The 57,236-nt window shown below is 45.3% G+C and carries 56 protein-coding genes and 2 pseudogenes (2 of these 58 cut by a window edge); 19 read left to right on the top strand and 39 right to left on the bottom strand.

What is annotated here, in order from left to right; all coding sequences use genetic code 11:
- The 3 genes in view from cmoB to L3J70_04720 are tightly spaced (each overlapping or abutting the next) and all read right to left on the bottom strand, a layout consistent with a single transcriptional unit that may run on beyond the window.
- Positions 1-956, bottom strand: the 5' portion of a protein-coding gene (gene cmoB, locus L3J70_04730) for a tRNA 5-methoxyuridine(34)/uridine 5-oxyacetic acid(34) synthase CmoB (GenBank protein ID MCF6235667.1). Its footprint begins 25 nt before the window's first position; the window shows 956 of its 981 coding nt (coding positions 1-956); its start codon is at positions 954-956; its stop codon lies beyond the left edge, outside the window.
- Positions 953-1,222, bottom strand: coding sequence for a BrnA antitoxin family protein (locus tag L3J70_04725; protein ID MCF6235666.1), 270 nt, complete (start codon positions 1,220-1,222; stop codon positions 953-955). Before L3J70_04725 ends, cmoB begins: the two co-directional genes overlap by 4 nt.
- Entirely contained in the window at positions 1,219-3,555 is a 2,337-nt protein-coding gene (locus tag L3J70_04720) for a DNRLRE domain-containing protein (protein ID MCF6235665.1), read from the bottom strand. The genes L3J70_04725 and L3J70_04720 overlap by 4 nt, the downstream gene beginning before the upstream one ends.
- 356 nt (positions 3,556-3,911) lie before the next feature.
- Between L3J70_04720 and L3J70_04715 the strand changes: the two genes are divergently transcribed.
- Complete coding sequence (locus L3J70_04715) at positions 3,912-5,480, top strand: hypothetical protein (GenBank protein MCF6235664.1); 1,569 nt, start codon at positions 3,912-3,914, stop codon at positions 5,478-5,480.
- Between the two features lie 4 nt (positions 5,481-5,484).
- Here the strand turns inward: L3J70_04715 and L3J70_04710 are convergent.
- The 8 genes and pseudogenes from L3J70_04710 to L3J70_04675 form a co-directional block, all read right to left on the bottom strand.
- Positions 5,485-5,708 (bottom strand): annotated as a pseudogene (locus L3J70_04710) (BrnA antitoxin family protein).
- A 110-nt stretch (positions 5,709-5,818) separates the two neighbouring features.
- Positions 5,819-6,748 carry a tRNA glutamyl-Q(34) synthetase GluQRS gene (gluQRS, locus tag L3J70_04705; GenBank protein MCF6235663.1) on the bottom strand — a complete coding sequence of 310 codons (930 nt, stop codon included), beginning with the start codon at positions 6,746-6,748 and terminating at the stop codon, positions 5,819-5,821.
- Positions 6,700-7,431 carry a dihydroorotate dehydrogenase electron transfer subunit gene (locus tag L3J70_04700; protein MCF6235662.1) on the bottom strand — a complete coding sequence of 244 codons (732 nt, stop codon included), beginning with the start codon at positions 7,429-7,431 and terminating at the stop codon, positions 6,700-6,702. The genes gluQRS and L3J70_04700 overlap by 49 nt, the downstream gene beginning before the upstream one ends.
- Positions 7,432-7,449: 18 nt before the next feature.
- A complete protein-coding gene (locus L3J70_04695) occupies positions 7,450-8,733 on the bottom strand; it encodes a dihydroorotase (protein ID MCF6235661.1) in 1,284 nt (427 codons plus the stop codon).
- Positions 8,733-9,728: an aspartate carbamoyltransferase catalytic subunit gene (locus tag L3J70_04690; protein MCF6235660.1), complete on the bottom strand. Its 996-nt coding sequence runs from the start codon at positions 9,726-9,728 to the stop codon at positions 8,733-8,735. The genes L3J70_04695 and L3J70_04690 overlap by 1 nt, the downstream gene beginning before the upstream one ends.
- Before the next feature lie 14 nt (positions 9,729-9,742).
- A complete protein-coding gene (gene pyrR, locus L3J70_04685; GenBank protein ID MCF6235659.1) occupies positions 9,743-10,249 on the bottom strand; it encodes a bifunctional pyr operon transcriptional regulator/uracil phosphoribosyltransferase PyrR in 507 nt (168 codons plus the stop codon).
- A gap of 15 nt (positions 10,250-10,264) precedes the next feature.
- On the bottom strand, positions 10,265-10,720 hold the full coding sequence (gene ruvX, locus L3J70_04680; GenBank protein ID MCF6235658.1) for a Holliday junction resolvase RuvX: 456 nt from the start codon (positions 10,718-10,720) through the stop codon (positions 10,265-10,267).
- A complete protein-coding gene (locus L3J70_04675; GenBank protein MCF6235657.1) occupies positions 10,713-11,276 on the bottom strand; it encodes a YqgE/AlgH family protein in 564 nt (187 codons plus the stop codon). Before L3J70_04675 ends, ruvX begins: the two co-directional genes overlap by 8 nt.
- A gap of 125 nt (positions 11,277-11,401) precedes the next feature.
- Between L3J70_04675 and L3J70_04670 the strand changes: the two genes are divergently transcribed.
- The gene (locus tag L3J70_04670) at positions 11,402-11,965 is read left to right on the top strand and encodes a YfaZ family protein (GenBank protein ID MCF6235656.1); all 564 of its coding nucleotides are present in this window, start codon (positions 11,402-11,404) and stop codon (positions 11,963-11,965) included.
- A gap of 265 nt (positions 11,966-12,230) precedes the next feature.
- Entirely contained in the window at positions 12,231-12,821 is a 591-nt protein-coding gene (locus L3J70_04665; GenBank protein ID MCF6235655.1) for a thiamine phosphate synthase, read from the top strand.
- Positions 12,822-12,883: 62 nt separating this feature from the next.
- Here L3J70_04665 and L3J70_04660 read toward each other — a convergent pair whose 3' ends face one another.
- From L3J70_04660 to L3J70_04610, 11 genes and pseudogenes are all read right to left on the bottom strand, one after another.
- The gene (locus tag L3J70_04660) at positions 12,884-14,158 is read right to left on the bottom strand and encodes a formate hydrogenlyase (protein MCF6235654.1); all 1,275 of its coding nucleotides are present in this window, start codon (positions 14,156-14,158) and stop codon (positions 12,884-12,886) included.
- A 23-nt stretch (positions 14,159-14,181) separates the two neighbouring features.
- Positions 14,182-15,678 carry a monovalent cation/H+ antiporter subunit D family protein gene (locus L3J70_04655; GenBank protein ID MCF6235653.1) on the bottom strand — a complete coding sequence of 499 codons (1,497 nt, stop codon included), beginning with the start codon at positions 15,676-15,678 and terminating at the stop codon, positions 14,182-14,184.
- Complete coding sequence (locus tag L3J70_04650) at positions 15,675-17,114, bottom strand: oxidoreductase (protein ID MCF6235652.1); 1,440 nt, start codon at positions 17,112-17,114, stop codon at positions 15,675-15,677. Before L3J70_04650 ends, L3J70_04655 begins: the two co-directional genes overlap by 4 nt.
- Positions 17,115-17,126: 12 nt before the next feature.
- The gene (locus tag L3J70_04645) at positions 17,127-17,435 is read right to left on the bottom strand and encodes an NADH-quinone oxidoreductase subunit K (protein ID MCF6235651.1); all 309 of its coding nucleotides are present in this window, start codon (positions 17,433-17,435) and stop codon (positions 17,127-17,129) included.
- The gene (locus tag L3J70_04640) at positions 17,432-18,115 is read right to left on the bottom strand and encodes a sodium:proton antiporter (GenBank protein MCF6235650.1); all 684 of its coding nucleotides are present in this window, start codon (positions 18,113-18,115) and stop codon (positions 17,432-17,434) included. Before L3J70_04640 ends, L3J70_04645 begins: the two co-directional genes overlap by 4 nt.
- Positions 18,116-18,188: 73 nt before the next feature.
- Positions 18,189-18,398: pseudogene (locus L3J70_04635) on the bottom strand (DUF4040 domain-containing protein).
- 2 nt (positions 18,399-18,400) lie between these two features.
- Complete coding sequence (mnhG, locus tag L3J70_04630; GenBank protein ID MCF6235649.1) at positions 18,401-18,694, bottom strand: monovalent cation/H(+) antiporter subunit G; 294 nt, start codon at positions 18,692-18,694, stop codon at positions 18,401-18,403.
- On the bottom strand, positions 18,687-18,959 hold the full coding sequence (locus L3J70_04625; GenBank protein MCF6235648.1) for a monovalent cation/H+ antiporter complex subunit F: 273 nt from the start codon (positions 18,957-18,959) through the stop codon (positions 18,687-18,689). Before L3J70_04625 ends, mnhG begins: the two co-directional genes overlap by 8 nt.
- Before the next feature lie 3 nt (positions 18,960-18,962).
- The gene (locus L3J70_04620; protein ID MCF6235647.1) at positions 18,963-19,514 is read right to left on the bottom strand and encodes a Na+/H+ antiporter subunit E; all 552 of its coding nucleotides are present in this window, start codon (positions 19,512-19,514) and stop codon (positions 18,963-18,965) included.
- A 74-nt stretch (positions 19,515-19,588) separates the two neighbouring features.
- Complete coding sequence (gene hemB / locus L3J70_04615; protein ID MCF6235646.1) at positions 19,589-20,599, bottom strand: porphobilinogen synthase; 1,011 nt, start codon at positions 20,597-20,599, stop codon at positions 19,589-19,591.
- An 8-nt stretch (positions 20,600-20,607) separates the two neighbouring features.
- Complete coding sequence (locus L3J70_04610; GenBank protein ID MCF6235645.1) at positions 20,608-21,258, bottom strand: adenylate kinase; 651 nt, start codon at positions 21,256-21,258, stop codon at positions 20,608-20,610.
- Between the two features lie 245 nt (positions 21,259-21,503).
- On the opposite strand from L3J70_04610, the gene ppa reads away from it, so the two are divergent.
- Entirely contained in the window at positions 21,504-22,040 is a 537-nt protein-coding gene (ppa, locus tag L3J70_04605; GenBank protein ID MCF6235644.1) for an inorganic diphosphatase, read from the top strand.
- A gap of 51 nt (positions 22,041-22,091) precedes the next feature.
- Here the strand turns inward: ppa and L3J70_04600 are convergent, their stop codons facing one another.
- Positions 22,092-23,681, bottom strand: a complete 1,590-nt coding sequence (locus L3J70_04600) for an AAA family ATPase (GenBank protein MCF6235643.1) — start codon at positions 23,679-23,681, stop codon at positions 22,092-22,094.
- Positions 23,682-23,711: 30 nt separating this feature from the next.
- Positions 23,712-23,936 (bottom strand): hypothetical protein, encoded by a 225-nt coding sequence (locus tag L3J70_04595; protein MCF6235642.1) that lies wholly within the window; start codon positions 23,934-23,936, stop codon positions 23,712-23,714.
- 121 nt (positions 23,937-24,057) lie between these two features.
- On the opposite strand from L3J70_04595, the gene L3J70_04590 reads away from it, so the two are divergent.
- Together L3J70_04590 and L3J70_04585 are read left to right on the top strand one after the other, a co-directional pair.
- Positions 24,058-24,705 carry a hypothetical protein gene (locus L3J70_04590; GenBank protein ID MCF6235641.1) on the top strand — a complete coding sequence of 216 codons (648 nt, stop codon included), beginning with the start codon at positions 24,058-24,060 and terminating at the stop codon, positions 24,703-24,705.
- A gap of 25 nt (positions 24,706-24,730) precedes the next feature.
- Positions 24,731-25,534, top strand: coding sequence for an FprA family A-type flavoprotein (locus L3J70_04585; protein MCF6235640.1), 804 nt, complete (start codon positions 24,731-24,733; stop codon positions 25,532-25,534).
- A 54-nt stretch (positions 25,535-25,588) separates the two neighbouring features.
- On the opposite strand, the gene ubiD is transcribed toward L3J70_04585, so the two are convergent.
- From ubiD to L3J70_04570, 3 genes are read right to left on the bottom strand one after another with little or no spacing between them, the layout of a single operon-like run.
- The gene (gene ubiD / locus L3J70_04580; GenBank protein ID MCF6235639.1) at positions 25,589-27,058 is read right to left on the bottom strand and encodes a 4-hydroxy-3-polyprenylbenzoate decarboxylase; all 1,470 of its coding nucleotides are present in this window, start codon (positions 27,056-27,058) and stop codon (positions 25,589-25,591) included.
- Between the two features lie 16 nt (positions 27,059-27,074).
- Complete coding sequence (locus L3J70_04575) at positions 27,075-27,398, bottom strand: type II toxin-antitoxin system HicB family antitoxin (protein MCF6235638.1); 324 nt, start codon at positions 27,396-27,398, stop codon at positions 27,075-27,077.
- The gene (locus tag L3J70_04570; protein ID MCF6235637.1) at positions 27,395-27,649 is read right to left on the bottom strand and encodes a type II toxin-antitoxin system HicA family toxin; all 255 of its coding nucleotides are present in this window, start codon (positions 27,647-27,649) and stop codon (positions 27,395-27,397) included. The genes L3J70_04575 and L3J70_04570 overlap by 4 nt, the downstream gene beginning before the upstream one ends.
- A 166-nt stretch (positions 27,650-27,815) precedes the next feature.
- Between L3J70_04570 and L3J70_04565 the strand changes: the two genes are divergently transcribed.
- From L3J70_04565 to L3J70_04545, 5 genes are all read left to right on the top strand, one after another.
- Positions 27,816-29,021 (top strand): methyl-accepting chemotaxis protein, encoded by a 1,206-nt coding sequence (locus L3J70_04565; GenBank protein MCF6235636.1) that lies wholly within the window; start codon positions 27,816-27,818, stop codon positions 29,019-29,021.
- 307 nt (positions 29,022-29,328) lie between these two features.
- Entirely contained in the window at positions 29,329-29,535 is a 207-nt protein-coding gene (locus L3J70_04560) for a cold-shock protein (GenBank protein ID MCF6235635.1), read from the top strand.
- A 189-nt stretch (positions 29,536-29,724) separates the two neighbouring features.
- Positions 29,725-31,551, top strand: a complete 1,827-nt coding sequence (locus tag L3J70_04555) for an autotransporter assembly complex protein TamA (protein ID MCF6235634.1) — start codon at positions 29,725-29,727, stop codon at positions 31,549-31,551.
- Positions 31,548-35,024, top strand: a complete 3,477-nt coding sequence (locus L3J70_04550) for a translocation/assembly module TamB (protein ID MCF6235633.1) — start codon at positions 31,548-31,550, stop codon at positions 35,022-35,024. The genes L3J70_04555 and L3J70_04550 overlap by 4 nt, the downstream gene beginning before the upstream one ends.
- Before the next feature lie 194 nt (positions 35,025-35,218).
- Positions 35,219-35,563 carry a DUF3135 domain-containing protein gene (locus tag L3J70_04545; protein MCF6235632.1) on the top strand — a complete coding sequence of 115 codons (345 nt, stop codon included), beginning with the start codon at positions 35,219-35,221 and terminating at the stop codon, positions 35,561-35,563.
- On the opposite strand, the gene L3J70_04540 is transcribed toward L3J70_04545, so the two are convergent.
- From L3J70_04540 to gatC, 9 genes are all read right to left on the bottom strand, one after another.
- Positions 35,558-36,307 (bottom strand): adenosylcobinamide-GDP ribazoletransferase, encoded by a 750-nt coding sequence (locus tag L3J70_04540; protein ID MCF6235631.1) that lies wholly within the window; start codon positions 36,305-36,307, stop codon positions 35,558-35,560. The genes L3J70_04545 and L3J70_04540 overlap by 6 nt on opposite strands.
- On the bottom strand, positions 36,304-36,912 hold the full coding sequence (locus L3J70_04535; protein MCF6235630.1) for an alpha-ribazole phosphatase family protein: 609 nt from the start codon (positions 36,910-36,912) through the stop codon (positions 36,304-36,306). Before L3J70_04535 ends, L3J70_04540 begins: the two co-directional genes overlap by 4 nt.
- Positions 36,905-37,963: a nicotinate-nucleotide--dimethylbenzimidazole phosphoribosyltransferase gene (gene cobT / locus L3J70_04530; GenBank protein ID MCF6235629.1), complete on the bottom strand. Its 1,059-nt coding sequence runs from the start codon at positions 37,961-37,963 to the stop codon at positions 36,905-36,907. The genes L3J70_04535 and cobT overlap by 8 nt, the downstream gene beginning before the upstream one ends.
- Positions 37,964-37,975: 12 nt before the next feature.
- Positions 37,976-38,341: a hypothetical protein gene (locus L3J70_04525; protein ID MCF6235628.1), complete on the bottom strand. Its 366-nt coding sequence runs from the start codon at positions 38,339-38,341 to the stop codon at positions 37,976-37,978.
- A gap of 48 nt (positions 38,342-38,389) precedes the next feature.
- On the bottom strand, positions 38,390-38,998 hold the full coding sequence (locus L3J70_04520) for a TIGR04282 family arsenosugar biosynthesis glycosyltransferase (GenBank protein ID MCF6235627.1): 609 nt from the start codon (positions 38,996-38,998) through the stop codon (positions 38,390-38,392).
- The gene (locus L3J70_04515; protein MCF6235626.1) at positions 38,995-41,133 is read right to left on the bottom strand and encodes a carboxy terminal-processing peptidase; all 2,139 of its coding nucleotides are present in this window, start codon (positions 41,131-41,133) and stop codon (positions 38,995-38,997) included. Before L3J70_04515 ends, L3J70_04520 begins: the two co-directional genes overlap by 4 nt.
- Before the next feature lie 80 nt (positions 41,134-41,213).
- Positions 41,214-42,650: an Asp-tRNA(Asn)/Glu-tRNA(Gln) amidotransferase subunit GatB gene (gene gatB, locus L3J70_04510; protein MCF6235625.1), complete on the bottom strand. Its 1,437-nt coding sequence runs from the start codon at positions 42,648-42,650 to the stop codon at positions 41,214-41,216.
- A 21-nt stretch (positions 42,651-42,671) separates the two neighbouring features.
- A complete protein-coding gene (gatA, locus tag L3J70_04505) occupies positions 42,672-44,123 on the bottom strand; it encodes an Asp-tRNA(Asn)/Glu-tRNA(Gln) amidotransferase subunit GatA (protein MCF6235624.1) in 1,452 nt (483 codons plus the stop codon).
- 59 nt (positions 44,124-44,182) lie between these two features.
- A complete protein-coding gene (gene gatC / locus L3J70_04500) occupies positions 44,183-44,470 on the bottom strand; it encodes an Asp-tRNA(Asn)/Glu-tRNA(Gln) amidotransferase subunit GatC (protein ID MCF6235623.1) in 288 nt (95 codons plus the stop codon).
- A 180-nt stretch (positions 44,471-44,650) separates the two neighbouring features.
- Between gatC and L3J70_04495 the strand changes: the two genes are divergently transcribed.
- The 4 genes from L3J70_04495 to L3J70_04480 all read left to right on the top strand — a co-directional run bounded on the left by L3J70_04495 (position 44,651) and on the right by L3J70_04480 (position 49,985).
- Positions 44,651-45,700 (top strand): rod shape-determining protein, encoded by a 1,050-nt coding sequence (locus L3J70_04495; GenBank protein MCF6235622.1) that lies wholly within the window; start codon positions 44,651-44,653, stop codon positions 45,698-45,700.
- 47 nt (positions 45,701-45,747) lie between these two features.
- On the top strand, positions 45,748-46,647 hold the full coding sequence (gene mreC, locus L3J70_04490; GenBank protein ID MCF6235621.1) for a rod shape-determining protein MreC: 900 nt from the start codon (positions 45,748-45,750) through the stop codon (positions 46,645-46,647).
- Entirely contained in the window at positions 46,644-47,135 is a 492-nt protein-coding gene (gene mreD / locus L3J70_04485) for a rod shape-determining protein MreD (protein MCF6235620.1), read from the top strand. Before mreC ends, mreD begins: the two co-directional genes overlap by 4 nt.
- Before the next feature lie 189 nt (positions 47,136-47,324).
- Entirely contained in the window at positions 47,325-49,985 is a 2,661-nt protein-coding gene (locus L3J70_04480) for a glycosyltransferase (protein MCF6235619.1), read from the top strand.
- Positions 49,986-50,184: 199 nt separating this feature from the next.
- On the opposite strand, the gene L3J70_04475 is transcribed toward L3J70_04480, so the two are convergent.
- The 3 genes from L3J70_04475 to L3J70_04465 form a co-directional block, all read right to left on the bottom strand.
- On the bottom strand, positions 50,185-50,598 hold the full coding sequence (locus tag L3J70_04475; protein MCF6235618.1) for a PIN domain-containing protein: 414 nt from the start codon (positions 50,596-50,598) through the stop codon (positions 50,185-50,187).
- Between the two features lie 2 nt (positions 50,599-50,600).
- Complete coding sequence (locus L3J70_04470; protein MCF6235617.1) at positions 50,601-50,819, bottom strand: AbrB/MazE/SpoVT family DNA-binding domain-containing protein; 219 nt, start codon at positions 50,817-50,819, stop codon at positions 50,601-50,603.
- Between the two features lie 105 nt (positions 50,820-50,924).
- On the bottom strand, positions 50,925-52,670 hold the full coding sequence (locus L3J70_04465; GenBank protein MCF6235616.1) for an LTA synthase family protein: 1,746 nt from the start codon (positions 52,668-52,670) through the stop codon (positions 50,925-50,927).
- 224 nt (positions 52,671-52,894) lie between these two features.
- Here L3J70_04465 and mrdA point away from each other — a divergent pair, with 224 nt between their 5' ends.
- The 4 genes in view from mrdA to L3J70_04445 are tightly spaced (at most 24 nt apart) and all read left to right on the top strand, a layout consistent with a single transcriptional unit that may run on beyond the window.
- Positions 52,895-54,727 carry a penicillin-binding protein 2 gene (gene mrdA / locus L3J70_04460; GenBank protein MCF6235615.1) on the top strand — a complete coding sequence of 611 codons (1,833 nt, stop codon included), beginning with the start codon at positions 52,895-52,897 and terminating at the stop codon, positions 54,725-54,727.
- 24 nt (positions 54,728-54,751) lie between these two features.
- The gene (rodA, locus tag L3J70_04455) at positions 54,752-55,879 is read left to right on the top strand and encodes a rod shape-determining protein RodA (protein MCF6235614.1); all 1,128 of its coding nucleotides are present in this window, start codon (positions 54,752-54,754) and stop codon (positions 55,877-55,879) included.
- Positions 55,880-55,889: 10 nt separating this feature from the next.
- A complete protein-coding gene (mltB, locus tag L3J70_04450; protein ID MCF6235613.1) occupies positions 55,890-56,894 on the top strand; it encodes a lytic murein transglycosylase B in 1,005 nt (334 codons plus the stop codon).
- Positions 56,895-56,899: 5 nt separating this feature from the next.
- A protein-coding gene (locus tag L3J70_04445; protein MCF6235612.1) for a septal ring lytic transglycosylase RlpA family protein crosses the window boundary here: on the top strand, positions 56,900-57,236 show its 5' portion. 473 nt of this gene lie beyond the right edge of the window; 337 of the gene's 810 nt are visible here — the first part of the coding sequence; its start codon is at positions 56,900-56,902; its stop codon lies beyond the right edge, outside the window.

Below are 57,236 nucleotides of genomic sequence, written 5' to 3'. Positions count from 1 at the left end.
GCACGTTTAGGAGCTGGCAGGCCTTCAATTGTCAGGTTTGGGTTGCTTGGGTTTAAGAAGTCTGTAAGTGATTCAAACTGCATCCACTCTGTGCTGCGTTGCTCTTTCACCCCAGTTTGTGTGATATCAATTAATTCAATATTTTTGAAGCCAGAGCGCTTTAACCACGATTCTAATGTGAGTGTTGAAGGTAAAAACCAGACATTACGCATTTTTGCGTAACGCTTTTCTGGAACAATTGTTTCACCGAGGCTGCCATCAATGACTAATGTTTCTAATACGAGCTGGCCGTTTGGGCGCAATAAGCTTCGTAATTCAAACAGATGGTCGAAGGGGGAGCGGCGATGGTAGAGTACGCCCATAGAAAATACGGTATCAAACGCACGGCTGTTCGAAGGTAATGCTTCAATACCTAAAGGTAACAGGTGTACGGTTGGGTTGTTGATGTAATGCTGCATGATATTAAATTGAGAAGCAAACAGAAGCATGGGATCAATCCCTATGGTTTGTTTCGCTCCCGCACCCACCATTCGCCAGCAATGGTAACCACTGCCACAGCCGATATCGATGACTCGGCGGTCAGTTAATGGCTCGATATGTTCTTTGAGTCGATTCCACTTCCAGTCTGAGCGCCACTCTGTATCAATTTGTAGGCCAAACAGATTAAATGGGCCTTTTCTCCAGGGGTGAAATTGACGTAAAATTTTCTCTAACTGGTTTCGAGTGTCAATATCACAATCGCTTGATTCACCAATTCGTATGCTGCTTGCATTCAGGTCGATACTGGAAGGTGTGATCGTGGGCAGCTGACTTAATAAGGTTTGCCACTTTTCCAGATCGCCATGATTTGAGGGTGCAAAGGCGGCATCAACCAGTTTTGGCAGTGTTTTCAACCAAGGCTCTAGAGCTGTTTCCTGTAGTAAGTGATAGAGTGTTTCGTAATTTGTACTAATCATTTGTGATGCATGGAGCGCACCCTGCTGCCTAGCTTACGAGTTGAACCCGCGTTATACGACAAATGTTCACTTAACCACATTTTCATCAATGATTGATATGGAATATCTCGTTTATTTGCTTCTACTTTGATTTGTGCCAGCATAGACTCTGGCAACCTTAAAGAGATTGCCTTGGTCGTTGGTTTCAGGCTGGGGAAGGCTGCAAGCTTTGCTTGGTTCCAATCAAGATAGTCACTTGATTCGTTCTTTTCCCAAAATAGCCTCACTCCGACCCTAGTTGATTATTACTCGTTACTGCTACTGGTGCTTGGTACATATAGTCAAAACGACTAGTCCAATTCCCCCCAGTTGGTGTAAGTTGTGTTTGATAAAAATAATTCGCGCCTGCAGGAGTATTGTTGGGTATAGCAAATACGAACTGGGCAGTACCTGTGCCTACTGGTAAATTTTTTATCTCAGTAGCATAAGTTGTCCAAGGCGATTCATTGAGTTTTAAAACCGCTTGCAGATCACGATTGGCTGATACTTCATAATCGACTGAAACGGTTATGATCTCCCCCTGGCTAACCGATGTTGGACCTGAAATAAAGTTGATTTTATCGTCAAAATTGCTAGCACTTATTACTGTTACCGGTGCTTGATTTTTACTATCTAATCGGTCACGCCAACTGCTACCTGTAGGGGTAATGCTGGTTTGATACTGGTAATTAACTCCTTCCGGTGCATCGCTGTCTACAGTAAATGTAATATCGACTGCGTCAACGCCAACCGTGACGCTTTTTGTTGCTGAGCCATACGTAGTCCAAGGTGGTTCGTTAAGTTGTAAAACGGTATTGATATCTCGGTCATCTAGCGCGCCATAATCCACAGTAATGGTTATCACTTCACCTTGACTAACTTGCAAAGGCCCGTTAACTGAATGGATTTTGTCATTAGAGCCTCCAAGCACTACTTCTACGGGAGATTTTTCCATATCATCAAGACTATCAAGCCAATCACCTCCAGTTGGCGTTATATATGTCTGATAACTATAATTAGTGCCTATTGGTACTGTAGTGGGTATGCTCAATGCAAGTTGTGCATTACCAACGCCAGCACTGACACTTTTTGTTACTGAGGTGTATTCGGTAAAAGGGGCTTCATTAAGCTTAAGTACAGCGGTAATATCACGAGTTGTTGACGCTTCATAAGCTACTGAAACGGTTGCCACCTCTCCTTGTGCAACCAGCGAAGATCCATTTGTTAGAGTAACGTTGTCTTCAGTAGGATTATGTTCATAAACCCGCACATAATCAACATATAGATTAGCTGGTAGATTTGCATCATCTATAATCTCATTGCCGCTCCATTTCCAACCACCAAGGTTCATTGTAAGGCGTATGTAAGACTCAACACTGCCCACGTTTGGGTCTTCAAAAGTCCATAAAAGCTGGTCATCAATATAAAAATCAATGCGTCCCGGCTGCCAATTCACTGCATAAACATGATAACCATCATCAGTGGGTACTATATCTATTTCACCAGAAACTCTATATTGATGATCTGCGCCATAACCACCCCAATGGACAGTGTATGCTGTTACATGATCGCCCCAAACACCTAATGACTCCATGATATCTATTTCCATACCACCGTCGCGTGTACTTGACGTAGACTCCCATGGGTCTTTCACTTCTAATCTTGTATCACTGCCGTAGTTATTGTCTGCATGGATGCCTGCCCTTACATAAGCATCATCAGTGGTAAATATATTGGAACCATCTATCTCAAGGCGTGGTCTATCAGCTTCTGCGGCAGACTCTTTACTGCCAAATGTTATAAGGTTTGAGCGCATCGACAAATCGACCAGTGCAAAACCGGCATTTTCACTTGCGGAGATTTGACTGTTTATATAATCGGTAACATCAATTACCAAATCTTCCCCTTCGGTAATTTCATTTATTTTGTCTGCTTCAGTGGTTGCGTAAAATAGTGCCAACCAGCCAGGATAAAAGTCTGGTTTGTTATTCCAGGTAATACTGTTTTCATCCCAGTTGTTTGATAGTAATTTGTGAATTGATACATCTGAATATACGTCGCTGTTAGTAAACGCTGTTACTCTTATTTTTAGCTTTGCAGAGGTAATCGGAGTAGCGAAAGTGCTTAAATCAAATTTAATATAACTTTCACGATTTTGATTTGGGTTACCGTACTTACCTCTATCAGGCATTGTCCAAAAGGCAGGCCAAACGCCTGTGATTGCATCGTATTTTATTCTTGCTTCAAAATAGCCGTATTTTTGTCTGAATTTTTGGAAGGTGGTAATTTCACTTCCAACATACTCGTGATTTTCGCCAGCATATAGTAAAGGTCTTTTCTCTGCTTTTATCTCAACATTGCCATTACGTACCGTTATATTATCAGGGGAGTTTCCGCCAACAGCATTAAAATTAGTGCCTCCTGTAACCCATTTATCTGGATCAAGCGAGTCACCATCAAAATTCTCTTCAAAAGTGAGTTCCCAGTTACCGGGTATCAGAGGTTGTGCATACAAACTATTGATACTAAACATAGCTATCATAATCAGCGCAATATTAAAAAAATATACTATTTTTTTCATTATTAGTTTCTCTTTGTCTTATTTATCCGCCGTGGCGAATGATTTTTATATATATTACTACGCTGGTTGTTTACCTACAACACTGCTCTTGTCCTGACTTTTTGAGAAGTTACTTAACTTGCTGGCATTGAGCCCTGACCCCGATTATTTCCATATTGGACAAGGCTCAGGAGGTTCGAGCCGTTGTTTTTGTGCTATAGTATTTTTGGTTTTCTCGAAGTATTGAAGAAAAAATAAAAGGCAGGAGAGAGCGATGAAAAAAATACAAAATCTCAACGCTGTACAGGCTTTGGGGTATCTCCAATATTTCTTGATCATTTTAATACTATTAACAATGTCTGCCTGCGGAGGAGATAGTGACAGTAACGGGGGTGACATCATACCCTCCAGCGTATCATTCTCGGCAGCGACTTACTAGCGTGGCAGAAAATGTACCCAGTATGACCATTACGGTGAATCGTACGGGTGATATGTCTGAGGCAATCAGTGTTGATTACACTGCTACTAATGGTACTGCAATGGATGGTGAAGATTTTACGGCGGCATCGGGAACACTGAACTGGGCAGCAAATGACAGCGAGGCAAAAACATTTTCCGTGCAAGTCATGACAGACAGCGCAGTGGAAAGTGATGAGACAGTGCAACTTGCACTGACGAATCCATCTACAAACACTGGCTTGGAAGGTAATACAACAGCGGTATTGACAATTACAGATGTTGTGGATAATACCTGTAGCATAATTACAGAGTGGAATATCACGGCTGATACAACATTAGATCAACCTTGTTATCAAGCGCCGAATGGAATAATTATCGACAACTCAGCCAAGCTCACTATTGAGCCTGGAGTACGCTTGGAATTTGCCGCAGGAACTCAGCTTGAGGTGAAGGAAAATGCGTATTTGGATGCTGTAGGTACAAATACGCAGCCGATTATTTTTAGTGGGCAAGAAGCGACACCAGGTTATTGGCAAGGTATTTATATCGTTGACAGTTATAGTTTGGCTGAGCCTTTAGCTGAGAATAGTGTCCGTCTGGAGTATGTTGCCGTTGAATATGGTGTTAATAATATTGAAGTGGAGGAGATTATGTCCGGAACTTTGGCACTAACAATTAAAAATAGCACTTTACGCAACGCAAGCGATCTAGGACTTAAGCTACAGTTTGGTCTTGACAGTGGCGTAGTACAATTTGACTTTGAAAATAATACCTTGACAGGCAATGGTCGCCCTGTTTCTTTATATGCTTCTAAAGTTAGGTTTTTGGATACAGAAAGTGATTACACTGGCAATGCAGATGATACTATTCATGTTTCTTATGATGAATTTCTCACAGGATTATGGAAGAACTTGGGTGTTTCTTATTTCTTGACGGACGAGAATAGGTCATTTGAGATTCGTGGTGAAATGATCGTGGAAGCAGGTGTTACTATTATTTTCAACTCTGGATCTGGACTTAAACTTGTGACCGGTGTTAATCATTTTAGTCGGTTAACAGCGATCGGCACTGCCACTGATCCGATAACATTTACTGGACTTGAGCAAACGCCAAGTTATTGGCAAGGTATTCATGTGGTTGGTACTGGCACCTATGTATTCTATAATGGCCATGATCATTACCCCAAATTTGATGTCTACTTGGAGTTGGATTATGTCACGGTTGAATATGGAGGAGGGTGGAGTTACCACGATCAAAACGTGTCGGGAAATATTTCAGTCATACAGTGTGCATCTTTCGCTGTGACCAATAGCACGATGCAATACAGCAATGCTTGGGGTCTGTATGGCGAACCTTTGGGGCCACCCAATGAATTAAATGATTGTGTAGCAGATACAGGTGATAATTTTGAATTTATTTTGACTGATAACATCTATCTCGAAAATGAATTAGGTGATATTGGTTGGGCTGAAGTCCCAGATGTGTAACGAGCTATAACGCCGATTGATATGGGGTATCTCGTTTATTTGCTTCTACTTTGATTTGTGCCAGCATAGATTCTGGCAACCTTAAAGAAATTTTGCCTTGGTCATTGGTTTCAGGCTGGGGAAGATTGCAATCTTTGATTGGTTCCAATCAAGATAGTCACTGGATTCGTTTTTTTCCAAAAAAACTCTTTCTTCTGATTCTGATGTAAATTCAGGAATATTTTTCATAACTTTTTCTTTCATTTTTGTGCATAGGTCGAGCCGAGATTACTCTGATTAGATTCACTCGAATTGTAAATACTTCCTGTAGCGAGTGATAGAGTGTTTCGTAATTTGTACTAATCATTTGTGATGATGCTTTGTTGTTTGGGAATAATATCTGGCTGCCAGTGCTGGATGGCCCACAGCCAAAATTCATGCAAAGTCGCATCTTGTAGTGTTTCAGGGGGAGATTGGTTTAAGAATTGAAGCACTTTTATCAGAGTGGGCAGTGGGTTGTCTACGGAAAGTGCGGGCGCGCGAGTCTGCTTGCTTAACTTTTTACCTTGTTGATTAATGGCAATGGGTAAGTGTAGGTAGTTAGGTGTTGGATAGTTCAGTTGTTGTTGCAGGTGAATTTGGCGGGGTGTGGAGTAGAGCAGGTCTGAGCCACGTACGACTTCGCTGATTTTTTGTGCGGCATCATCAATGGTGACCGCCAGTTGGTAGGCCCAATAACCATCTGAACGGTATATTACATAATCTCCCGCCTCAGTTTCGAGGTGCTGACTGATTCGTCCTTGCACTGCATCATCAAATACAGTGGCTCGGTTGTGACAGCGAATACGAATGGCGCACTGCTTGTCGGTTTTTTTTTCGGCGTGGCGACAGGTGCCTGGATAGATGAGCCCTTCTCTACCTTGCAGGGCGATTTTTTGAATCATTTTGCGTGAACATGTGCAGCGGTAAGCTTGCTGATTTTCTAGTAATGAATCCAATGCCGCTTGGTAATAATCTCCACGTTGGCTTTGATAGAGTACGGAGCCATCCCATTGAAAACCATATTTTTCGAGGGTAAACAAAATAGAGCTAGCTGAACCAGGGACTTCACGCGGTGGGTCAATGTCTTCAATGCGTATGTGCCATAGACCCTTGTTGCATCTGGCCTGAAGATAACTGCCGACGGCAGCAATTAGTGAACCGAAGTGTAGAGGGCCGGTGGGGGATGGGGCAAAACGGCCTATGTATGGGCGAATGATGTTTGGCAAGGTAGTTTGTATTGTTCGCATAGCCGGATAATATTTTCCAACATAGGCTGAAAAGCACAGATAAAAACTTCAATTTGATTGAGCTGCTCAGTGGGCAGTGCTTCAATCCACTGCCTTGCAAGATCGACAATATCTCCATCAAAACACCCAGGCAAGTTTTGTGGGCTCGTTAGGCGACAAGGTATATTCCAATCTTCCAGCAGGGGCATCGCAGCGGTGATGCCATCAGGAATGCCAGGGATCATAAATTGAGAGGGTATCGCTCTGAAAGGAAACGTTGTTTCTGAATTCATGATGACAAAAGGCCTGCAATTTTTATTGAGGCGAAGTTCTGAGGCTAAAAATATAATAGGTGCAAGACCTTGGTCATCACTGATGAGCAGAGGGCGAGGGCGGCTTTCATGATATTCAAAAGCTTCTCTAATAGGCGATATCAAATTAAGTGTATCACCTGGTTTTTTTTCGATCAGGTACGAGTTTTGAGTGTCGGTCACACGATAAAGCAGATCAACATAGCCTGACTTTTTATTGGCAAGCATGACCGGTATGACCGACGATATTTTATCTTTAATAAATACAAAATGGCCAGGCAGTACATGCAGAGCTGTTTTTGGTGCATGAACAGTCAAAATAAACCAGTAGCTAGATGCTTTTGTGCTGGCTTGGTTTTTGAGGATTTTGACGTTTTCGATAAATTCGGTCATGGAATTTTTGAGGTTTTATTATTCAAGTTCAAAAACAACTCTTCCATTCAGCAGAGTGTGAAATACTCGGCCTTTCAGATCCCAGCCAAGAAAGGGGGAGTTTAAACCCTGACTTTGCACAGCGTTTTCAGACAATATCCATTCGTGTTCAGGGTCAAAAATGCAGATGTCTGCAGTCTGACCAATACTGAGCGTACCTGCATCAATGCCAAGAATACTGGCGGGTTTCTGAGTCAAGCTGGCGATCACTTCTGAAAGTGACAATAAATGCAGCTCGTCCACCAATTTAAGTGACAACGGTAACAAGGTTTCCAACGCAGAAATACCATGAGCAGAGGCGCTGAAAGGAGCCAGCTTTGCATCCGCATTATGCGGTTGATGGTCAGAGCAAATGGCACTGATTATTCCTTGTTTTAAACCCATTCGCAGACTGCTTTGGTCGCGCTCCGTGCGCAGTGGTGGGCGAACGTGGCACATGCTGTTGAACTTGCCGGTATCCACTTCACTCAAGTGTAAATGATGTGCAGTGACATCGGCGCTGACGTTAACGCCATCATGTTGGGCTCGGCCAATCATGCGTACCGCGCGTCCGGTTGATAAACCACAAAAGTGGGCGCGTACGCCTGTTTGCTCAATGAGTGCAAGGTCGCGGGCAACGGCGACTGTTTCCGCTGCTTCAGGTATTCCTGGCAGACCATAGCGGGTACTCATGGCACCTTCATGGACGCAGCCGTCGTTGCGTAACCAAGCATCTTCGGCATGAAGAAATACCGTTAAATCATAAGTGGCGGCATATTCCATTGCACGACGCATGACGAGCGTATTGGTGATGGGGCTGAGCGCATTGCTGACACCAATGCAGCCTGCTTCTTTGAGAGCAACCATTTCGCTAATCTGCTCACCGATAAGCGACTGGGTCAGTGCGCCTAATGGTAAAACTCGCGCGAAACCTGCTTGGTTGGCTTGATAGCGAATGAGGTTGGCAACGGCTGGCGTGTCGATAATGGGTAGGGTGTCGGGTGGGCAGCATAATGTCGTAATCCCTGCACTGGCTGCCGCGCGCGTTTCGCTGGCAATAGTGGCGATATGCTCAAGCCCTGGCTCTCGCATTGCGGCACGTAGATCAATCAGTCCTGGGCAAACAATCTTGTTGCTGGCATCCAGAGTACGATCTGCGCTAAAGCCTTGTGGTGGATTACCCAGTGCAATAATTTTTCCATCGCTAATATGAATGTCATGCGGGGCATCAATATTGTTGGCAGGGTCAATCAAGCGTCCATTAATAATAGAGAGTCGGCTCATCAATTTTCTCCCTGCTGCATGGCCATCGACATCACCGCCATGCGGACTGAAATTCCATGAGTGACCTGCTCAAGAATCACTGAACGCACACCGTCGGCAACGGCTGAATCCATTTCAACGCCACGATTGATGGGGCCAGGATGCATTACGATGGCATCCGATTTGGCGACATCCAGTTTTTCTTCCGTCAAGCCAAATAGGTGGAAATACTCATGTTCGCTGGGAAGAAGCGCGCCTTGCATTCGTTCACTCTGAAGGCGCAGCATTATCACAACGTCAACGCCTCGCAAACCCTCTTTCAGGTCGTGGTAAATATGAACACCGAGGGTTGTCGCATGTGCAGGGATGAGAGTTTTAGGGGCAATAATGCGCACTTCATTGGTTCCTAGTGTGGTCAGCGCCTGAATTTGCGAACGTGCGACACGAGAGTGTAAAATATCACCCACAATAGCCACTTTCAATGCACCAAATTCACCTTTGTGCCGCCTGATAGTGAACATGTCGAGCAGTGCTTGTGTGGGGTGAGCATGTTGGCCATCACCCGCATTGATGACGCTTATGTTTGGCGATACATGCTGAGCAATAAAGTGAGCCGCGCCACTCAGGGCATGACGTACTACAAACATATCACTGTGCATGGCTTCCAGGTTATGCAATGTATCCAGCAGCGACTCACCTTTGCTGGCGGCTGAGGTGGTAATGTTAAGATTAATCACATCAGCAGAGAGTCGTTTGGCGGCTAATTCAAACGTTGTTCGGGTGCGAGTACTGTTTTCAAAAAATAGATTAACAATCGTTTTACCCCTCAGTAAAGGGACTTTTTTAATACTTTGTTCGGGAACACTGGAAAAAGATTCTGCAGTATCAAGAATGTCACAAAGAACTTTTTTCTTGAGACCTTCTATGGATAAAAAATGGCGTAATCGACCTTTATTATCGACTTGAATATTGGTCGGAGAGCTCGCAAAAAGCGGGATGTCATCCCTGGTATTCATAGTGAATCAGCTCCTTATATATCCATAATGCGTAAACTTAAAGGATCAGGGCCTTGCAGTTTTATTTGTTGATGAGATTCTAACTCAAAATGGCTGCCAACAACATCGGCCTGAATCGGTAATTCACGTCCATCTCGCATTGCAAGCACAACTAAAGTGATGGTGGCAGGGCGGCCATAATCAAAAATTTCATTCAGTGCAGCGCGAATGGTGCGACCTGTATAGAGCACATCATCCACCAGAATAATATGGCGATCATCCACTTTAAAGGGGAGGTGGGATGGGCTGACTTGTGGTTGCATTCCTTTTCGTGAAAAATCATCACGATAAAAAGAGATGTTCAGTTCACCTAATGGGGTTTCGAGCTCAAGTTGTTGGTGAATGCGCATCGCAACCCATGTGCCACCTGTATGAATTCCTATCATTGCAGGGTTGCATAGCTCTCCTGCGTCAATGCGTACTTTAAGTTCACGGCTTATGTTGGAGATTAAAACTGTTGTTTCTGCCTGAGTATGAGTCATTTATATAGTGTCTTGTTATTTATTATAATCTTGCAGCCAGGTTTCTAAGATAAGTTGAGCCGCTATAGGGTCGAGTTCACCTGCTTGAACTTTGCCACGTTTTCCACCGGCATATAAAATGCTTTCTGCCTCTCGAGAGGTGAGGCGTTCATCAGCGGCATAAACGGGCAGTTGGTAACGGCCTTCCAGTTGCCTCTGAAAACGCTGGGCCGATGCTGTCATGGGTTGCTCTGAACCATCCATATTGAGAGGAATGCCGACCACAGCGGCATCGGGTTTCCATGTATTAAAAATTTCCGTAATCATCGACCAGTCGGGTCTCAAATTGACAACTCGTACAACTTGCAATGGTCTCGCTGTTCCGGTGAGTTCTTGACCCACTGCCACTCCAATTTTTTGAGTGCCAAAGTCAAACCCTAATAGTGTACGGCAACCCAATTTTTGTGAATGATTCGGTTTTGGGTTAGGCATGGCCGACCTGGTGAGTGAGCTGTTCCAGTTTGAAGCCAATTGATGTAGCGGCATCTGACCAGCGCTTTTGATTGGGAGTATCAAAAATAATTGCAGGGTTGGCGTTGCAGGTTAACCAGGAATTTTCAGCAATCTCTTGCTCAAGCTGCCCTGGCTCCCATGCCGCATAACCGAGAGCAATCAGTGCATCATCGGGTCCTTCGCCTTTGGCTAAAGCGATCAGGATATCGCGAGATGTTGTGATAGCGATATCATCGGCAACTTTACTTTCAGCATCCCAATCGCTTGAAGGGCGATGTAAAACGAAGCCACGCTCAACTTGAACGGGGCCACCATGATAGATAGGCATTTGCTTGATGCCATCATTGACAGCGGCGATGTCCATTTGTGTCAAAATATCGCCCAGAGCCATATCGAGAGGATGATTGATAATAATGCCCATGGTGCCATGACTGTTGTGTTCACAGATGTAGATGACGCTGTGATAAAAGTTGGGATCAAGCAACGTGGGCATTGCAATAAGGAACTGGTTGGTCAGGTTATTTGTATCATTCATACTTGACAGTATCGTGTACCACGATGAGCGGTGCAAGCTAAAGAAGCTCCTTGGCATTGCATGGTGTTGATAAAAGACTTATTCTGCGCTTGTTTAAGTATAAATAATTTATAGAGGGATGTCGGATGAAAAAGTTGAGTGTTTTGGCTGGAGTGTCTTTGCTGGGCTTTTGCTCTGTTGTGGGTGCAGGCACTATTGATCTGGCATTAAGCAATGACAGTGCAACTCTGGACTACAGTACCTTGCTGCAAAAAACCCAGCCAGGTAACGCGGAGTTTAATATTGGGTTTTTGTATACCGAAGATGATGACGTAGTTGGCAATCTGGGAATTCAGGTGATTGATGAGGTGGGAGCGAATGCGCCTGGCTTGTTTCTTGGGGTTGGGCTCAAGCTTTTCGCAACATTCCCCGACAACGTTGATATTGCTGCTTTAGCGCCAGGTGTTACGGTACGTTACTCACCTCCAACGCTGGATCGCTTTGGGGTGACAGGGCAGCTAAATTATGCCCCTGATATTGTATCATTTATGGATGCTGATCGGTTTCTTGCATATAAAGTGACTGTTGAATATGGTGTGTTGCCACAAGCATCGGTCTATGTAGGGTACCGCAGAATGACAACAAAAATTAATGGAAACAATGCCACAATTGATTCGACTGGGCACTTTGGTCTTAAATTTTCTTTTTAATAAATCTGGGTCTGTTTTTTGAACGTTTCTGGTTCAGTTGTTCAGTCATACGCTTCTGGTATGGTGGCTTCACACAGGCCAAGTGAATCGCGCGCGCCTATACCTTTGAACACACCGCCTGTGCAATATGAGCAGGTGGTAGAGGGTGAGGTACTTAGTAAGCAGGCATCGTCAGACCCTTTATACAGTTCAGCTTCTATGGCTTCAGGCGACAAGGTGAGTCGCTATCTGCAGTATGCCCAAAATAACATACAGGAAATATCGGTTGGCTATTACGTCGATTATTTTGCCTGAATGCTACCTGATTACGCCCGAGCCGACTGATCCATACAATTTATATCTTCAGACTCTAGCGGGTTGCCTGAAAAAGGGGGTTCGCTTGGTGCAATTTCGAGCAAAAACAGTCATGCCAGATGAGTATGCTGTGCTCGCTGAAAAAGTAGCGCTGCTTTGTGATCAGTATGATGCTGTATTGTTATTTAATTCAACTTATCTACCAGAGTTGGCTGGAATGCATTTAACGAGCACTCAGCTCATGTCTTTATCAACACGACCTGAAATGCATGGGCAGCGGTTGGCGGCTTCTTGCCATAATTCTGAGCAGATCGAAAAAGCCAATCAGATGGGTATTGATTTTATTGTGCTATCACCGATCAAAGATACAAACTCTCATCCGAATGGTGAGGTTTTAGGCTGGCTTGAAGCGGAGCGGCTCTGTCGTATCGCAAATATGCCCGTATATGCTTTGGGAGGAATGAGCCTCAATGATCTTGACGACGCTCATCACTACGGAATGCGAGGTATTGCAGCGATAAGTTCACTGTGGAATGCCACTACTATCCGGTTAAAAAATTAAAAATAATCCAATATACCAAGGTGTCTACGGATACAGGGTGATTCAACGTTTCCAGTGAGTGCTCATTTGGCGATAAACGTGATTACAATCGCCAACAACAGAAACAGGGTGATTGCAACAGTCCAGTGTTGCAGGGAATACTCGCTATCGGCCAACATCTTTTGCCATACACGGAATTGCCAGAGCTGCCCCACTTTAGCCAGCCATGCAGCACGCAATTGAGGCAAGGTGTTAAACCCCATCTGCTTGCCCCAACACAGGAGTGCACCAGGCCAGCGTTCAAACCACTGAGTCGAGTTGTCTTCCTGTTTTTCTGGAGCAACAGAAAATGGCTTTCTCGCCTCCAGCCAGCCGATGCCAGCGGTCAGTGCAGCCAATCCAAGTCCCAGAAAAACAATGAAATAGTGCGCCAGATATCCGTAACGATCCCACATCACAGGATCGGCCAGCCCCACTCCTAGGGCGGTGAGATATAACCCCGTGGCAACAATGGAAGCATAGGCGGGTAACATCTTTATCTGAGCCTGCTTTACCCCCGCCAGAATGGCGTAGAGCACTGCCGCTATGCCCAGCCCCTGGATGATCAACCCCAGCCCAGGCAAGGCAATCTCGCCAAGCGGCAGCCAGCGTACAAGCCCAAGCAGCCCGATAGCCACGGGAACAGTGCCCAGCAGCAGAGCCACTCCCGGCTGGGCAGCACGAAAGGCCAACGGCAACCAGACATGCAACGGCCAGATGGCAGCCTTGGCCGCAAAAGCGGTGAGCACCATCAACAGATACAAGCCCGAGGAGGGCGACTCGGCCATTGTCTGGCGCACTGCGGCGAAGCCCAGATCTCCGTCGCTCGTTGCAGCGGCGATCAACAATGCTTCAAATAGTGCCAGATCCGCCAAAATCAGGAATGCCAGGTAGACTCGTGTGGCTCGCTTTGACCCTTTGCCGCCTGCTGTTACTAGCAGGCCAAAAAATCCGTACCCCATCAGTGTTGAAAGTGCGAAAAAACTGACCAGATCAGTCGCCAGAATCGCTCCCAGATTACCCGCTAGGGTGAGCAAAAAAAAGGTCGCGCGATAACCGTCCTCAGGTCTCTTTTTGGATCGATGTAAAAGAGTCGCGGCAACCGCCCAAAGTAGCAGTGACATCACCAGTAACATTCGGGACGCATTGTCTATAGCAAGTCCAGTGCCAAGCAACAGCCAGGGCAGATCAATGGAAATATCCACCGGGATAACCACAAGAATAAGCACCGGTAAAAGGGCGATATGGCAAGGCCAGGTGAGGCGCGAGCGTAGTGCTGGAAATGCCAGTAACAGTGGTAAGCACGGTACCGCTAGCAACAGAAACAGGCTCAGCGTACTGTTCATGGCGCATATTCCAGAGTTGTGATAAAACGCGCCCATTGCAGCGGGCTGAACGGCGCTGATGCCAGCAAGCCCAGGGTCAGGGTGAGAAAAGCGGTCACCAGTGGTGGCGCCAATAGCGCCCACGCCGTCTCATGCCGCCCGAAGCAACGCTCGGCAGGCCATGAGCCAACTGGCTCCTTGAACCAGGCAGCGTACAGAATAGGCAGGAAATAGGCCGCGTTAAGCAGGCTGCTGCCAGCGAGGATAAAAACCACCCATCCCTGTCCGACATCCAGTGCCCCTAACCCCAGATACCATTTACTGATAAAACCGGCCAGTGGTGGCGCGCCAATCATGCCAAAGGCGGCGATAGTAAAGGCGGCCATGGTCCAGGGCATGCGCTTCCCGACACCATTCATTTCGCTGACTTTGTGAATTCCCAGCGTCTCGGCCAGATTGCCGGCGCAGAAAAACAGGGTGATTTTCATCACGCCCTGATGCACCAGATGCACCAAGCCACCGACAGCCGCAATAGGACCGACAATAGCGATGCCAAGCACGATATAGGCAACCTGGCTGACGGTGGAGAATGCCAGTCGGCGTTTCAGATCATCCTGAAATAGTGCTCGCATCGAAGCGTAAATAATAGTTACAGCGGCCACTATCGCCAATGGCAACATCACCCCTAGGCTCGCTGCAAACTGGATGCCATAGACATCGTAGACCACGCGCACGATACCGAAGGCACCCGCCTTCACTACCGCAACCGCATGCAACAATGCGCTTACCGGAGCGGGGGCTACCATTGCCTGTGGTAGCCAGCCATGCAGGGGAATCAGAGCGGCCTTCACGCCCAAGCCGGCGATCAAGAGTATGAATATGACGATCAGGGCTGTGTGGTGTGATTCATCCAGAACGGATAAAAAACCGCGTGCGGTGAACTCCAGGGTGCCGGTAAGGGTGTACAGCCATACTGTGCCGATCAGCAACAAAGCGCCGCCTGCAACGGTGTAGATCAGATAGGTACGTCCGGCTTTGCGCGCCTCGTCGGTGCCACGATGCACAATCAGCGGGTAGGTGGCGAGGGTTAGCAGTTCGTAAAACAGCAAAAAGGTAATCAGGTTGCCAGCCAATGCCACCCCAACCGTGGCGGTCACGCAGAGGCTGAAAAATCCGAAAAAGCGGCTGCGGTTCGGCGAATCCTCAAGGTAGCCGATGGCATAGACGGTTGTTACCAGCCACAGAACTGCTGAAAGCACTACAAACAACATTGATAGAGGATCTGCACGTAGCACCAGATCCAGTCCCGGCAGCAGGGGCAATCGAGCCTCGTAATGGTGGCCGTGAAAAACACCCCAGATCATCACCCCGACCAGCACCAGTTTGAGTACGGCACCGGCCAAATTTAAGCGGGTACGGGCTGCAACGCGCTCCTCGGGCAGAAAAAAAATAACCAATCCCGGCAACAGTGAGCTGGCAAGAACGAGCAGTGGCAGCCCGGTATCCCAGTTCATAGCGCCTCCCCAGCAAAAGGTAAACCGATCTCCATTAATGCCAGCGGCCAGGGGGCAAATAGACCCAGCGCAATGGCGAGCAATGCCATGGCCAGAGCGGTCCATTCCATACTAATGGGCACTGTCCTGGTGTTGTGGGGTGCCCCGGACTGGGTAAAGGCGTAGCCAATAACCTTGAAGACCCAAGCGGCGGTGAGCATTCCGCCCAGAATCAGGATGACTCCCCACCACCACTGCCCCGAACGAATAGCCGCCTCCAACAGCAGCCATTTGGCGATAAATCCGCCACTGGGTGGCAGACCCATAATGCTGACACCCGCCAGGGCAAAGGCAGTCATCGTTAGGGGCAGTTGCTGCACGACACGATCAAGGTCGGCAATACGATCATGTCCGCCAAAATAGAGGATGTTGCCAGCCGCCATGAACATGGCCGTCTTGGCTGCGGCGTGGGATAGCAGCAGATAGAGCGCCCCCCTCCAGCCAGTGATGCTCGCCAACGGAAAGGCCAGAAACAGATAGCCTATTTGTGCCACGGTGGAGTAGGCGATCAGCAATTTAAGTCGCGTCTGGCGCAGCGCCTGAAATCCGCCCCAGAGCACAGCCGCCGCGCCGAGCAAACCCAGTAACTGAGCCAGCGCGGCGTTGGCCAGAGGGAAGACCTCCAGCCACAGACGCAGCAAAATATAAAACGACGCTTTCACCACCAGCGCGGACAGCAGCGCGCTTACGGGTGTCGGGGCACTAGCATGGGCCGATGGTAGCCAAAAGTGCAGCGGAAACAGCGCCGTTTTAAGCAGCAATCCGGCACTTATCAGCCCCATCGCTACCCACGCGGCGGGGGAAGGCTCTACCCGCGTGGCCAATATCGCAATGTCAACGCTACCAAAGCTATGATAGAGCAGCGCAACACCCAGCAGATAGCACAGCGACCCCAGCAGGCTGACCAGCAGGTAACGCATAGCACCGTTCAGTGCATGCGCACCCCCAGCTAATGCCACCAGCGCCACTGCTGCTAACCCCATCAGCTCTAGGGTGACGTAGAGATTGAATATGTCGGCGGAGAGAAACAGGGCGTTCAGCGCTGCCCACAGTAACAACCACAGCGGCCAAAAATGTTGCCCTTTGTCTCGATCAAAATAGCAGCAGGAATAGACGCTGATGCTCAGCCCCACCACTGCCGTTACCATCAGCATCAGCAAACTCAGGCCATCAGCGTAAAGGTCGATACCTAGCGGCGCGCCCCAACCGCCAACTTCATAGCGTTGCGTACCCTGTTTCACCACCTGCCAGCCCAGCCCTGCGACGCAGGTGACAATACCCAATGCACTAACCAGGCCCAGCGGTACGTTACGCCGTGGCCACAAAAAACAGGCCACAGCACCGGCCAGTGGCAACAAAATGACCAACACACCCCAGTGGATATCCAGTATTGACACAGGCACCAGTAGTTATTCCAACGGCTCTTCGGGAAGCTCAGCCCGACCTGTTTCAGCCTGCATTCTCAGCAGCAGTGCCAGCGCCAGAGCTGTGGCCGAAATGGCCACCACGATGCCGGTAATCACCATGGCGTGCGGAACAGGATCCGGTGCGCCCCCATCACTACGAGCCGCGAGTGCCACCAATACCAGAAACACCCCACTGCCCATCACATTAAGGGCGAGGATCTTGCGCAGCAGGTGCGGGTGAATAATCAAAGCGTAGAGACCCAGAGTAAACAGTCCGGTTCCGACCAGTGCATAGAGGAAAGCGGCGTTCATCTGCGCTCCTCTGTCTCCGGTCGACCACCCAGAAACAGGGCGGCCAAGGTAATACCAATAGACACGGTGGCTGCGGCCTCGATCAGCAGTATCAGTGTGGCGGCAAATGAGGGTGGGTATTCCAGTAGCTGCCCCCCTTGGAGTATTGCCACGACCCCCACCACCACAAACACTCCCAGCCCCATGACCAGCACAATACGTAGTGATAGTCCCGTAAATTGAGCTTCAATACGCCAACCCGCTAGCAACAACAACACCCCGGCTGCCCCCAGCACCGAACCGGCCTGAAAGGCACCGCCCGGCGCGTGGGAACCAACCCACAGCAGGTAGCCAGCTACTAGAATCAGTAACGGAACCAGCAGGCGCGATAGCATATCCAGCACTGGGCCGGGGGATGGCTCGTGGCGTTCCTGAATGCTCCCGAGTGACCAGATTCCCAGCAGTGCCAGCAGCAGCACAGCCAACTCTAGCAAGGTGTCGTAAGCACGGAAGTTAAGCAGCACCGCAGTGACCGGATTGCTTACACCGCTGGTGTCGAGTTTTAACGCGACCTGTTCACTCAAACCAGGACTCAACGCTGGCAGGCTCAGTATCGCGTAGCCAAGCCCTGCGGCCAGAACAGAGAGTAGCCCCACAAGCAGCCACCGAAACAGCTGTGGATGTTTAGCCTCATCAGTCATGCTTTCCGCTCTCCCTGTCACGCTTGTGGCGGGTCTCTGTTTTGTTTTTTGATTCGAGCCTTGCTAGTGCCGCCAGTAACAGAGCACCTGTCAGACCCGCGCCGATAGCCGCCTCAGCCAAGGCGACATCTGGGGCATCAAGCCGCACCCAGGCCAGCGCCATCAACAGCCCGAAGGCGATAAACAGCACAATCGCCCGAAACAGTTCTGGACTTGCCAGCGCCTGCCAGGCCAGCCATAACAAAGCGACCCCCAGCACGGCATCGAATGCCTGCTGCAACAGAGTTACCGCTTCCACGGTTTAATCCCTCTTTGCCGCGCTGTGGTGGCCACTAAATGGGCAATACTGGCGCCCGCGAGCAACACCAGCCCCCAGATCAATAGCAGCTTGCCCGCAGCGGCCAGTGATTCCGCCTGCAGGGCAAGGGCTACAACCACCAGTCCCAGCCCCACGTTGTCAGCCTTGGTCAGCGCATGCAGGCGGGTATAGATGTCGGGGAAACGCAGCAGGCCAACGGTTCCCGCCAAAAAGAATATCGCCCCGGTAATCAACAGTAGTGATGTCAGGGTGTCAGTCACGGTTCTGCTCTCCAGCTGCCCAGATACGTCGCACAAAGGCAACGGCGGTTACTGCCGCCAGCAGTGCGAACACCAGCGCCACATCACGCAACGGTGGCTGATCAAACGCTTGCGCCAGCAGCAGCAGAGAGGCCACCGCAGTGGTGCCAAATAACTGCGCTGCAAGCATACGGTCTGCCGCTGTCGGGCCGCGCAATACGCGCCACAGCCCGGCAATCAACGTCAATAAGAGAAACAGCGCCACGCCCAAATACAACAGCTCCATCGCTCACTTACCCCCGCAGCGGTCTGTTTCCAGCAACTTAATTCCAAACACTCCGGCCACCTGCTGCTCCAATACCTTCAATGACTCGGTAAACGCAACGGTTTGATCGAGCACATGAACGTGCAGATACTTCTCGCTTAGCTCGGCGCTCAACGTCCCTGGCAGCAGGCTTACGGTGTTGGCCATAAAGAGTCGAGGCAGCCCTGGTGGCAATCGCCATGGGTAATCAAACACTCCTGGAGAGATTGGCAGCCGTGGATGTAGGGCTCGTCTGGCCACGTCCGCTCCGCCACACAGGGAGCGCCAGAGAAAAAAAGGTACAAATCGTACAACTCCGAGCAAGGAGCAGGAAAAAGGGGGCAGTAGCGCCATGCTGGCCAATGTCGCCAGCACCACCACTGGCGCGCCAACCAGCCATGAAGCGGCCACGCCATCAGTGAGTATCCACCAAATCAGGGCAAACAGAACAGCACGTAGCCATCCGTTCTGCAAATAGAAAAATATTGACTTTTGCGGAGTCAACTCTAAACTTTGTTTTCGATCAATTGTGCACATAATCAATCCAACATGTTTAACTAAGGAGCGGTCACGAAATAACTTACCTATTGTGCGATCCCTTTAAAACCAGATTAAGCTTCCTTTAACCACTGGGCAACATCTTTGGCAAAATAGGTCAAAATTCCATCGGCACCGGCACGTTTCATTGAAAGCAGTGATTCGAGTACAACGGCCTTTTTATCTAGCCAGCCATTTTGAGCTGCGGCCATTAGCATGCTGTATTCCCCGCTCACTTGATAAACAAACGTAGGCACAGCTAACTGTTGCTTGATTTTATAAACAATATCCAGGTAAGGCATGCCAGGCTTGATCATCACCATATCTGCGCCTTCATTTAAATCAAGCGCAACCTCTCTGAGGGCTTCATTGCTATTGGCAGGGTCCATTTGGTAACTGTATTTGTTGCCACTTCCAAGGTTAGCACTGGAACCCACAGCATCCCGAAAAGGGCCGTAAAAACTGGAGGCATATTTGGCTGCGTAGGCCAGAATTCGTGTATTACGAAAACCTCTCTCTTCCAGCGCATTGCGTATACGGCCAATGCGGCCATCCATCATATCGGAGGGTGCGACAACATCAGCACCCGCTTCGGCATGTGATAGCGCCTGTTTGACTAAAACCTCAATCGTCTCATCGTTTAGTACATAACCTTTTTTATCAATGAGTCCATCTTGGCCATGAGTCGTGAAGGGATCCAGCGCAACATCCGTGATGACTCCTAGCTCAGGAAACTCTTTTTTTAGGGCGCGTACGGCACGTTGCGCTAACCCTTCAGGGTTGAAGGCTTCAGAGGCATCTTCAGTTTTACACTCTTGAGGGGTGACTGGAAACAGAGCCACCGCAGGTACGCCGAGTTGAACAAGTTGCTCCGCTTCTTTTAGTAATTCGTTAATACCGACTCGCTCCACACCCGGCATTGAAGATATGGCTTCGCGCTTTGTTGGTTCGTTCAAGACGAACATGGGATAGATCAGATCATTTGCAGTGAGCACATTTTCACGCATCAAACGACGAGAAAATTCATCAAAGCGCATACGACGCATACGGTTATTTGGGAATTGGCTTTGAAGAATAGTAGGCATGATAATTCCTAGGAAAATTGATTTATTATGCTGCATGTGGAGTTGAAAATATGATCAATATCTCCAATGCCTTGAACGGTGTGGAGTCTGTTTTGTGATTGATAGTAATCCGTTAGCGGCTTGGTTTGCTGATTAAATACATCAAGTCGCTTGCTGATGGTTGACTCATTGTCATCCGCGCGGTGCAACAGGTTGCCGCCACATTTATCACATTTTCCATCGTTTTCTGGCGGTGTGGTGTAAATATTATAGACCTGCCCACAATCTTCGCAGGTACGTCGTCCAGTAATTCGTCTAAGCAAAATATCAAAATCAACACTCAAATAAATAGCGCCTTGCAGAGGTTGGTTCAGCTCTTTTAGTACCTCACCAAGAGATTGAGCCTGGCTAATATTTCTTGGAAAACCATCCAGAATAAAGCCCGAGTGAGTATCAGGCTCTGATAGCCGCTGTTTAATCATGCCGAGAACAATTTCATCCGAGACCAGTTGCCCCGCATCCATCGCAGTTTTAGCTTCTTGGCCAAGAGTTGTTTTTTTAGCAACCGCTTCCCGTAATAAATCACCTGTCGCAATTTGTGGTATTCCAAATTTTTCAACAAGTAGCTTTGCTTGGGTGCCTTTGCCTGACCCCGGTGCCCCTAAAAAAACGATTCTCATAGCGAATACCTCTTTGATTGAATATTGCAAATATTATAATCGAAACTATGCCTGATTTGGCAATAAAACGACATGATTTATATTGTGTTTGATTGCATTTTTGAGATTTAGCGACGAGAACGCTATAATTCGTTGCGTTTCATAATCTTTTCTATTTCCAATCTTTATAAAGTTATACACTCATCGTAAGAACAGGATGGTTTGTTCTCGGTGAAGTGAACAATCAAACAGGAGAAATTAAAACAATGAGTTTAAATGCAGTCAGTGTGGGCAAAGATGTACCTAACGATGTCAATGTCATTATCGAAATTCCTGCTCATAGTGATCCAGTAAAGTATGAAGTAGACAAAGATAGCGGTGCACTATTTGTTGATCGTTTTATGAGCACAGCCATGCACTATCCTTGCAATTATGGTTATGTGCCAAACACTTTATCTGATGATGGTGACCCTGTTGATGTATTGGTCGTGACACCATTTCCTTTAGTAAGTGGTGCGGTCATACGCGTACGCCCAGTCGGAATGCTTCGCATGACGGATGAAGCAGGTTTTGATGCAAAATTGATTGCAGTGCCTGTTGATAAGCTCAGCAAGATTTACTCTAATGTCAAAAAACCTGAAGATCTTTCGCAACTGTTACTCGACCAGATTACTCACTTTTTTGAACATTATAAAGATCTGGAGCCTAATAAATGGGTTAAAGTGGAAAATTGGGTGGGTGTAGATGAAGCTAAAGCTGAAATTATTGAAGGTGTTAAGCGTTACGAAGATTCGCTGAAGTAATTTTCATAATTCAATAATAAAAAAGGGAGTGTGAGCTCCCTTTTGTGTGTGTCATGGGTTATTTTTTATTGCTTCTTGAATACTGCCATAACTGCGTATCCAGGGCTTGAAGCTTGCAAGTGAGACGGGAAGATTGTTGATTGCTTTAGAGGCAAGGTCACGATTTTCATAACTTCCATAGAACATCACGTATAAATTTGTACCATTACGTTCAAAACCTAAGTAGGTGCTTTGATCCATGAGTTGATTGTCTTGGATAAAGTCAAGCATCGCCTCTTTTTTGCTGACTGCAAATATCTGTAAAGTATAGTGCTCTTCGTTTTGTTTGTTAACCCACTCTTTGTTTTTTATCGCAGGTGTTTTTGTCGTCTGTTTTTCTGTTTGAACAGGCACAGCTTTTGTTTGTTGTATTGTGGTAATCGGTGGCTTTGATATGGGCTTAGGGGTATTGACTATTTCCTGAATAATTTCAGGCTCTGCTTCTTTGGGGTGCTGCGGTGTTTCGGTTGCGGTGGGTTCTGGCGTTGTTTGTTGATTGGTGGTGTTAGGTGGTATTTGACTTGTTGCCGAATAAGAGTTGTTTGAATTTTCTGTTATTTTGTTCGTGGCAATAGGTTGCTGTGTCGTCTTGTCAATTGTGGGTAATATAAGTGCTTCTGTGTGTTGAGTGGTTGTTTCATCGGTAAAGTGGTTACTGATGATGCTTTGTAAAATAAAAATGAATGCAATAACGCTGGCAATCAGTATGACTGGAATAAGCCTTTTTGTATTCCACATATTTTTAATTTTTTGGACAAAAGCTAAAGTCGGCTTTTCTTCTTGTGATTCTTCTGTCGTTGTCTCAAATGCAAATAATGCCAGCTCTTCCTGTGAGTTAATGGTTTGGCGGGCTAATGTATTGATGCGTTCAGGCAGCCCTTCTGATTGTTTATAAATTTTTTTAATTATTGCAGGTGTAAATAATGCGTGGTTATGATAATTGGCTGCATGCAGGCGATGCAGAATATACTCTTTCGTTTGATGTTCATCAAAAGGTGGGATTTCAAATGTATGAAGAATGCTCTGTTTTAGCGCTTTAAGGTCTGGATGTTCTAATGTTTCCTGGATCTCGGTATCCCCAGCGATCACGATGTGCAGAGGCTTGCTATGTTGCTGGGTATGACGAACAATCGCTTCTATGCATTGAAGGCACTCTATGTTTAACTTGTGAGCATTATCAATGGCTAGGATTGTGCGTAATTTTGTTTGTTGCAGATCTTTGATTGCATCAAGAATTTGATGTTTTAAAGGCTGTTCAGGTTCTTTTTGAGTCAGATCAAGGCCGAGGACTTCAGCGATTGACGTGAGAAACTGGATCTCATTTTTTATATCAGAAACATCAATTAAATTGACCGAAGCATTCTCTTTGGCTTGAAGTAAAAACTGCTTGAGTAACATTGTTTTTCCAGCCCCTGGCTGGCCGATGATTAATAATATTTCATCCAGTGATGTAAGGTGTAATAAAAGACGTAAGCGCTGAATACGGGTGTGCTCAGGGTAAAAAAATTCAGGAGAATCTGTATCATCAAAAGGCTCTTGCGGGAATTGATCCAGCCCCAAATCAGGAGATAAGTCCGATGCTAATCGGTTACTGTCATTCATATTTAACTCCTGTGAATACGCATGTTAGGTTTAATTTTCTGAGAATACGACACGAAATCCCTTTCTTAGCATCAGATCGCGTTGTTGAGTCAGTACTTTTTGTCCGTGCAACTGATCTTTGCAAAGTTCACGTTTGATGCGTCCCGCCGCGCCTTGATAACCGACCTCTTTAATAAAGACCCAACTGCCGAGTAAATCTTGCTGTACCAATAGGTGACAAAAGCGAAGGGGTTGGTCTTTTGGGGTTATTTGCATGTAGATGCGCATTTACAGTTTTTTCGTATAGAGCCGATAGAACCAAAATATACAGATTTTACCTGATTAATCAAGCGGATTAACTTTTCACTTCTTAACTATTATAAATGGTGAGTAAAAAATGGATTTTTCATCGACATCAGAGCAACTGGATATTTTTAGGCGGTGCGTATCACTCAATACGGAAATTTACAAAATGGTGCCGCTGACGAAAAGGATGCGATTGCTCTCTTCAAATGCAAGCTGTGCAGCTGCACGAGCAGGCAGTCATGGAAATACTTTTAGGGTCTTGACGCAGGATATTCAGCTACTGAGTGATGATGTTTCTCACTGCATACTCAGCACCCGAAAAATTATTGATGAGGTTGTCTCTCTCTCTTCCAAAGTCGTGACGCTGGATAATAATAAAAGAATGTTTCAACGTATTCTTGAAAAACACGAAGCCTCAAGCGATAAAACACCCAGAGAATTTTTTAGCCATTCAGTCGATAAAATGAAAAAAAATGAGGCCTTGGAGGTGGAGTCATTGAAGAGGCAATTTAAACGGTTGCAGGAGCAACTTTCTCCACTGAAGGAACTATCAAAAAAAGGACAATACCTTTCGGTATATTCTGCTGTAGAAGCAGAGGTCTCTGAAGGCGGGGGTGAGAGCTTTCAAGCGGTGGTAAATATGTTGCGTTCACTGGTCAAAATATTGAAAGATCAATCCAGTAAAATCACTTCTGTGCTAGATGAAATTATATTAATCGTTGAATTAAAGACAGCATGAACTACTTCATTTTAGGGATAAATAAATGATAAAAAAGCAACTTTTTAGCAGAAATGGCCATGTTTGGAGTGTCATTGGACGAGATAAAAACAAGCGTGATGAAGTTATTGATACCAATCAATATTTGATTGAAAAAAATGGTAAAGGTTTGTTGCTTGATCCGGGCGGAATTGAAAATTTTTCGACAACGGCTGCAGAGCTCTCTAAACATTTTGATTTGCGCAATCTGGATAGTCTCTTTGCATCACATCAGGATCCCGACGTTATTTCGTCATTAACATTATGGGTTCAGGCGATGCCTCATATTAAAGTGCATATGCCGAGTGTATGGGTCGGGTTTATTACGCATTTTGGGGTGTTGGAGGAAAATATCAATGCAATACCTGATAAAGGTGGCATTGTGATGCTGGAAGATTTGCCATTGCAAGCATTGCCTGCACACTATATGCATTCATCGGGAAATTTGAGTCTCTACGATGCTGAGGCAAAAATTCTGTTTTCGGGAGATATTGGTGCGGCGTTGTTACCCGAAGATAACGATGATCTTTTTGTAAAAGATTTTCAAGAGCATATTGGTTATATGGAGTATTTTCATCGTCGCTGGATGCCATCGAATGAAGCCAAGTCACGGTGGGTCTCTATGGTGAGAAAACTGGATATTGATATGATTGCACCGCAGCATGGTTCTATTTTTCAAGGAGAAGATGTTGCGCGATTCCTGAATTGGCTGGATGCATTGCGTGTCGGTAATGGTTGGGATGAATGGGAAAGTGCTGAGTTAGAAAAAGCGGAAGCTGAAAAAACGAATGAAATGGTGATGGCTTTATAGTCAGCACCTGTTATACCTTGCTCCCATGGTTTGTGCCATGGGAGCTGAGTATTGTTATAACTTAATTCCAAGACGACTCCACAATTCATCCACACGCTTTTTAACGGTTTCATCCATCTCAATAGGCACGCCCCATTCACGGGTGGTTTCACCTGGCCACTTATTGGTCGCATCAAAACCCATTTTGGAGCCTAAACCTGAAACGGGTGAGGCAAAATCCAAGTAATCAATGGGTGTATTTTCAATCGTGGTGGTATCGCGCGATGGATCCATGCGTGTTGTCATGGCCCAGATCACATCCTTCCAGTCACGAACGTTTACATCATCATCCGTTACGATGACAAATTTGGTGTACATGAATTGTCGTAAAAAAGACCAGATTCCTAGCATGACTCGTTTGGCATGGCCAGGATACTGTTTTTTAATGCTGACAATTGCCATACGATAAGAACACCCTTCAGGCGGCAGATAAAAATCAACAATTTCTGGAAACTGTTTTTGCAGAATGGGTACAAACACCTCATTCAATGCAACACCCAGAACAGCAGGTTCATCAGGTGGTCGGCCGGTATAGGTGCTGTGGTAAATAGGATCGCTGCGACTTGTGATGCGTTCTACTGTGAAAACAGGAAAAGTATCCACTTCATTGTAATAACCCGTGTGGTCACCAAAAGGGCCTTCAGGGGCTTCTTCACCCGGCTCAATATAGCCTTCAAGTATAAATTCAGCGCTGGCAGGGACTTGTAGGCCATTGGTTTGAGATTGGACGACTTCAGTTTTTGAACCACGCAACAAACCGGCAAAGGCATACTCTGATAAAGAGTCCGGTACGGGAGTGACAGCGGCCAGAATAGTGGCAGGGTCTGCTCCCAGCGCAACAGATATTGGAAAACGCTCTCCTGGGTGAGATTGTTGCCACTCTCTAAAATCCAGCGCGCCCCCACGATGTGAGAGCCAGCGCATGATTAATTTATTGCGGCCAATCACTTGCTGGCGATAAATGCCTAAGTTCTGGCGCTCTTTATGTGGCCCTTTGGTAATCACTAACCCCCATGTGATTAATGGTCCTGCATCACCTGGCCAGCACGTTTGAATAGGCAGTTTGCCTAAGTCGACATCATCACCTGATTGAGTAATGGCTTGGCATGGTGCGCTTTTAAGCTCTTTGGGAGCCATGTTCAATACTTGTTTAAATATGGGCAGCTTGCTCCAGGCATCTTTCATGCCTTTAGGTGCTTCAGGTTCTTTAAGGTAGGCAAGAGTCTTTCCCACTTCACGTAAGGATTCTACTGAATCTTCACCCATGCCTAACGCAACACGGTGCGGGGTGCCAAATAAATTGGCGAGTACGGGGGTATTAAACCCTTTAGGGTTTTCAAACAGTAATGCGGGGCCCTTTCCACGTAGTGTGCGGTCACATATTTCAGTCATCTCTAAGTAGGGGTCAACCTCTTCAGTAATGCGTAGAAGTTCACCCGATTTTTCGAGTTGCTTAATGAAGTCGCGCAAGTCTTTATATTTCATAGTTCAGGATTTATGCTTATGAGTGGCTTATTTCACTTAACTTTTTACTAACAAAAGCATTCAAGCTCAACCCTGATTGTCTTGCCCTAATAAAAAGATTGCGGTGTAACTCAGGTTTGATACGCATAACAAATTGCCCTGAAAATGGTTTGTTGGGCTCTTTTTTTTCTGCTGCACAATCTTTGATATATTCGTCAACAGTCGCATGAAATGATTGTTCGACCTCAAAAACATCATTGCCATCAAAAACTAAAATATCTCGAGTGTTAATAACCTCACCAATAAATGTTTGGTCTTCATCACTGTATCTTATTACAGATTCATACCCTTTGTATTTCATGGCTCTATACCTCGCTCAATAAACAGTTTTCGAATAGCACGAACCTGATAAGGTTTTAATTCTTTATGAGGATGAGGTGTATGAATATTTAGAGATATATCGCCTAAGACTATACGTACCCTCGAACCATCACCTTGTCTGATCTGGCCATCCACACCCAACATTAGTTTTTCAATGTCAGTCCATTTGATATTTTTTTTAACAGGAGTATCAAACAAGTTTTTTAGTGCTTTTTGTTGTTTGCTATTCATGGATTAATGATACTGTTTAATAGTATCGTTTGGAAGTTATTTTTCGATTATTCTTAAATATAAAGTGTTCGATTGAAGCAGTAATTAATATCAGTAACTAAAAGTTTTGAGTGAGAGGGCGCTATTACATAGAGATCATTATTTATTAAAACAAGGAATGTATTATATGAAAGCGCTCTTCACTCCTGCGATAGCAATTATGAATAAGTTATTGTACGCACAAAAAATACTCCTGATTATTGTAATATTTTCCATGGCAATACTGGAGGAATTGTATCAAGTTTTTTTTGAGGTGAAAGGTTCTCAAGAGCATTTAGCTTCAGGTTTGCTGGTATTTACCACGGTGCTGGGGTTATATTTTTTGATTGGTTTTTATTACAGCATGATGGGCACAATTAATGAGCTAAAAGTAAGTTCACAAAAAATAGCAAAAGGTGATCTCTCTGTACGTGTGACGTGTGATGCAAAAGATGAGTTGGGTGAGGTCGCGCGCTCTTTTAATGACATGGCCGAGAAGTTTACGGGTGTGGTGAATAAAATCATGGCATCAAGCAAGCATTTGTCCGATGCTACAAGAGAGCTGAGTATGACAGCGACACAAACCAGTGATGGTTTGTCTGCACAGCAGCAGCAAACTGAGCAGGTGGCTACAGCAATTACTGAAATGACTGCTTCAGTGTTAGAGGTGGCGCGTAATGCTGAGCAGGCATCAACAGCAGCGCATGAGGCGGATAGTGAGGCCACTAAAGGCAAGGGTGTGGTTTCAAGTACCGTAGAGGCGATTGAAGCGGTCGCATCTGAAGTACAAAAAGCATCTGTTGTTATTGATTCTTTAGAAAAAGACAGTGAAGGCGTGGGTTCGGTGCTGGATGTGATTAAAGGTATTGCCGAACAGACTAATTTATTGGCGTTAAATGCGGCGATTGAGGCTGCTCGGGCAGGAGAACAGGGGCGAGGCTTTGCAGTGGTGGCTGAAGAGGTTCGAACGCTCGCCAGCCGTACTCAGGAATCAACCCAGGAAATTCAGGAGATGATTGAAGGCTTACAATCTAATGCCGCGAGTGCTGTAAAAGTAATGAACAGTGCGCGTGAGCGAACTGAGAGCAGTGTAGAGCAAGCGGTGCAGGCGGGTTCTTCGTTGGATTCTATTACCCAGGCTGTTAATACTATTAACGATATGAATGCTCAAATCGCCAGTGCCGCTGAACAACAAAGCGCTGTCTCAGAAGAGATTAACAGCAGTGTTGTATCTATCAGTGAGTTATCATCCCAAACTTCGGTCGGTGCGGAGCAGACCAGTCGCAGCAGCGAAGAGTTGGCTCGATTGTCTCAAGAATTAGAGGGTATGGTAGGGCAATTTAAAACGGCTTGATACCTAATCCTGTTTTGTTTATTGAGTTTGACTGCTTGCCTGAGCATGGGAACCAGAAAAGGTTGTTCTGGTCATCAGGCGGATAATATAAAAAATTTCTTTTACTTTACCTTGATAGTAGGGTAGAGTTAACTTCGCTGGTAGAGATTACAGCAGCTATAATTTATGTTTATACAATTTCGAAGATAATGCATTTAATATCACATCTTGTTTGCTACGTAAGTAATTCCTGCATCTTTCAGCACCTTATCAATTTGGTGTCTGACACCATTCAATTACAATCAACTAAAATATTTGGAGTTTGCTTATGGCAACCACGACTGGTCGCGTAAAATGGTTTGACGAAAAGAAAGGCTTTGGCTTTATTGAACGTGAAGATGGAGCGGATGTTTTCGTTCATTTCAGAGCGATTACAAGCACAGGTTATAAAACTCTTGCTGAAGGGCAGGAAGTTCAGTTTGAAGTTGAGCAAGGACAGAAAGGTCCACAAGCAGCGAACGTTTCTGTTCTTTAATACTGCTTGAAAGGAATGAGCACTGAATAGCTTATACAAATTACGTTGAAACTTTGCTCCAGTGAAATCAATTTGAACTGGAGCCAAAGGGCAAGTTAAATGTAGAAGTTATTTCGTGCTCGTTTTTGTATATATGGATTTGCCAACGACTGATATCACGTTTTTTAATATTTCATATTTAAATTTCTCATGCAGCAAGCCCTTGGAACAGAGCGCGAGCGGCAATCAACAGCGGTAGATTACTCTTCTGAGTGGTGGCTACCTGACTTACCTTCATCTTGGATCTGTCTCGCTCTAAGATTTATATCTCTTATTTTTTTAGTGTCATTTTTATGTTTGCCTGCCAAATTTGCTTGGGCCGATATCAATATTGAAATTGATGGCATTGATGACTCTACGATAGAGGATCAAGTTCGTGTTTATATTGGTCAGCCGGTCAGTGACAAAAATGAGGATGTTGCTACTTTTGTCAAGATGATCAAAAAAGAGTCATCGAAAGCCTTGCAAGCAGTGGGTTATTACCTAAGCTCAAGTACAACCCATGTCATCAAGCAACAAAACGATACAACGATTCGTATCACTATTCATCTCGGCCAGCCGGTACGAGTGGCTCGTGTCCAATTTATTCTGGATGGTGAAGCAAAAGAAGATCCTGAATTTTTAAAGTTTCTGGCAAGCAACCCCCTTTCCAAAGGCAAGATTCTTAATCATGGTGACTATGAAAAATATAAGTCATTATTCAGTAAATTAGCACGTTCTCGTGGTTATTTTGATGCGGGTTATTTAAAACATCGTATTGAAGTAATACCAAAAAAACTGCAAGCAGATATCTTGTTGCATTTTGATAGTGGGCGGCGTTATCAAATTGGAGAGATCATTTTTGATGAGAGTCCGATCAGCCGTGAACGCTTACAGGAATGGGTTCCATTTCCACTGGATGCCCCTTATGAATCAAAGTATCTAAGCATGTTGACCAACTCTCTTCGTAGTAGCGGCTATTTTAAAAGTGTAAGAGCCGAGCTTCAGCAAGAGGCCATATTTGATGAAAATAAAATTCCATTGCATGTGAAACTGGTGCCCAATAAGAGAAATTCAGTCAGTTTAGGCTTGGGTTTTGCCACAGATACAGGGGCGCGTGGGCAAACTGATTGGTCTCGACCTTACGTGAATTCCCGAGGTGATTCAGTCAGAGCTAGAATTGCAGTTTCGCAGGTGGCTCAATCTTTGAGTGCTGAATATAAAGTTCCCTTTTCTAAACGACCCGAAACACGTTATCTGAAAATTAAGGGTGGAATACAGAAAGAGATTCTGGATGACAGTGAAAGCAGGTTGAATACAATTTCTTTATTGCGCCACTCACGTTCACTGGAAGATTGGCAAAAAGTGCTTTCACTGCGTTGGGAGCAGGAGCGTTTTAAAGTCACGGGGGAGGCGTGGCAAGAATCGAACCTTCTGCTGCCTGGAATGAGTTGGTCTAAAACGGTTCAGCAGTCAGCCCGCCTGGCAGAATGGGGGTATCGTTATAATCTGATATTGCAAGGTGCCAGTCGTCAGTTAGGATCTGATATTGATTTACAAAAAATAACCGCTTCGGGGAAATGGTTGTGGAAGTTGAGCCATCGTCACCGCTTTCTGAGCCGAGCCGAGCTGGGTTTTTTGAGTACCAATGATTTTAACAAAGTTCCCATTACTCACCGTTTTTTTACAGGAGGGGATCAAAGTATTCGTGGCTTTGATTATCAAACGGTTTCATCGAAGAGTCAATTGGTCGGTGGGCGTTATTTGACGGTAGGGAGTTTGGAGTACAACAACTATTTTTCACAAAACTGGGGGTGGGCGGTCTTTGTTGATGCGGGTCGTGCTTTCAACAAAAATAGTGATCCTGTTCGCAGGGGAGTGGGTTTCGGGATGCGCTGGAATTCTCCGATTGGCTTGTTGCGCATTGATGTTGGGTTTGGCATCAGCGAAGAAAAAGTCCCCAAACGTTTGCATATCTCTATCGGACCTCAGCTATGAAACGGTTGTTGATTCGAATCACGGCTTTTTTGTTGCTACTGACTTTGAGCGCTCTGATGACTTTGGTCTGGATTGTTGGCAGCCCTATTGGCAGCAATTGGGTGATTAATCAACTTAATGAGTTCGAGTCTCGGTTGACAATTGATTATCAGGCAGGTTCTTTATGGTCGGGTTTGCAGATAAATTCATTTCACTGGGACGATCAGAGTAACGTTGTAAAACTGGAAAATATTCACAGCCAGTGGCATTTGTCATGTTTGTTGAAAGGTACGCTCTGCATAAAAAACCTGAGTGCAGATAGTGTTGTTGTGCACATCAATCAACCCAAAGATCAAAACAAACAGGTGATTTCATTACCCAATATTGTTGTACCGATTGCGATTGAATTGGATGAACTAAAGATCACGCGTCTGGAAATTCACTCATCAGGAAAGCAGTTTGATATTGACGATATTGCTTTACAAGGTGCGCTCAAGGGTGACCAGTTGGTGGTTAAACATCTCAGTGCAGATTATCAAAAATATACGGCAGAGCTTTCGGGGTCGCTCCAGTTGAGTGGTGACTATCCTATGGATATTAAAACTCAGGTGGTTGCTAGGCAGTTACTTGAAGGTCAGGATGAAACTCTGAGTTTAAGGTTATTTAATAGCGTCAAAGATGTTGAGTTTGAGGGAGATCTCTCTGGTGTTGTGGCGTTAATTTTTAATGGAAATGCAAAGCCACTTGATGAAAATTTACCCTATTTTTCCAATATTCAGTGGCAACAATTAAGTTGGCCATTGATAGGTGAATCCGATTTTAGTGCTCATCAAGGGCATATTAATATTCAAGGTGAAAAGTTTGATTACAAAATAGATCTGAATACAAAAATGACAGGGAAAAATATTCCTGAAAGTACGATTCATGCAAAATTGGATGGAGATTTTCAGAAAGTGGAGGTCATACATCTGGTCGCTAAAACTTTGAGTGGAGCAGTCACTCTTGATGGGTTGTTATCGTGGAAAGAGCAATTGAAATGGAAAGGTTCTGTTCAGTTTTCACAAATTAACCCTGGAGTCTATTGGCAAGATTATCCTGGTGAGTTAAATGGTGAAGCACAAGTTTCTGGGTTGGTGAATGAGGGCAATCTTCAGATGGCCGTCAAAGATATGTTGGTTTATGGTGAGTTTCGAGGTTATCCATTGAAGCTCAATGCAGACGTGGAGCAAACATCAGAGGGGCATATTTTTATCAATGAGGCATTGCTTGATATGGGTGATAACAAACTGTTTGCCAAAGGCTCATTAACCGATCAATGGGATCTTACGGGTCATATTAAAGCACCTCAATTAGATATTTTTTCATCCGATATGGGCGGGCAATTGTTGGGCTCATTTAGCATTCTGGGGAATACTAAAAAGCCTGATGTTCAAGTCAGTTTAAAGGGTGAAAATGTTCGTTATCAGGATAACAGTATTGGAGACTTGGAGCTGCAAGCAAAAATCAAATCGTTGGCTGAAAATGAGAGCCAGATTGAATTGGTTGCTCGTGAAATCAAGGCCGCGAATATAGCGATTAATCAGAGCCATATCCAGCTAAAAGGAACACGGAGCAAACATTTATTGCAGTGGGTTGTTGAATCAGAAGAGCATCAAGTTGATGCGACACTGGAAGGTGCGATATCGCAACAACAAGGGTGGAGTGGAGTGGTGAATTCTGCTCAAATAAAAAGCATGGGAGAGCGTTGGAGCCTTGTTGATTCGGTGGCTCTTTCATGGCGTACTGAGGCCAGCTTGTTTCATGTGGAACCACACTGCTGGCAGCAAAAGCAAGCCGAACTTTGTCTGCTGAATCAATTAACAACCTCAGATGATGAGGAGGCAAGAGTCACATTGAGTGGTTATGAGCTTTCTGAGTTAAAAAAATGGTTACCAGAAAAACTGATGTTAACGGGTGTCATGAACGCATACAGTCATACGGTTTGGAGAGACCAATCGTTAACGACAACGCTATATGCGGAGGTTAATAACGGTGAAATTGAATTTGAAGATGATGAGTCAGGTGAATTTGCTGTATTTAAGTATCAAAAACTCGCTGCAAAAGTGGAAGCAAAACCAGAGCAATTCGAGGTTGATTTTACTTTGCTGTCAAGGGCATTAGGCGATGCTGAAATGAATTTAGTGATTGATCCTAAACAACAGAATAAGCCTGTTGCGGGTCTTGTACAGGTTGACGGATTAAATATTGAGTTTTTGCGTGGCTTTTTCCCCAAACTTAAAACACTGACTGGCATTGTCAACGCGACAGGAAAAATTGAAGGCACATTAAAGAGACCCGCTTATATTGGAAGAGTTGCTTTAGAGAGTTTGACGATTGATTCACCCAGCCTGCCCATTGGAGTCGAAAATGGTGACATTAATTTTGATCTAAGCGGTGATAAAGGTGTATTTCAGGGGGCTTGGCAAACGGGAGGTGGGCCAGTGGCATTAAGTGGTTCTGCTGATTGGAGTCGCGCTGCGTTTCAGGCTGATTTGACGATTACAGGCGAGCAACTGGCAGTTCAGTATCCTCCTGTTATTGATGCGAAGGTTTCTCCCGATGTAACGATTCAAGTGCGCTCTCAAAACATTGATATTAAAGGAAAAATTGAAATACCACAGGGCAGAATCAAGCTAAAAGAGTTGCCTGAAAATGCAATAGCACTTTCAAGTGATGTGGTTATCATTGACGAAAGTAGTGAATTGGAGGCAGCCGGTTCTTCAGCCTGGAGAGTCAATACCAATCTATTATTGACTCTGGGCCGTGATGTGCGGCTTTCAGGTTTTGGATTGCGTGCTTTATTGGCAGGAGAACTAAGAATCATACAGGCCAAAAGTGGTGAGCCAGAAGCCTACGGTGAAATTTTTGTAGTCGAAGGAACGTATAAGGGGTATGGGCAAGATCTGGAAACTGAAGGAGGGCGAATTGTCTTTGTAGGGCCGCTAGATTCCACTGCACTTGAGATTGATGCAGTACGAAAAACTGATGATGTGACCGCAGGGTTACAGATACGAGGCACCGTTGATCAGCCTGATATCAGCTTGTTTTCAGAGCCACAGCAAAGTGAGGAGGATACGCTGGCTTATATTGTATTAGGTCGTCCAACATTAAGAAGTGAGGCGGAAGGGAGTGTATTAGCGAGTGCAGCGCTATCGCTAGGAGTGAAAGGTGGGCGAAGGATTGCAACAAAAATTGCAAAAAAACTGGGTATCAGAGAATTTGAAATTGAAGCATCAGAGCAGAAAGGGCAATCTCAAGTCGTTTTCAGTGGTCGTCTGTTGCCTCATTTAACGATGCGCTATGGAGTCGGTGTGTTTACGCCAGAAAGTACCTGGACGCTCCGTTACGACTTGACTGAAAGATTCTATATTGAGACGATTCAGGGTCTGGAAAGTTCGCTCGATATTTTTTATTCATTTGATTTTCAAAGTGCGCGGGGGGCTCTGTTTAAGTAGAGTGTAGTGGTGGAGAGAGTAGAATTATTTTAGGTATCAATGATTTGCTTGAATCTGGCACAAAATATGCTGAACAATAACCCAAAAATTTTTGTGAAAAAAAGGTGCAATAATCAAGATTAAGCGTATTATATTTAACTCATTATTCTCTCTTGTCTATGGACAGACTCCTATTTTTTATTGAGGTCTGTCGTATGAAATTTGATTTTGATGAGTGGCATAAGCTTGCCAAAACGGATCCCGCCGCTTTTGATAAAAAGCGCAAATCAATCATTGAAGATTTTATTGCCAATGTACCCGAAGCGCGTCAGGAAAAGTTGCGGCGCTTGCAGTGGCGCATTGATATGGAAGCCCAAAGAAAAAGTTCACAACCGTCATATATCCGTATTTATGACATGATGATGGACTCTGTTTTTGGTGATAGTGGCTTAGTCGAGTCAATGCGTGCGTTGACTGATGTCAATCATAATAATTACAGTCACTCAAAACTTAAATCTGCAACAATATTAAACTTTAAGAAACAAGCGTCAAACTCATAAAGCGCTAGAACTTAACATTACGATACTAATGAGTGCGATTGTTTCAGTCACCTCAATCGTCGCACCGGCTGTGTCACCCGTTGTTCCACCGATCTGATTCATCATGAGTTGGCGTAATAAGTAGCCTGCCAAAATGATCCAGATACAGGTTATGAAGCCTTGTACTCCCATTGTAAGCAGTAGAATTACAATGACAGCCATCCAGATGATATGAGCTTGTTTTCGGGGTAAATATTGGCTCATAATGTCACCAATGCCGCCTTGGCGAGCATAAGGTGTCGTCAGGAACAGGAGCAGGGTGCTGGTGCGGCCTAATACTGGAATCATGATCAACATGAACGTTGTCTCATGTGAGAGTAATACACTGAGAGCCACGAACTTGGTGAGTAGAACTAAAAAAATGGCAATAATTGCCGCAGAGCCTGATCGAGAATCTTTCATGATATGCAGGATTCGCTCACGGTTTCCAGCGCCACCGAGCCAACCATCAGCACTGTCAGCAAGGCCATCCAGATGAAGCCCGCCACTGATGAGTACCCATAGAGTTAAAATGACCGCAGCACTGAGCATGCTATTTTGTCCGGTGAGAAGCAGGCTGGTGATCCATAAAATTACACCAATAATAAAGCCAACGAATGGGTAATAGAGCAGAGAGCGCCCGAGAGCTGAATCGTTAATCTCTATTTGTGGTGTTGGCAGGCGCGTTAGAAATTGCAGTGCCAGCCAAAATGGAGTTGTATTCATGGAAGCTTGCTGAAAAATTTTAGGCGTGGAAAAGTTTGTCCACGTTTGCCATCAATCTGTACACGAGCAATGCCGGCATGGGGGATTTCAAGGCGAAACAGATGCTCTAATGGCATTTGCAGAACGTTCAGCAAAATAATACGCATCATACCTGCGTGGCCAATGAGCAGGATATGTTGTCCACGGTGGCGCTCAATGAGTTCATCCCATGCCGTAATAATACGTACCTGAAAGTCAGCCAATGTTTCGCCGTTTGGGGGCGGGTTTTTAAATGGGTTATCCCAATAATTCTGGAGCTTTTTTGGCTCTGTTTCTAGCAGCTCTTTTGCAGTAAAGCCTTCCCAGTCACCAAAACTAATTTCTTTAAAGCGTGGTTCAAAAGTCAGCTTGAGTGCGAGTTGATCAGAAGTTTCTTTGGCAAACAGGGCGCAGCGGCTGAGTGGTGAACTCACAACGGCACTCCATGGCTGATGGTTGGAAATGGATTGTCGCATCTGTTTCCAGCCTAGTTCGCTGAGTGGGTCATCCAGTTGTCCTCGATATTTAGAACCCCCTTCAGGTTCACCGTGACGTAACAGGTCAACGGTGATCGGTTGCTCATCCATTATTTGCTTCAGAGACACTCGCTTCCGAGAACGTAGCCATTTCATTGTGCAGTGCAACGGCAGAGCGCAGTAGTGGTACTACAACGGCTGCGCCGCTACCCTCACCTAAACGCATTCCACAATCAAGTAGCGGCTTGACATTCAATGCTTTCATTACAATGGCATGTCCTGGCTCAGATGAAGCATGAGCAAAAAATAACCAGGGTTTGATGTCTGGGTTAATGCGTATTGCGGCGAGTGCCGCGATGCTACATATAAAACCATCGACCAAAATGGCCATACCTTGCTGAGCGGCTGCAATATAACTGCCCGTGAGTGCGGCGATTTCAAAGCCCCCAAGTCGTTGCAAAACTTGCCAGGGATCATCTCCGGCATCGCTATGTTTTATCAGTGATGTTTTAATGATTTCAGTTTTTTGTTTTATGCCGTCACGATCAAGTCCGGTGCCGGGACCGACTAATTTTTCAACTGACTCTTTTAATAAAGCACACGCAATTGCAGTTGCGCTGGTGGTATTGCCAATGCCCATTTCACCGCCGATAAATAGCTCTATTTTTGATTCAGCGGCGCGCGCTGCTGCTGAAAAACCGATTGTCATTGCTTCAGAGAGTTGTGCTGGAGTCATTGCAGGTGCTTGATGAAAGCTGACCGTGCCTGAGCTGATGCGCTGAGACAGCACTCCATCAAGTGAACCAGGGTCGATAATACAACCGGTATCAATGACTTCCAGAGTTGCGCCCAAGTGGCGCGCCAATACACTAATGGCGGCTCCACCTCGTGAAAAATTACGTATCATCTCAACTGTGACGGCTTGAGGGTAAAGTGAAACACCCTGCGCAGCGATGCCGTGATCGCCAGCAAAAATGACAATGTTGATATGATCTAATAATGGCTTTTGAGTGTTTTGTAGTGAGGCTAAACGAACGGCGATATTTTCAAGTTCACCTAGAGAGCCTTGGGGTTTTGTTAACTGGTTTTGCCGAATAAGTGCTGCATCATACTGGATTTGACTGACAGGCTTGGCAGGTTGCTCTAGCCATTTTGGTTTCACTGATCGACTCCTTTACATCGCATTACATCTTTCCTGCAACTCTAGATTTTTATTTAATAAATACTTTGTGTTTTCTGCAGACTCTGTACGGAGTGCCTGTAAATCTTGACTCAGCTCTTTTTCACTTTCTGCGAGGCTGGCAATTTTTTCTTTACATTGGTTTTTTAATAGAGAGAGGTTTTGCTCAAGCTGTTTGACTCGTTGCTGTTGGTGAAAGATTTTTCCAGCTTTTTCGGTTTGGGCAGATGATAAATTTTGCGCCAGAGTGTCTTTTTCGCTTTTGAGTGAATCATACTGGGCTTGTAAATCATCGTAGCGAACCTGAGTTACACAGCCTGTTAAGATCAGGGTGGCTAAGAAAAGCGTGGCGTATTTCATGAGTATATTGCTTCCTTGAGTTGTTGCTAAATAGAGTTTATCAGAATATTAAGCGATTAATTCATATTTATCAGCTAAATCTTTTGGCTCATCCAGATCCCATTGATGGGGGAGTTCATACCAGCGCCATTGCAGTTGATTTAATCGTTCTCGAGTCGCGCGCAGTACCTTTTCAGTGCCCCATTCGATGTGGTTAAATAACTCTGTATTGAAGCGCCTTAACCCCAAGAGTACATACCCTCCATCAATCGCAGGAATAAGTACAGAATCATAGCTGTTGTCGAGCAGCTTGAATGTGCGTTGTAACATATCCTGAGTGAGTGGGGGGCAATCGGTACCAATGATAATGACGTAATCATTTTTTTGCAGAGCTTGCTGCAGTGCATGAGCCATGCGTTCACCCAAATCACGGCCTGATTGCTGGTGTAGTGTGACGGAGAACTCTTTTTGGCATTGTACAAAAAAGGGGTGCTCGGTATCGGGGGTGCACCATAGCTGAACAGGACACAGGGCATGTTGTGTTGCCATTTTCAAAGTGTTGATGGCGAGTTTACGATGCAGCTTTGCCGCGCCTTCAGCCCCCAAAGCAGGAATCAAACGTGTTTTTGCAATACCGGCAATGGGGGCTTTAGCAAAGATGAGTAACGTTTTTTTCAACGTAGTGTTGCAAGACTACGCTGGTTCAGTGATATCTGGTCAAGAAGAATTTGGCCACTCTCTTCGAGTAGAAAATCAGGCTCTTCGTGACCTTTTTCATCTTTGGCAGGATCCGTTAACTCTTTACGGTACTCTTTGAGTGCAGCGTAATCCTTGAATGTCTCTTCACCTTTAGCTGTGCGGCGTCTGTTTTCAGTCTCCAGTTGCCATTCTTCTGCAGTCTCTCGTTCTAGTTTGCGCTCTTTTTCAAGCAGTGAGATGATGGAATCTTTACGTATTTTTTTAAGGTGATCAATCTGTTCGAGCAGATAAATGTAGTCTGGATTCTCTTTCACGCGCACTAAATGGCGTCTGTTTAACAGCTCGTTTTCAGGGCTATATCTGGAGGTGGGGCGATAACGTGCTGATTTTATTTTATCCCAGGGGAGAGCATCATCTAAAGCGCTTTCGCCCACTTCATCTAAATTGTACATGGTGGGATAGTGAACATCTGGGTGAACACCGCGATGTTGTGTGCTATCACCTGAAATGCGATAAAACTTGGCTTGAGTGATTTTGAGTTTGCCATGATTAAGTGGTATCAGGGTCTGTACCGTGCCTTTTCCAAAAGTCTGACCACCGATGATGAGACCACGACGGTAATCCTGTATTGCACCTGCAAAAATTTCAGAAGCAGAAGCGCTGAGGCGGTTGACCAGTACCGCTAATGGGCCATCATAAACAAGGCGAGGATCAGGGTCACGAATGATGTCAATACGGCCACGGGCATCTTGTATCTGTACAGTAGGCCCATATTTAATGAAAAGGCCTGTAAGTTCATTGGCTTCGCGTAGTGAACCACCCCCGTTATTTCGAAGGTCAATGATAATACCATCAACCTTTTCATTGATGAGTTCTTTTAGCAGACGTTTTACATCATTGGTTGTGCTTTTATAATTTTTATCTCCGCGATGCAAGGCATCAAAATCGATATAGAATGTTGGAATTTCAATGATACCAATTTTATGTATTCCGTCATCACGTTCAATTTGAATGATCTCTTTTTGAACGGACTGGTCTTCAAGCTTTATAGTGTTGCGCACCAGCTCAATGACTTTGGTTTGGTGGTCATCAACAGCATCCGCTGGAATGATTTCAAGGCGAACCGTTGAGTCTTTAGGGCCGCGGATACGATCAACAACATCATCCAGTCGCCAGCCAATGACATCGACGATCTCACCTTTTTTACCCTGGCCAACACCAATGATGCGATCTTCCGCTTTGAGTAGTTTGGATTTGTCAGCGGGGCCAGCTGGAATGATGCGAACAATCTTTGTGTAATCATCTTCACTTTGCAGCAGTGCGCCAATGCCTTCTAATGAAAGGCTCATACTGATATCAAAATTTTCGGATTTTCGGGGTGAAAAGTATGTTGTATGGGGGTCATAGGTCTGAGTGACTGCATTGATGTATGCTTGAAAGACATCTTCACTTTTTATCTGGTCTATCTGATTGAGCTGGTTGTGGTAGCGACGGCTGAGTTTTTTTACTGCTTCTTCTTCTGTCTTTCCGGTAAATTTCAGGCTGAGAACAGCATCTTTCAGGCGTTTTTTCCATAATTTATCGAGTGCAGCACTATCTTTTGCCCAAGGTGCATTTTCACGGTCTGTCTCAATCGACTCATTCTTACTGAAATCGAGATCTTTTAGATTGTTGTCGAGGTTCTTTATGAGATAGGTGAGGCGCTCGTGACGACGCTGTTGATAGCGATTGTAAATGTTGTACGCAGGTGCCAGATTGCCGTTGAGCAGATCATTATCCAGCGTATGGCGATAGCGTTCAAATTCAGCAACATCAGCGGCGGTAAAAAATAGTCGGGCACCGTCGAGTGTTTTCAGGTAGTTATCCAGAACTTTGCTGGAAAGGTTGTCATCAAAGTTATATCGTTGGTAATGCTCGTAACGCAAATAGTTAATGATCTCTTGGCTGGTTTGGGTATGTATTTTCAGCGGCTCAAGTATTGTTGTTGTATTTTTGTCAGTCAGTGCATAAGCGCTGCCTAGCAGCAGGCTAAGAAAACCGATCAGTATGACTGAGTATAAAACTGGGAGTTTACTTTTTCGAATCACGTGACTTGCCTCATTATAAAACTGCATTACATTTCCATATTATGAGGGCGAATCATTATGAGTAGTTCCCTAACCCACAATAATCGACCCTCTCCATTGATCACACTCTATCGGTTTAGCTTCTCTTTGAGCAAACTGTTTACTTGAGCAGGGTTCGCTTTGCCTTGAGTTGCTTTCATGGTTTGGCCGACGAAAAACCCAAAAAGTTTATCTTTCCCTGCACGATATTGCTCGGTTTGATTGGGGTTATTAGTGATGATTCCATCAATGATGGCTTCAATCGCACCGCTATCGGTGATCTGTTTAAGTCCTTTTTTCTCAATGATAGTATCAGTATCACCTTCTCCGTTCCAAATAGCTTCAAAAATCTGTTTGGCTATTTTTCCAGAAATTGTATTGTCTGCAATGCGTTGAATCATGCCGCCCAGTTGCTCGGCACTGACGGGACTCGCTGTAATGTCAACGCCCGCTTTATTCAGCGCCGCCATGAAATCACCCATGACCCAGTTTGCAGCCAGCTTGTTTTCATTACCAGAAGAGATCACAACATTTTCAAAAAAATCAGCCAGTTCACGACTACTGGTGAGTACGCCTGCATCGTAAGGGGTGAGGCTAAATGACGCTGTAAAGCGTTCTTTTTTCTGGTGAGGTAACTCGGGCAGTGTTTTACGAATGGCTTCGATCTCTTCACTTGCCAGCTCAACAGGCAGTAAATCTGGATCAGGAAAGTAGCGATAATCAAACGCTTCTTCCTTGCTGCGCATGGAGCGTGTCTCATTTTTTGCTGAGTCGTAGAGACGAGTCTCTTGCGTAACGGTGCCGCCGTCTTCGAGAATGTCAATTTGACGTTCGATCTCAATATTGATGGCACGTTCAACAAAGCGAAAAGAGTTGAGGTTTTTGATCTCTGCACGCGTGCCGTACTCTTTTTGGCCTTTGGGACGCATTGAAATATTGGCATCGCAGCGAAATGAGCCTTCCTGCATGTTGCCGTCACAAATTTCGAGGTAGCGAACCAGTGAGTGAATTTTTTTCATATAAGTGACAGCCTCTTTTGCGGAGCGCATGTCGGGCTCGGAGACTATTTCCAGCAACGGTGTGCCTGCGCGATTCAAGTCAACACCTGTGAGGCCATGAAAATCTTCATGCAGTGATTTTCCAGCATCTTCTTCCAGATGGGCGCGTGTCACACCAATTCTTTTGTTTGAGCCATCTTCCAGTTCGATATCAAGGTGGCCAACGCCAACAATGGGAAGTTCAAACTGGCTGATTTGATACCCTTTGGGTAGATCAGGGTAAAAATAATTTTTACGTGCGAATACTGAGCGTGGTGCAATATGAGCTCCAATGGCAGTGCCGAATTTAATCGCCATGCGCACCGCTTCTTTATTGAGTACGGGCAAAACACCGGGCATGCCCAAATCAATGGCGCAGGCTTGAGTGTTGGGCGCAGCGCCGTAAGCTGTGGCTGCACCTGAAAATATTTTACTTTTTGTCGCAAGTTGGGCATGGATTTCCAGCCCGATAACAACTTCCCATTCCATTATTCTAATACCTTTAAAAATTCAGAAACCTTCAGGGCGGCGGGTGTGCCAGTCTGTGACCTGTTGGTATTGATGAGCTGCACTGAGCAGCCCTGCTTCTTCAAAATAGTTGCCAATCAGCTGCAAACCGACAGGGCGGCCCGAGACAAAACCTGCAGGTATCGAGATGCCAGGCAGACCCGCAAGGTTGGCGGCAATCGTATAGATGTCAGAGAGGTACATGCTGACAGGGTCATCATTTTTTTCGCCAATGTTAAATGCTGTGGTCGGTGTGGTGGGGCCCGCGATCAGATCAACTTGCTCGAAGGCCTTGCGAAAGTCATCACTGATCAGCCTGCGAATTTTTTGCGCCTTGAGATAATAAGCATCGTAATAACCTGAAGAGAGTGCGTAAGTACCCATCATGATGCGGCGCTTTACTTCCTCGCCGAAACCTTCACCGCGAGAGCGTTTATAGAGGTCTTCCAGGTTTTTGGGTGAATCACAGCGGTGGCCAAAGCGAACACCATCATAACGTGACAGGTTGGTGGAGCACTCTGCGGGTGCAACAACATAATAGGTCGGTACGGCCAAGTGTGTATTCGGTAGGCTGATTTCAACAATTTCAGCACCAAGTTTTTGGTATTCTTTGATGGATGCATCAATCGCATCAGCCACATCCGGATCTAGTCCTTCGCCAAAGTACTCTTTGGGAAGGCCGATTTTAAGCCCTTTGAGTGAATCGCCCAGATGGGCGGTGTAATCAGGAACGGGCTTGTCAATACTGGTGGAGTCACGTGCATCAAATCCTGCCATGGCATTGAGTACGATGGCCGCATCTTCGGCGGTGCGTGTCATCGGGCCGCCCTGGTCAAGGCTGGAAGCGAAAGCGATCATGCCGTAGCGTGAAACACGGCCGTAGGTGGGTTTTAAACCCGTCACTCCACAGAGTGCGGCGGGTTGGCGAATCGAACCGCCCGTATCCGTGCCACTGGCCACTGGGGTTAAACGTGCAGCTACCGCTGCGGCAGAGCCACCAGATGAGCCGCCAGGCACTGCCTTGGTATCCCACGGATTTTTAACGGCACCGTAATAACTGGTTTCATTGCTGGAACCCATGGCAAATTCGTCCATGTTGGTTTTACCCAAGGTCACAATGCCTGCGGACTTAAGGCGGGAAACCACGGTTGCATCATAAGGTGAAATAAAGTTATCCAACATTTTAGAGCCACAGCTGGTACGAATACCTTGTGTGCAAAAAATATCTTTGTGCGCAAAGGGAATGCCCGTGAGTGGTGTGGCATTATTGGCCTTGATGCGAGCGTCCGCCGCGATGGCTTGCTCAATGGCAAGCTCCGGTGTGACAGTAATAAAGCTGTTCAGTGCTCCATCATGCTTTTCAATGCGATCAAGAAAGATGCGTGTAAGCTCTTCGCTTGAAAACTCACCGCTACGAAGTCCGGCTCCGAGCTCTGCAACTGTTTTGTCGTGCATGTTAAGTCGTCCTGTATCTATATGCTATTAGGGCGTATCGTTATCTGATTTTGGGGGTATTATTCAATGACTTTGGGTACGAGGTAAAGCCCTGCCTCCACTTGAGGAGCAAGCGCTTGAAATTGTTCGCGTTGATCTGTTTCAGTGGCTTCATCGGATCGAAGGCGTTGGGTTGCATCCATGGGGTGAGCCATGGGAGTCACACTCTCCGTATCAACGGCATTCATTTGCTCAACCAGGTCGAGGATGTCGGATAAATTTTTAATATGTTCTGGTATATCAGAGGGATCAATGCTTAAACGTGCTAAATGTGCGACTTTTTCAATGTCAGATTGCTGCAAACTCATGCAGAGCACTCCTAATAATAAATAAAAATAGCAACTTATCATAGAAAAGCGCTTGCCCAAAGCCCTTATACATTGATAGATTGTGTCGAGCTAAGTAATACGTGTGTATGAATGCTACTATAATTCTAGGATAATACTAAAAATTTTCGAGTTAAATGTCAGGGTGATTCTTCCAATATGATGCTATTTAAAGGCCTGCGCGGCATGTTTTCCAATGATCTTTCTATTGATCTGGGAACAGCTAATACATTGATTTATGCAAGAGGGCAAGGAATTGTTCTCAATGAACCGTCTGTCGTAGCGATACGCCATGATCGTGGGCCGGGTGGGCCTAAAAAAATTGCTGCGGTGGGGATGGAGGCTAAATTGATGATTGGCCGTACCCCTGGAAATATTGTAGCAATACGCCCACTTAAAGATGGAGTAATTGCTGATTTCACCGTGACAGAAAAGATGTTGCAGCATTTTATTCATCAAGTACATGAAAGTAAATTTTTTCGCCCCAGCCCACGGGTTTTGATTTGTGTGCCTTGTGGGTCAACTCAGGTTGAACGGCGTGCGATCAAAGAGTCAGCCGAAGGGGCTGGCGCGCGCGATGTTTATTTGATTGACGAGCCGATGGCAGCAGCGATTGGAGCCGGTATGCCTGTCGGGGAGGCCAGTGGTTCCATGGTGCTCGATATTGGCGGGGGAACGACGGAAGTTGCTATTTTATCTTTAAATGGTCTGGTCTATTCGTCGTCGGTACGAATTGGAGGGGATCGGTTTGATAATTCGATTATTAATTATGTGCGCCGAAACTATGGCACATTGATTGGTGATGCGACGGCTGAACGTATCAAGCATGAAATTGGCTCTGCTTTTCCTAGTAATGAAATAAAGGAGATGGAAGTGAAGGGGCTAAATCAATCCGAAGGAGTGCCACGCAGTTTCACCTTGAATAACAATGAAGTTCTTGAGGCATTACAGGAGCCACTTACCAGTATCGTTGGTGCGGTTAGAGCTGCATTGGAGCAAACGCCGCCAGATCTGGGCGCAGATATTGCTGAGAAGGGAATGGTGCTAACGGGCGGGGGTGCGTTGTTACAAGGGCTGGATCAATTGTTGATGGAAGAAACGGGTCTGCCCGTAATTGTTGCCGAAGATCCTTTGACTTGTGTTGTTCGAGGGGGTGGCCGTGCATTAGAGATGATTGATGAGCGTGGCGGAGATATTTTTGTGGCAGAGTGAATGAAGCGACTGCAGTGAATCATTAGAAAAACAGGTCATTTTCTTAAGTGGGACTTTTTTCCGGAAACCGTTCTAATACGGGTTACTTTATTATTTTGGTGGTTATTTCAATCACTTTGATGGTGGTTGACCATAAGCAAAATTATTTAAGCGATGTACGCAAGGGCATGGCGGTACTTTTGTCGCCACTGATTTATGTGGTGGATGCACCGCTTACGCTGATACGATGGCTAGAAGGTAGCTTTGAAGGGCGAGCAAACTTACAACAGGAAAACAGACAGTTACATGCACAAAATTTATTGCTACAAACCCAGCAGCTCAAGCTGGACGCATTAACGGCTGAAAACCAGCGCTTGCGGCTTCTTCTTGAATCTTCCACAGACGTAGGTGAGAGGGTGCTTATTGCAGGTTTGCTGGCCGCTGATCTCCAGTTTTATTCGCGTCGCTTAACATTGGATAAAGGCACGCAGTATGGTGTTTATCCAGGGCAGCCGGTGTTGAACGCCCATGGTGTGGTAGGACAGGTTTTTGAAGTGAGTCTCTATTCCAGTGTCGCGATGTTGATTACAGATTCGAACCATGCAGTACCCGTGCAAGTGTTACGTAATGGGTTGCGCGCGCTAGTTGAAGGGCGAGGCGCGAGTAATCGTCTGGCATTACCCTATCTGCCAGTGAGTGCAGATATACAGGTAAATGATCTATTGATGACTTCTGGGTTAGGAGGTGTGTTTCCACCTAATTATCCAGTTGCAATTGTTAAATCGGTTGAGCGAAATCTGGGCCAAACTTTTATGTCGATCAGTGCGGAGCCTCTTGCCTTGCTGGATAGTGGGCGTGAAGTGCTATTAATATGGCCGACTCAAAGCCAAAGCAGAGTATCTGATATGAATGATTCTGCGTGCGTTGAAAATAAATTAAGTATCACTGATGTTGATTGTGTGCAATGAAAGCATATACACATAGTTCAGGCTGGGTGATCGTTTTTACTCTGTTTATTGCCATATTGTTGATGATTATGCCGCTACCGGAATGGGCGCAGCCACTTCGTCCTCACTGGGCTGCAATGGTATTGGTCTACTGGTGTCTGGCTTTACCGTCTCGTGTTGGTATTTTGAGCGCATGGGTTGTGGGGCTGTTGCTGGATGTATTATCTGGAACTTTGCTAGGCGCACAAGCTCTGGCCCTAAGCATCGTGGCTTACGTTACTTTGATGCTATACAGGCGAATCAGAGTTAAACCACTCTTGCACCAGTCGCTGGTACTATTTTTGCTATTGTTATTAGCACACCACGTTCCGTTGCTGTGGGTGCAAGGCATCAGTGGTCACTCTATTCAAAGCTGGACGTATTGGATAACACCTTTTACAAGTGCATTGTTATGGCCCGTTGTCTTTTTGCTCTTGCGGTATGTGCGGCATAAATTCAGAGTAACGTAACCCTGAATCCGTATTTTCATGAGTAAAATAGACTTGATCCCTTGTTTCAAACTTAATCAGATCTTCCTTAATTTTTTATGTGTCGTCATGTATGGGATAATGCCTGCCGTTCACGGAGGGTTGGTTAATACATAATGTCTAGCAAAAGTATTTCTAACCAGATGGTTAACCTTTTAGATTTGAGTAAATATGAATCGAGCAACATTCATTATTATTATTGCTATCGGTGCTTTGATGGTTGGGCTTTGGGCTTACGCTAATCAACCTGATCACGAGCCCGTTTGGCCAGATGTCATTCAGGGCATAGCTTTTTCACCTTACCATCCGGGTCAAGATCCAGCAAAGGATCAATACCCTACCATAGAACAGATTCAGGCCGATCTTGAGTTACTCTCGGGCAAGGTGCATGCGGTACGTACCTACTCCGTAGCGGAAACACTTGGTTTAATACCCCGTTTGGCAGAACCGCTTGGCCTTAATGTCACCGTCGGTATTTGGCTGTCGGATGATAAAGAGCAGAACCGTAAAGAAATAAATCGCTTCAAGGAGCTTTACAGCGAATTTAATAAAAATATTGTAAGAGTCATAGTGGGCAATGAGGTGCTGTTGCGCAAGGAGTTGACTGAAGATGAATTAATTGCATACATTGAAGAAATTCAACACTTTGTTGGCTGGAGGCGTGTCAGTACCGCTGAAACATGGGATCGCTGGATCAAGAATCCCAAACTTACAGCTCATGTCGATTTTATTGCCGCTCATATTCTGCCTTACTGGGAGTTTAAGCCTACTGAAAGCGCTGAACCCTACGTCTGGAATCGATTGGATAAACTAAAAGAAACTTATCCGGATAAAGAGATCATTTTGGGAGAAGTAGGCTGGCCAAGCAAGGGGCGTTCAAGGGACAAAGCTGTACCTTCAACACAAAATCAGGCAAAGTTCCTGCGCCGCTTTACCAGTCGGGCCGAGCAAGAAGGTGTTACCTATTACGTGCTTGAGGCGTTTGACCAGGTATGGAAAACCAATGAGGGGGAAGTAGGACGATATTGGGGCATTTACGATGCTGATCGCAATGCTAAATTTAATTTTTCCGCGCCTGTTACGCCGATTCCTGAATGGCCTCAAATCGTGCTCTACTCAATGGCACTAACCTTGTTGATTTTGGCTTTTATGCTAAAAGACAGTCAAGGGCTGAATCATCGTGGTCGCAGTTTTTTAGTCATCATATCCTATGCTATTGCAACTTTTGTAGTGTGGTTAGTCTATGATTATTCACAGAAATACTTGAACTGGCAGCAGGTGGTGGTGGGTCTGATTTTATTAACCGCTGTGCTTGCTGTTGTTGTGGTATTAATTGCTGAAGCGCATGAATGGGCTGAGGCGATCTGGAGCCGAGGCATGCGTCGTCAATCCGATATTAAGCGGGTAGCAGACGCTGAATTACCCATGGTCTCGATTCATTTGCCGGCGTATAACGAACCTCCTGATATGCTCATCAAGACACTGGAAGGGCTCAAACGTTTGGATTACCCTCATTTTGAAGTGATCGTTATCGATAACAACACCAAAGATGAAGCCGTTTGGCGGCCTGTCCACACTTGGTGTGAAGCGCAAGACGAGCGATTTCGATTTTTTCATAAAGATCCACTGTCTGGATTTAAAGCGGGCGCATTGAATTTTGCATTGGAAAAAACCAATCATGGTGCTGAAGTTGTGGCAGTGATTGATAGTGACTATATCGTTGAAGCGAATTGGCTGCGTGATTTGGCGCCACTGTTCGAGCAGAAAAAAGTGGCGATCGTACAGGCACCTCAAGATTATAGTGATGGTAATGATAGTCTTTTCAAATCATTATCTTATTGCGAATATGCCGGTTTTTTTCATCTTGGTATGGTGACACGCAATGAACGTAATGCCATTATTCAGCACGGCACCATGACTATGGTTCGCAAGTCGGTATTGCAAGATGTGGGTGGTTGGCCTACCTGGTGCATTACGGAGGACGCCGAACTGGGGCTGACTATTTTTGAGAAAGGTCATGAAGCGCTATATATTCCACACTCGTACGGGCAAGGCGTGATGCCTGATAATTTTCTGGACTACAAAAAACAGCGTTTTCGCTGGGCATATGGTTCTGTATTGATCATGCGCCATCATTTACGCTATTTATTGGGTTTGAGTCGATCAAAATTGAGCGCGGGTCAGCGCTACCACTTTGTTGCAGGGTGGTTGCCCTGGATCACGGACGGATTAAGTTTACTGTTTAATTTTATTGCGATTGTCTGGTCTGTATTGATGATTATTTCACCTGAAAAATATATGCCGCCCGATATTGCATTGTCATTGGTGCCGATTGCATTTTTGACGTTTAAAAGTTTCAAACTGATGACACTTTATCGTTACCGTATGAAAGCGACAGTGAGGCAAGCCTTGGCTGCCGGTCTAGCAGGGCTGAGTTTGTCACATACCATTTCACGTGCAATATTAGCGGGACTGTTTACCAAGGAAATAGGTTTTTTTCGTACACCCAAAAACTCCAGCAGCCATGGGTTTTGGCGCGCACTGTCGGATGTGCGTGAAGAGTTATTGCTGGCCTTGCTCTTATTAACTTGCATTGTTGCTATCGCACAGCGTGAAGATGCCCATTATCTCGATACGCAATTATGGATGGTCGTGTTGGTCGTACAAAGTTTGCCTTACCTCGCTTCTATTTTAGTTTCGTTGATCAGTGCATATCCTCGCTTGTCGAGTCGTATCATTGGTGAAATGCCACGTATTAGTCAAAACAACGGCAACGGGCCAGATCTCGAAGAGCAAGACGATTTGTTAATAAAAGAAAAAGATGCAAACTAAGGAACGGTCACGAAATAACTTGGACATTCTGACTTGCCCTTTTACTCCAGTTTAAACGATATCAATCGTTACATAGGCTCGCTATGCGCCTCTTGATATAGTTTAAACTGGAGCAAAATTTCTGCGTCATAATTGTCCAAGTTATTTCGTGCTCGTTCCTAACGTCTTGGATGGTCCACTGGAGCATTTTGTCAGCTGCTTAAGTTTTATATGGATATATCAATTTTATTTGTGGGAAATACGTTTTATATTTTGCCAAATCCCTCGTTATTAACCCAAACTTTGAGATAGACGCATGAGCACCAATAAAAAAGTCAGGCAATGGAGATATTTTGCTACCCTTATTTTTTCTGTATTTTAAGAATGCCTTTCCGGTCAAAAATAGTGCCTCCCGAGGCATTTCTAGTACTTTGATACCCAGTTCTTCAATAGCACATTCAACCTCTTCAACCTTATTAAAACCTATTGATATTTCTGTGTACACAATGGAATTTATATATAATGTGTTGGTTTGGCTATATTTTTCCAGCGTTCTTTCAGACCAATTAGCCCAATTTATGTCATCCGTAAATAGATCCAGCAACACGCATGAATCAACCAAAATACCATTCATGATTATTCCCTGGTCAGACTCATAATTTCATCAGTAGACATTTTTACTGTAGCGATGCCTCTAAGCTTTCTAAACCTACCTGTTAAGTTAGGCTCATCTGTTTTAACTATGTAAAAGCGGCCTTTATCTTCGATAAAGCCAATCTCTGTTTCGGGAGATATGCCTAAAGCCTCTCTTACACCTCTGGGGATTGTGACTTGGCCTTTCGTTGTAACTCGCATAATTTCATACTCCTCCATACAATAGTAATACCATATTAGTATTACCTTCGGAGATAATCAAGAATTGATTACAGATAGAAGGTTTTACGGACAGCTAACAGCGCATCAGTCCGAAGAGGAATTCAGGCTGTGCTGATCTCCACTGAACACGTCCCGGGAAATGATGGTCATGTCACCCACCCACTCTCGGCTATTTTTGCAATCGGGATTCTTGGTTTCTGGACGACAGATAATCGCTATGCCGTCTTTAATCACGACATGCATACCGGGCAAAGGTCTGATGATTTCATTCTCAGGGTTCTCGGTCCAGTGCAGCATTTTATATTCACCGATGCCTAACAATTGCAGCACCAGGTCGGGCAGTCGATACAACGGGAGTTGTCCAAGATTGAGTGGGCCTCTTTTCCCATCAATTACAATCAACGGGGTACTCACCAAATAAGAAAACATCTCTGCTGTAAATTGATCTCGACGTTGAGCTAGCTTACCTGCCGCGACATAAGTCTCATGATTTGGGCCAAGAAATGGCAAATGATCACCAAATATAATAATTAAGCTATCAGGATCTTGTCGCCTTAGATCATCCAGCATGGTCATCAAATCTCGAGACTTGTAGTACATGTGGTTGAGAAAACCGCGTAGCAGTGGTGATGCTTCACCACTAGGAATGATTTCTGGATACTGCTCATTGCTTGGAAAAGGCAGGTGACCATGGTATGTCAGCATGTAGTTAAAAACAGGGCGAGAATCGTCGCGCGCTATTTTTGCAAAAATTTGTTGATAGAAGCTATGATCCAGCAGTATGCCGCCTACTTGATCGGAGAGATCAAACTGGCGTTTATCCCAGTACTGTTCAAAACCGACTAGCTGATATGCCAAGGTTCTGTTCCAAAAACCAGCAACATTGGGATGGGATGCGATTGTTTGATAACCAGCTTCGGACAATACACGCGGCAAACAGGGCGCTTTTTGGCGCAGCCACCCCTCAAAAAATACCGCGTCTTCCGTAATTGGGAAACCGCACAGCGCTTCAAATTCAGCGTTTGCTGTATAACCGCCCCAGACGGGTGAAAGTATTGTGCTTTGCCCCGTCTGTTGCCAGAGATCATGGAACGCTTTAGGTAGTGGGTCTTTTGGAACCAGAGTTTTGCCAAGAGTGTTGGGGTCGAAGAACGATTCAAGCACTACGTAATGAACGTTTCGTTTATTTGCTTTGGCGGTGGGTGATGGTGTGGTTGGGCGTGTTATAGCGGCAATCTCTTGTTGTGTCGGGATGTCATTAACCTTGGCCCAAGCCCTTATCGCTTCTTGTGTTATATGCAGTACCAAGCCGCGTTTTCGGTAATTTTCTGGCTGATTCCAAACCGAGTGGCCGAATTCTAAGTCGAGCCAATCCCGTGTTTCACTGCGGTACTGGCCGATGATTGAGATGCCAATGATGAGCACCGAAAATGTTAGCCAAGTACTCCATTTACGCCAACTTATCAGCATCAGTAAAGCCAGAGCAGGCAGGGCTACGATAGCGACAGTGCCCCATAATATCCAGCCCTGCCATAACCAAAATAGATTGCGTATCTGAATGAAATCGTCGGGACTGATTGGCGTGCCAAGTACCACCTGTTTGCCAGCGTTACTGAGCTGGAACCCGATAATTAACAGTGAAGAGAGGATCACCGCTCGTGTTGCTGTGCCACTGATGACATAGCACAGCAATGTGACAACTAAATTGCCAATAAAATCTCGATACCAAAAGGCATGATCCAGTTCAATTTCAAATTGTGTCTGTATCACCCAGCGTAGCGCCAGTGTCAGTATCAACGTAAATAATACAAGAAAAAACAGTGGGCGCATGCAACGTAAAATCCTGGAAACCATATAAACTTGTATCTATAGAAATTTTAATTGTTGGCAGCGTAACAATGCTTTGGGGGTGTGATCAAGAATGACCTGTTATTTTTGATCGAGAAGGCTTGTACAAACGGCTCTTCTCCGGTCTTGTGAGTGAAAATCAGGCTGTAAATAAAGGGTTTATTCAGATAATATTGAATTTGAAGATACGGATTCAGGGTAATTTTATGTCACGTCGTGATATCAAAGATCATATTCGGGAAAGCCGCAAATTTAACAGCCGATCGGCCGCTGCTTTAGTATTGGTGGGAGCTTTGGTGTCAGTCATCTTTGGGCGGTTGGTCTATTTGCAGGTGGTGGACTACGAACATTACACAACACAGGCAGAGAATAATCGCGTGAAAATTATTCCCATCGCGCCGACTCGTGGCTTGATTTATGACCGCAACGGTATCATTCTGGCACAAAATCAAACCTCATTTATACTGGAGGTTATCCCCGAAAAGATTAGTGACCTAGAGGTGATGCTGGTTGAATTGCGCAGTATCATTGCAATTAGCGATGCTGATGTAGAGCGTTTTCGTCGTGATTTGAAACGACAACGTCGCTTTGACAGCGTGCCTTTGCGTTACTGGCTTACGGATGAAGAAGTTGCAAAATTTGCAGTCACAGGGTATCGCTTCCCAGGTGTAACGATTAAAGCGCGTCTGGTGCGCCATTACCCTCATGGTTTATTGACAACCCATGTGCTGGGGTATGTTGCCCGCATTAATCAAAAAGAGCAGAAAACGATTGATGTATCCAATTACAGCGCAACAAATCATATTGGTAAAACGGGTGTTGAAAAGTATTACGAAAAGCAATTGCATGGCCAGGTGGGCTATGAAAAAGTAGAGACTAACGTTCAAGGGCGTGTTTTGCATGTTATTGAGCGTAAAGTGCCCGTTGCAGGTGACAGCCTTAACCTGACTATTGATATTGGCTTGCAGATAGTCGCAAGCGAGGCGCTGGGTAAGCATCGGGGTGCTGTCGTGGCTATTAAGCCAAAAACGGGTGAAATTCTGGCTTTTGTCAGCACGCCTAGTTACGATCCAAATCAGTATGTCGCCGGGTTTGGCCATGCTGAATATAGAGCGCTGCTTGAGTCGCTTGATCGCCCACTTTTTAATCGCGCTTTACTAGGCCGTTATCCACCAGGCTCAACTATTAAGCCATTTATTGGTTTGGCAGGGCTAGAGTTTAATGAAGCACAGCAGGAGGTGTTTTGTCCGGGTTGGTTCTCTCTGGAGGGGGATGATCACCGTTATCGTGACTGGAAAAAAACGGGTCATGGCATGACCTCACTAAAAAAATCTATTCGCGAATCGTGTGATGTTTATTTCTATGATTTAGCCTTACGTCTAGGGATTGATCGTATCTCACCTTTTATGAAGCAGTTTGGTTTTGGTTTGCTTACAGAAGTTGATATTAGTGGCGAGTTAAGTGGTTTAATGCCATCAAGGCAATGGAAGCGAGATAAACGCCAGCGTATCTGGTTTCCAGGGGAAACTTTGATTACAGGAATTGGTCAGGGGTTCATGTTATCAACACCATTGCAATTAGCCTCATCAACAGCGGCACTGGCGAACCATGGTATTCAAATGAAGCCGTATATTGTTGCATCAACTTCGGTCGCAGGTCGAATGGCTCCAATTGTTAAACCGCCAGAGTTATTGCATAAAATTGCTGATATTGATGAAGGTAATATGGACTATATTATTTCAGCCATGCGCAGTGTCGTACACAGTCCATCTGGAAGTGCATACAAAATTTCTCGTAACTTAACATATGATATTGCAGGGAAAACAGGAACAGCACAGGTTTTCGGTATCAAACAAGGTGAGGTGTATGTTAAAGAGGATATTGCAGAAAGGTTGCGTGACCATGCGCTGTTTATTGCCTTCGCACCTATTGATGACCCACAGATTGCTATTGCTGTTGTCGTTGAAAATGGTGGCAGTGGTGGTGGCGTGGCAGCGCCGATTGCCCGGCGGGTGATGGATGCTTATTTAAAAAAATAGTGATGGCAGCATAATATGGCAAACATGAATTTTGAATCGCACTCATACTGGAGTGGTAGTGCGAGCAGCCGCTGGTTCGCTGCACGATTACATTTGGATTGGCCATTGACTTTGGGGCTGCTGCTTTTGTCAATTACGGGCTTGTTTGTGCTCTATAGTGCAAGTGGGCAAGATATAGAGTCTATCGAGAGGCAAGGGGTGCGCTTAGGTTTGGCTTTTGCTGCGATGATTTTCGTTGCTCAGATCAACCCTTATCAATTTCAGCGCTGGGCTCCGTGGATATTTGGTGTGGGTGTGGTTTTATTGGTCGCTGTGCTGATTTTTGGAGTGGTTGGTAAAGGTGCTCAGCGCTGGTTAAATTTTGGTTTGTTTCGCTTTCAACCGTCAGAATTAATGAAAATTGCAGTGCCGATGATGGTGGCCTGGTATGTAGCCGACCGGCCTTTACCACCGAAACCAAAAAGAGCTTTTGGCGCTGTATTGTTGATATTACTGCCTACTTTATTAATTGCTAAACAGCCTGATTTGGGAACTTCTTTACTGATTGCAGTTGCGGGGCTCTGGGTGCTTTTCTTGTCAGGCATTCGAAAGCGGGTAATTGGTGGGATGACTCTGCTGGCGCTTGCCTGTGCACCTGTTCTCTGGATGGTCATGCATGATTATCAGCGTTCTCGAGTGTTAACGTTTTTAAATCCGCAAAATGATCCTTTGGGTGCGGGTTACCATATTATTCAGTCAAAAATTGCGATTGGTTCGGGTGGTATTTATGGCAAGGGATGGTTAAATGGCAGCCAATCACAGCTAGAATTTTTACCGGAACGTTCAACAGATTTTATTTTTGCAGTCTTTAGTGAGGAGTTTGGTTTGCTGGGGATTTTGCTGCTATTAGCGCTTTATCTGTTTATCATTGTGCGTGGTCTCTATATCGCCACACAGGCGCAAACTTCATTTAATCGATTGCTGGCAGGGAGTCTGGTGCTCACTTTTTTTGTTTACATCTTTGTCAATATAGGTATGGTGACAGGTTTACTGCCTGTTGTAGGGGTTCCTCTGCCCTTGATAAGTTATGGGGGAACATCAATGGTGACCTTGATGGCGGCATTTGGTATTTTGATGTCAATTCATACGCACAGGCGTTTACTGGTTCGTTAATAGTTTAGAGATGAAAATGAAAAAAATAGCTTTAGTATTTTTAGTCGCCTCAGCAACTATGGGCTCGTCATTGCAAGCTGCATCTGTGGAGCAGCGAGATGATGTAAAGGCTTTTGTGCAATTGATGGTGGATAAACATGATTTTAAATCCACTGAATTACTTCAGTTGTTTAAAAAAGTGGAGATGCGTGAAGATATTATTGAGTTAATGACTCGGCCTGCTGAAGGGAAACCCTGGCATGAATATCGGCCTATTTTTGTCACTAAAAAGCGAACTCAGGGTGGAGTCAAATTTTGGAATGAAAACAGTGAAATTTTGCTAAGGGCAGAGAAAGAGTATGGGGTGCCACCCGAAATTATTACAGCCATTATTGGTGTTGAGACACGTTATGGTGGTTATGTTGGCAAGCATCGAGTGATTGATGCCTTGGCTACGCTGGGCTTTGACTATCCAAAACGGGCTAAATTTTTTAGTAGTGAGCTTGAGCATTTTTTGTTATTGATGCGTGACGAAGCCCAGGATCCTTTGGTGCCTGTTGGTTCTTATGCAGGGGCGATGGGGATACCTCAATTTATTCCAAGCAGCTATCGTCATTATGCGGTTGATTTTGATGGGGATGGCAAACGTGATTTGTGGAATAATCGGGCGGATGTGATTGGCAGTGTTGCAAGTTATTTTCAGCGACACGGTTGGCAATCGGGGCAGCCTGTAGTGAGTCAGGTGAAGGTTAAAGGCGATGGTTATCTTGCTTTGCTGAAAGAAGGGATTAAACCAAAACATGATTTGAAATACTTTAGAGAAAAAGGTGTGATCATCAGTGATAAATTTTCTGATGAACTGCCTGCAGCACTATTAAAATATGAGGCAGAATCAGGGCCAGAGTACTGGATTGGCTTGCAAAATTTTTATACGATTACACGCTATAACCACAGCAAGCGCTATGCCATGGCCGTGTATCAGTTAGCAGTGGCGATTCGTGATGCGCGTGAAAACCAAACAGAGAAAGTAAAATAGCAAAAGTGAAATATTTTATAAAACAGTTTCATCTGAATTATCTATTGTATCTCGGCATTGGGCTGTTTTTGAGTGCATGTAGCAGTACTCCAGTGGCCACTGGAGTTGGCACCAAAAAAGATGGGCCACCTCCACAGAGTGTTGATGTCACATCAATTACAGATGCAACACCAAAGTTTGAGGCAAAAAGCCGATATGGAAACCCTGAGTCATATGTGGTTGGTAATCGGCGTTATTATACAATGGAGAGCAGCCAAGGGTATGTTGCTGAAGGGGTTGCTTCATGGTATGGCTCTAAATTTCATGGGCGACGCACGTCTAGCTGGGAAATCTATAATATGT

The sequence above is a fragment of the Gammaproteobacteria bacterium genome (assembly GCA_021648145.1).
Classification (GTDB): Bacteria; Pseudomonadota; Gammaproteobacteria; order JAADGQ01; family JAADGQ01; genus S141-38.
This window is presented reverse-complemented; position numbering and strand designations above follow the sequence as displayed.

What these genes read in the sequence shown, in the direction of transcription:
- L3J70_04540 (MCF6235631.1), bottom strand. Translation starts at nt 36,307, where the DNA reads ATGAATACAACTCCATTTTGGCTGGCACTGCAATTTCTAACGCGCCTG.
- L3J70_04515 (MCF6235626.1), bottom strand. Translation starts at nt 41,133, where the DNA reads ATGCAGTTTTATAATGAGGCAAGTCACGTGATTCGAAAAAGTAAACTC.
- L3J70_04535 (MCF6235630.1), bottom strand. Translation starts at nt 36,912, where the DNA reads ATGGATGAGCAACCGATCACCGTTGACCTGTTACGTCACGGTGAACCT.
- L3J70_04480 (MCF6235619.1), top strand. Translation starts at nt 47,325, where the DNA reads ATGAATCGAGCAACATTCATTATTATTATTGCTATCGGTGCTTTGATG.
- L3J70_04555 (MCF6235634.1), top strand. Translation starts at nt 29,725, where the DNA reads ATGCAGCAAGCCCTTGGAACAGAGCGCGAGCGGCAATCAACAGCGGTA.
- L3J70_04695 (MCF6235661.1), bottom strand. Translation starts at nt 8,733, where the DNA reads ATGAGCCGACTCTCTATTATTAATGGACGCTTGATTGACCCTGCCAAC.
- L3J70_04585 (MCF6235640.1), top strand. Translation starts at nt 24,731, where the DNA reads ATGATAAAAAAGCAACTTTTTAGCAGAAATGGCCATGTTTGGAGTGTC.
- L3J70_04655 (MCF6235653.1), bottom strand. Translation starts at nt 15,678, where the DNA reads ATGAACTGGGATACCGGGCTGCCACTGCTCGTTCTTGCCAGCTCACTG.
- gatC (MCF6235623.1), bottom strand. Translation starts at nt 44,470, where the DNA reads ATGAGTTTGCAGCAATCTGACATTGAAAAAGTCGCACATTTAGCACGT.
- L3J70_04570 (MCF6235637.1), bottom strand. Translation starts at nt 27,649, where the DNA reads ATGAATAGCAAACAACAAAAAGCACTAAAAAACTTGTTTGATACTCCT.
- rodA (MCF6235614.1), top strand. Translation starts at nt 54,752, where the DNA reads ATGAATTTTGAATCGCACTCATACTGGAGTGGTAGTGCGAGCAGCCGC.
- L3J70_04590 (MCF6235641.1), top strand. Translation starts at nt 24,058, where the DNA reads ATGGATTTTTCATCGACATCAGAGCAACTGGATATTTTTAGGCGGTGC.
- L3J70_04620 (MCF6235647.1), bottom strand. Translation starts at nt 19,514, where the DNA reads ATGTGCACAATTGATCGAAAACAAAGTTTAGAGTTGACTCCGCAAAAG.
- pyrR (MCF6235659.1), bottom strand. Translation starts at nt 10,249, where the DNA reads ATGACTCATACTCAGGCAGAAACAACAGTTTTAATCTCCAACATAAGC.
- mrdA (MCF6235615.1), top strand. Translation starts at nt 52,895, where the DNA reads ATGTCACGTCGTGATATCAAAGATCATATTCGGGAAAGCCGCAAATTT.
- L3J70_04465 (MCF6235616.1), bottom strand. Translation starts at nt 52,670, where the DNA reads ATGCGCCCACTGTTTTTTCTTGTATTATTTACGTTGATACTGACACTG.
- ruvX (MCF6235658.1), bottom strand. Translation starts at nt 10,720, where the DNA reads ATGCCTAACCCAAAACCGAATCATTCACAAAAATTGGGTTGCCGTACA.
- gluQRS (MCF6235663.1), bottom strand. Translation starts at nt 6,748, where the DNA reads ATGCGAACAATACAAACTACCTTGCCAAACATCATTCGCCCATACATA.
- L3J70_04565 (MCF6235636.1), top strand. Translation starts at nt 27,816, where the DNA reads ATGAAAGCGCTCTTCACTCCTGCGATAGCAATTATGAATAAGTTATTG.
- L3J70_04640 (MCF6235650.1), bottom strand. Translation starts at nt 18,115, where the DNA reads ATGACTGATGAGGCTAAACATCCACAGCTGTTTCGGTGGCTGCTTGTG.
- L3J70_04610 (MCF6235645.1), bottom strand. Translation starts at nt 21,258, where the DNA reads ATGAGAATCGTTTTTTTAGGGGCACCGGGGTCAGGCAAAGGCACCCAA.
- L3J70_04495 (MCF6235622.1), top strand. Translation starts at nt 44,651, where the DNA reads ATGCTATTTAAAGGCCTGCGCGGCATGTTTTCCAATGATCTTTCTATT.
- hemB (MCF6235646.1), bottom strand. Translation starts at nt 20,599, where the DNA reads ATGCCTACTATTCTTCAAAGCCAATTCCCAAATAACCGTATGCGTCGT.
- L3J70_04470 (MCF6235617.1), bottom strand. Translation starts at nt 50,819, where the DNA reads ATGCGAGTTACAACGAAAGGCCAAGTCACAATCCCCAGAGGTGTAAGA.
- L3J70_04675 (MCF6235657.1), bottom strand. Translation starts at nt 11,276, where the DNA reads ATGAATGATACAAATAACCTGACCAACCAGTTCCTTATTGCAATGCCC.
- L3J70_04525 (MCF6235628.1), bottom strand. Translation starts at nt 38,341, where the DNA reads ATGAAATACGCCACGCTTTTCTTAGCCACCCTGATCTTAACAGGCTGT.
- L3J70_04645 (MCF6235651.1), bottom strand. Translation starts at nt 17,435, where the DNA reads ATGAACGCCGCTTTCCTCTATGCACTGGTCGGAACCGGACTGTTTACT.
- L3J70_04575 (MCF6235638.1), bottom strand. Translation starts at nt 27,398, where the DNA reads ATGAAATACAAAGGGTATGAATCTGTAATAAGATACAGTGATGAAGAC.
- L3J70_04700 (MCF6235662.1), bottom strand. Translation starts at nt 7,431, where the DNA reads ATGACCGAATTTATCGAAAACGTCAAAATCCTCAAAAACCAAGCCAGC.
- L3J70_04720 (MCF6235665.1), bottom strand. Translation starts at nt 3,555, where the DNA reads ATGAAAAAAATAGTATATTTTTTTAATATTGCGCTGATTATGATAGCT.
- mreD (MCF6235620.1), top strand. Translation starts at nt 46,644, where the DNA reads ATGAAAGCATATACACATAGTTCAGGCTGGGTGATCGTTTTTACTCTG.
- ppa (MCF6235644.1), top strand. Translation starts at nt 21,504, where the DNA reads ATGAGTTTAAATGCAGTCAGTGTGGGCAAAGATGTACCTAACGATGTC.
- mltB (MCF6235613.1), top strand. Translation starts at nt 55,890, where the DNA reads ATGAAAATGAAAAAAATAGCTTTAGTATTTTTAGTCGCCTCAGCAACT.
- L3J70_04625 (MCF6235648.1), bottom strand. Translation starts at nt 18,959, where the DNA reads ATGGAGCTGTTGTATTTGGGCGTGGCGCTGTTTCTCTTATTGACGTTG.
- L3J70_04560 (MCF6235635.1), top strand. Translation starts at nt 29,329, where the DNA reads ATGGCAACCACGACTGGTCGCGTAAAATGGTTTGACGAAAAGAAAGGC.
- gatB (MCF6235625.1), bottom strand. Translation starts at nt 42,650, where the DNA reads ATGGAATGGGAAGTTGTTATCGGGCTGGAAATCCATGCCCAACTTGCG.
- gatA (MCF6235624.1), bottom strand. Translation starts at nt 44,123, where the DNA reads ATGCACGACAAAACAGTTGCAGAGCTCGGAGCCGGACTTCGTAGCGGT.
- L3J70_04595 (MCF6235642.1), bottom strand. Translation starts at nt 23,936, where the DNA reads ATGCAAATAACCCCAAAAGACCAACCCCTTCGCTTTTGTCACCTATTG.
- L3J70_04475 (MCF6235618.1), bottom strand. Translation starts at nt 50,598, where the DNA reads ATGAATGGTATTTTGGTTGATTCATGCGTGTTGCTGGATCTATTTACG.
- L3J70_04545 (MCF6235632.1), top strand. Translation starts at nt 35,219, where the DNA reads ATGAAATTTGATTTTGATGAGTGGCATAAGCTTGCCAAAACGGATCCC.
- L3J70_04670 (MCF6235656.1), top strand. Translation starts at nt 11,402, where the DNA reads ATGAAAAAGTTGAGTGTTTTGGCTGGAGTGTCTTTGCTGGGCTTTTGC.
- ubiD (MCF6235639.1), bottom strand. Translation starts at nt 27,058, where the DNA reads ATGAAATATAAAGACTTGCGCGACTTCATTAAGCAACTCGAAAAATCG.
- L3J70_04600 (MCF6235643.1), bottom strand. Translation starts at nt 23,681, where the DNA reads ATGAATGACAGTAACCGATTAGCATCGGACTTATCTCCTGATTTGGGG.
- L3J70_04550 (MCF6235633.1), top strand. Translation starts at nt 31,548, where the DNA reads ATGAAACGGTTGTTGATTCGAATCACGGCTTTTTTGTTGCTACTGACT.
- L3J70_04690 (MCF6235660.1), bottom strand. Translation starts at nt 9,728, where the DNA reads ATGAATACCAGGGATGACATCCCGCTTTTTGCGAGCTCTCCGACCAAT.